At 59.8% G+C, this 56,945-nt stretch carries 59 protein-coding genes (2 of these 59 running past the window's edge); 34 read left to right on the forward strand and 25 right to left on the reverse strand.

Annotated features, from left to right (window positions below; genetic code table 11):
- Both rfbC and rfbB read left to right on the forward strand, forming a co-directional pair.
- Window positions 1-453: the 3' portion of a dTDP-4-dehydrorhamnose 3,5-epimerase gene (gene rfbC, locus IU397_RS05545; RefSeq protein WP_204411603.1), read on the forward strand. Its footprint begins 111 nt before the window's first position; the window shows 453 of its 564 coding nt (coding positions 112-564); the start codon falls outside the window, past its left edge; it ends in the stop codon at window positions 451-453.
- Between the two features lie 3 nt (window positions 454-456).
- On the forward strand, window positions 457-1,494 hold the full coding sequence (gene rfbB / locus IU397_RS05550; protein ID WP_204411604.1) for a dTDP-glucose 4,6-dehydratase: 1,038 nt from the start codon (window positions 457-459) through the stop codon (window positions 1,492-1,494).
- Here the strand turns inward: rfbB and IU397_RS05555 are convergent, their stop codons facing one another.
- Window positions 1,495-2,595, reverse strand: a complete 1,101-nt coding sequence (locus IU397_RS05555) for an acyltransferase family protein (protein WP_204411606.1) — start codon at window positions 2,593-2,595, stop codon at window positions 1,495-1,497.
- A 181-nt stretch (window positions 2,596-2,776) separates the two neighbouring features.
- Between IU397_RS05555 and rfbD the strand changes: the two genes are divergently transcribed.
- The 7 genes from rfbD (at window position 2,777) to IU397_RS05590 (ending at window position 7,364) form a co-directional block, all read left to right on the forward strand.
- Window positions 2,777-3,625, forward strand: a complete 849-nt coding sequence (gene rfbD, locus IU397_RS05560) for a dTDP-4-dehydrorhamnose reductase (RefSeq protein WP_204411607.1) — start codon at window positions 2,777-2,779, stop codon at window positions 3,623-3,625.
- On the forward strand, window positions 3,622-4,494 hold the full coding sequence (rfbA, locus tag IU397_RS05565) for a glucose-1-phosphate thymidylyltransferase RfbA (protein WP_204411609.1): 873 nt from the start codon (window positions 3,622-3,624) through the stop codon (window positions 4,492-4,494). The genes rfbD and rfbA overlap by 4 nt, the downstream gene beginning before the upstream one ends.
- A gap of 308 nt (window positions 4,495-4,802) precedes the next feature.
- Window positions 4,803-5,405, forward strand: coding sequence for a hypothetical protein (locus IU397_RS05570; RefSeq protein WP_204411611.1), 603 nt, complete (start codon window positions 4,803-4,805; stop codon window positions 5,403-5,405).
- Window positions 5,296-5,952, forward strand: coding sequence for a hypothetical protein (locus tag IU397_RS05575; protein ID WP_204411613.1), 657 nt, complete (start codon window positions 5,296-5,298; stop codon window positions 5,950-5,952). The genes IU397_RS05570 and IU397_RS05575 overlap by 110 nt, the downstream gene beginning before the upstream one ends.
- A 526-nt stretch (window positions 5,953-6,478) precedes the next feature.
- Window positions 6,479-6,922, forward strand: coding sequence for a LysM peptidoglycan-binding domain-containing protein (locus tag IU397_RS05580; RefSeq protein WP_204411615.1), 444 nt, complete (start codon window positions 6,479-6,481; stop codon window positions 6,920-6,922).
- Window positions 6,922-7,119, forward strand: a complete 198-nt coding sequence (locus IU397_RS05585; RefSeq protein WP_204411616.1) for a hypothetical protein — start codon at window positions 6,922-6,924, stop codon at window positions 7,117-7,119. Before IU397_RS05580 ends, IU397_RS05585 begins: the two co-directional genes overlap by 1 nt.
- Window positions 7,107-7,364 (forward strand): hypothetical protein, encoded by a 258-nt coding sequence (locus IU397_RS05590; RefSeq protein WP_204411619.1) that lies wholly within the window; start codon window positions 7,107-7,109, stop codon window positions 7,362-7,364. The genes IU397_RS05585 and IU397_RS05590 overlap by 13 nt, the downstream gene beginning before the upstream one ends.
- A gap of 221 nt (window positions 7,365-7,585) precedes the next feature.
- On the opposite strand, the gene msrA is transcribed toward IU397_RS05590, so the two are convergent.
- On the reverse strand, window positions 7,586-8,248 hold the full coding sequence (gene msrA / locus IU397_RS05595; protein WP_204411620.1) for a peptide-methionine (S)-S-oxide reductase MsrA: 663 nt from the start codon (window positions 8,246-8,248) through the stop codon (window positions 7,586-7,588).
- A gap of 108 nt (window positions 8,249-8,356) precedes the next feature.
- On the opposite strand from msrA, the gene IU397_RS05600 reads away from it, so the two are divergent.
- The gene (locus tag IU397_RS05600) at window positions 8,357-9,274 is read left to right on the forward strand and encodes a D-amino acid aminotransferase (RefSeq protein WP_204411621.1); all 918 of its coding nucleotides are present in this window, start codon (window positions 8,357-8,359) and stop codon (window positions 9,272-9,274) included.
- A 10-nt stretch (window positions 9,275-9,284) separates the two neighbouring features.
- Window positions 9,285-10,001, forward strand: coding sequence for an HAD family hydrolase (locus IU397_RS05605; protein ID WP_370541624.1), 717 nt, complete (start codon window positions 9,285-9,287; stop codon window positions 9,999-10,001).
- Here the strand turns inward: IU397_RS05605 and IU397_RS05610 are convergent.
- The gene (locus IU397_RS05610; protein WP_204411623.1) at window positions 9,993-11,210 is read right to left on the reverse strand and encodes an argininosuccinate synthase; all 1,218 of its coding nucleotides are present in this window, start codon (window positions 11,208-11,210) and stop codon (window positions 9,993-9,995) included. The genes IU397_RS05605 and IU397_RS05610 overlap by 9 nt on opposite strands.
- 107 nt (window positions 11,211-11,317) lie before the next feature.
- Between IU397_RS05610 and ilvA the strand changes: the two genes are divergently transcribed.
- Window positions 11,318-12,562, forward strand: coding sequence for a threonine ammonia-lyase IlvA (gene ilvA, locus IU397_RS05615; protein ID WP_204411625.1), 1,245 nt, complete (start codon window positions 11,318-11,320; stop codon window positions 12,560-12,562).
- Between the two features lie 9 nt (window positions 12,563-12,571).
- On the opposite strand, the gene IU397_RS05620 is transcribed toward ilvA, so the two are convergent.
- Window positions 12,572-12,904 carry an Hpt domain-containing protein gene (locus IU397_RS05620; protein ID WP_204411627.1) on the reverse strand — a complete coding sequence of 111 codons (333 nt, stop codon included), beginning with the start codon at window positions 12,902-12,904 and terminating at the stop codon, window positions 12,572-12,574.
- A gap of 183 nt (window positions 12,905-13,087) precedes the next feature.
- On the opposite strand from IU397_RS05620, the gene IU397_RS05625 reads away from it, so the two are divergent.
- The gene (locus IU397_RS05625; protein WP_204411629.1) at window positions 13,088-14,353 is read left to right on the forward strand and encodes a PP2C family protein-serine/threonine phosphatase; all 1,266 of its coding nucleotides are present in this window, start codon (window positions 13,088-13,090) and stop codon (window positions 14,351-14,353) included.
- A gap of 56 nt (window positions 14,354-14,409) precedes the next feature.
- Here the strand turns inward: IU397_RS05625 and IU397_RS05630 are convergent, their stop codons facing one another.
- The 4 genes from IU397_RS05630 to IU397_RS05645 form a co-directional block, all read right to left on the reverse strand.
- Complete coding sequence (locus tag IU397_RS05630; protein ID WP_204411632.1) at window positions 14,410-14,856, reverse strand: hypothetical protein; 447 nt, start codon at window positions 14,854-14,856, stop codon at window positions 14,410-14,412.
- Window positions 14,857-14,917: 61 nt separating this feature from the next.
- Entirely contained in the window at window positions 14,918-15,442 is a 525-nt protein-coding gene (locus IU397_RS05635) for a hypothetical protein (RefSeq protein WP_204411634.1), read from the reverse strand.
- Window positions 15,442-16,848 (reverse strand): 3-isopropylmalate dehydratase large subunit, encoded by a 1,407-nt coding sequence (gene leuC / locus IU397_RS05640; protein ID WP_204411636.1) that lies wholly within the window; start codon window positions 16,846-16,848, stop codon window positions 15,442-15,444. Before leuC ends, IU397_RS05635 begins: the two co-directional genes overlap by 1 nt.
- 179 nt (window positions 16,849-17,027) lie before the next feature.
- Window positions 17,028-17,546 carry a hypothetical protein gene (locus tag IU397_RS05645; RefSeq protein WP_204411638.1) on the reverse strand — a complete coding sequence of 173 codons (519 nt, stop codon included), beginning with the start codon at window positions 17,544-17,546 and terminating at the stop codon, window positions 17,028-17,030.
- Between the two features lie 228 nt (window positions 17,547-17,774).
- Here IU397_RS05645 and IU397_RS05650 point away from each other — a divergent pair, with 228 nt between their 5' ends.
- Both IU397_RS05650 and IU397_RS05655 read left to right on the forward strand, forming a co-directional pair.
- Entirely contained in the window at window positions 17,775-18,374 is a 600-nt protein-coding gene (locus tag IU397_RS05650; RefSeq protein WP_239479634.1) for a heme-binding protein, read from the forward strand.
- A 77-nt stretch (window positions 18,375-18,451) separates the two neighbouring features.
- Window positions 18,452-19,798 carry a mechanosensitive ion channel domain-containing protein gene (locus IU397_RS05655; protein ID WP_204411640.1) on the forward strand — a complete coding sequence of 449 codons (1,347 nt, stop codon included), beginning with the start codon at window positions 18,452-18,454 and terminating at the stop codon, window positions 19,796-19,798.
- Here IU397_RS05655 and IU397_RS05660 read toward each other — a convergent pair.
- Together IU397_RS05660 and IU397_RS05665 are read right to left on the reverse strand one after the other, a co-directional pair.
- Window positions 19,759-19,941: a helix-turn-helix domain-containing protein gene (locus IU397_RS05660; RefSeq protein WP_370541625.1), complete on the reverse strand. Its 183-nt coding sequence runs from the start codon at window positions 19,939-19,941 to the stop codon at window positions 19,759-19,761. The genes IU397_RS05655 and IU397_RS05660 overlap by 40 nt on opposite strands.
- A gap of 35 nt (window positions 19,942-19,976) precedes the next feature.
- Window positions 19,977-20,513 carry a DUF2975 domain-containing protein gene (locus IU397_RS05665; RefSeq protein ID WP_204411645.1) on the reverse strand — a complete coding sequence of 179 codons (537 nt, stop codon included), beginning with the start codon at window positions 20,511-20,513 and terminating at the stop codon, window positions 19,977-19,979.
- A gap of 91 nt (window positions 20,514-20,604) precedes the next feature.
- Between IU397_RS05665 and IU397_RS05670 the strand changes: the two genes are divergently transcribed.
- The 12 genes from IU397_RS05670 to IU397_RS05725 all read left to right on the forward strand — a co-directional run bounded on the left by IU397_RS05670 (window position 20,605) and on the right by IU397_RS05725 (window position 29,927).
- Window positions 20,605-21,150, forward strand: a complete 546-nt coding sequence (locus tag IU397_RS05670) for a hypothetical protein (protein ID WP_204411647.1) — start codon at window positions 20,605-20,607, stop codon at window positions 21,148-21,150.
- A gap of 144 nt (window positions 21,151-21,294) precedes the next feature.
- Window positions 21,295-21,669 (forward strand): ribosome silencing factor, encoded by a 375-nt coding sequence (rsfS, locus tag IU397_RS05675; RefSeq protein ID WP_204411650.1) that lies wholly within the window; start codon window positions 21,295-21,297, stop codon window positions 21,667-21,669.
- Complete coding sequence (gene rlmH, locus IU397_RS05680; protein WP_204411652.1) at window positions 21,669-22,139, forward strand: 23S rRNA (pseudouridine(1915)-N(3))-methyltransferase RlmH; 471 nt, start codon at window positions 21,669-21,671, stop codon at window positions 22,137-22,139. Before rsfS ends, rlmH begins: the two co-directional genes overlap by 1 nt.
- 102 nt (window positions 22,140-22,241) lie before the next feature.
- Window positions 22,242-23,756, forward strand: a complete 1,515-nt coding sequence (gene gpmI, locus IU397_RS05685) for a 2,3-bisphosphoglycerate-independent phosphoglycerate mutase (RefSeq protein ID WP_204411654.1) — start codon at window positions 22,242-22,244, stop codon at window positions 23,754-23,756.
- Between the two features lie 2 nt (window positions 23,757-23,758).
- Window positions 23,759-24,775 (forward strand): murein hydrolase activator EnvC, encoded by a 1,017-nt coding sequence (locus IU397_RS05690; RefSeq protein ID WP_204411656.1) that lies wholly within the window; start codon window positions 23,759-23,761, stop codon window positions 24,773-24,775.
- 7 nt (window positions 24,776-24,782) lie between these two features.
- Window positions 24,783-26,120 (forward strand): S41 family peptidase, encoded by a 1,338-nt coding sequence (locus IU397_RS05695; protein WP_204411658.1) that lies wholly within the window; start codon window positions 24,783-24,785, stop codon window positions 26,118-26,120.
- A gap of 56 nt (window positions 26,121-26,176) precedes the next feature.
- A complete protein-coding gene (locus IU397_RS05700) occupies window positions 26,177-26,653 on the forward strand; it encodes an RNA pyrophosphohydrolase (protein ID WP_204411661.1) in 477 nt (158 codons plus the stop codon).
- Window positions 26,650-27,135, forward strand: a complete 486-nt coding sequence (locus IU397_RS05705; RefSeq protein ID WP_204411663.1) for a hypothetical protein — start codon at window positions 26,650-26,652, stop codon at window positions 27,133-27,135. Before IU397_RS05700 ends, IU397_RS05705 begins: the two co-directional genes overlap by 4 nt.
- Window positions 27,136-27,450: 315 nt before the next feature.
- The gene (locus IU397_RS05710) at window positions 27,451-28,152 is read left to right on the forward strand and encodes a MotA/TolQ/ExbB proton channel family protein (protein WP_204411665.1); all 702 of its coding nucleotides are present in this window, start codon (window positions 27,451-27,453) and stop codon (window positions 28,150-28,152) included.
- Window positions 28,152-28,535: a biopolymer transporter ExbD gene (locus tag IU397_RS05715; protein WP_204411667.1), complete on the forward strand. Its 384-nt coding sequence runs from the start codon at window positions 28,152-28,154 to the stop codon at window positions 28,533-28,535. The genes IU397_RS05710 and IU397_RS05715 overlap by 1 nt, the downstream gene beginning before the upstream one ends.
- A 10-nt stretch (window positions 28,536-28,545) precedes the next feature.
- Window positions 28,546-28,929, forward strand: coding sequence for a biopolymer transporter ExbD (locus IU397_RS05720; protein WP_239479636.1), 384 nt, complete (start codon window positions 28,546-28,548; stop codon window positions 28,927-28,929).
- Window positions 28,926-29,927, forward strand: a complete 1,002-nt coding sequence (locus IU397_RS05725) for an energy transducer TonB (RefSeq protein ID WP_204411671.1) — start codon at window positions 28,926-28,928, stop codon at window positions 29,925-29,927. Before IU397_RS05720 ends, IU397_RS05725 begins: the two co-directional genes overlap by 4 nt.
- Before the next feature lie 15 nt (window positions 29,928-29,942).
- On the opposite strand, the gene IU397_RS05730 is transcribed toward IU397_RS05725, so the two are convergent.
- The 9 genes from IU397_RS05730 to IU397_RS05770 form a co-directional block, all read right to left on the reverse strand.
- Entirely contained in the window at window positions 29,943-31,013 is a 1,071-nt protein-coding gene (locus IU397_RS05730; RefSeq protein WP_204411673.1) for a DUF1513 domain-containing protein, read from the reverse strand.
- Entirely contained in the window at window positions 31,013-32,008 is a 996-nt protein-coding gene (locus tag IU397_RS05735) for an imelysin family protein (protein WP_204411675.1), read from the reverse strand. Before IU397_RS05735 ends, IU397_RS05730 begins: the two co-directional genes overlap by 1 nt.
- Window position 32,009: 1 nt before the next feature.
- Window positions 32,010-33,524 carry a di-heme oxidoredictase family protein gene (locus IU397_RS05740; protein WP_204411978.1) on the reverse strand — a complete coding sequence of 505 codons (1,515 nt, stop codon included), beginning with the start codon at window positions 33,522-33,524 and terminating at the stop codon, window positions 32,010-32,012.
- 98 nt (window positions 33,525-33,622) lie between these two features.
- Window positions 33,623-34,852 (reverse strand): imelysin family protein, encoded by a 1,230-nt coding sequence (locus tag IU397_RS05745; protein WP_370541626.1) that lies wholly within the window; start codon window positions 34,850-34,852, stop codon window positions 33,623-33,625.
- Window positions 34,853-35,119: 267 nt separating this feature from the next.
- Window positions 35,120-35,431 (reverse strand): antibiotic biosynthesis monooxygenase, encoded by a 312-nt coding sequence (locus IU397_RS05750; protein WP_204411679.1) that lies wholly within the window; start codon window positions 35,429-35,431, stop codon window positions 35,120-35,122.
- Window positions 35,432-35,473: 42 nt separating this feature from the next.
- Complete coding sequence (locus tag IU397_RS05755) at window positions 35,474-36,277, reverse strand: heme ABC transporter ATP-binding protein (RefSeq protein ID WP_204411682.1); 804 nt, start codon at window positions 36,275-36,277, stop codon at window positions 35,474-35,476.
- The gene (locus IU397_RS05760; RefSeq protein WP_204411683.1) at window positions 36,278-37,348 is read right to left on the reverse strand and encodes an iron ABC transporter permease; all 1,071 of its coding nucleotides are present in this window, start codon (window positions 37,346-37,348) and stop codon (window positions 36,278-36,280) included.
- Window positions 37,349-38,224, reverse strand: a complete 876-nt coding sequence (locus IU397_RS05765; RefSeq protein WP_370541615.1) for a hemin ABC transporter substrate-binding protein — start codon at window positions 38,222-38,224, stop codon at window positions 37,349-37,351.
- Complete coding sequence (locus IU397_RS05770; RefSeq protein WP_204411685.1) at window positions 38,221-39,267, reverse strand: hemin-degrading factor; 1,047 nt, start codon at window positions 39,265-39,267, stop codon at window positions 38,221-38,223. Before IU397_RS05770 ends, IU397_RS05765 begins: the two co-directional genes overlap by 4 nt.
- Before the next feature lie 202 nt (window positions 39,268-39,469).
- Between IU397_RS05770 and IU397_RS05775 the strand changes: the two genes are divergently transcribed.
- Window positions 39,470-41,539, forward strand: coding sequence for a TonB-dependent receptor domain-containing protein (locus IU397_RS05775; RefSeq protein WP_204411688.1), 2,070 nt, complete (start codon window positions 39,470-39,472; stop codon window positions 41,537-41,539).
- 98 nt (window positions 41,540-41,637) lie between these two features.
- Here IU397_RS05775 and IU397_RS05780 read toward each other — a convergent pair whose 3' ends face one another.
- From IU397_RS05780 to folK, 4 genes are read right to left on the reverse strand one after another with little or no spacing between them, the layout of a single operon-like run.
- On the reverse strand, window positions 41,638-42,285 hold the full coding sequence (locus IU397_RS05780) for a DUF2062 domain-containing protein (RefSeq protein WP_204411689.1): 648 nt from the start codon (window positions 42,283-42,285) through the stop codon (window positions 41,638-41,640).
- Window positions 42,286-42,305: 20 nt separating this feature from the next.
- Window positions 42,306-44,444, reverse strand: coding sequence for a bifunctional (p)ppGpp synthetase/guanosine-3',5'-bis(diphosphate) 3'-pyrophosphohydrolase (locus IU397_RS05785; protein ID WP_204411691.1), 2,139 nt, complete (start codon window positions 44,442-44,444; stop codon window positions 42,306-42,308).
- A 13-nt stretch (window positions 44,445-44,457) separates the two neighbouring features.
- Complete coding sequence (gene rpoZ, locus IU397_RS05790) at window positions 44,458-44,814, reverse strand: DNA-directed RNA polymerase subunit omega (protein WP_204411693.1); 357 nt, start codon at window positions 44,812-44,814, stop codon at window positions 44,458-44,460.
- A 39-nt stretch (window positions 44,815-44,853) separates the two neighbouring features.
- Window positions 44,854-45,477, reverse strand: coding sequence for a 2-amino-4-hydroxy-6-hydroxymethyldihydropteridine diphosphokinase (gene folK, locus IU397_RS05795; RefSeq protein ID WP_204411695.1), 624 nt, complete (start codon window positions 45,475-45,477; stop codon window positions 44,854-44,856).
- A 93-nt stretch (window positions 45,478-45,570) separates the two neighbouring features.
- Here folK and IU397_RS05800 point away from each other — a divergent pair, with 93 nt between their 5' ends.
- From IU397_RS05800 to IU397_RS05825, 6 genes are all read left to right on the forward strand, one after another.
- Window positions 45,571-46,146: an NYN domain-containing protein gene (locus IU397_RS05800; protein WP_204411697.1), complete on the forward strand. Its 576-nt coding sequence runs from the start codon at window positions 45,571-45,573 to the stop codon at window positions 46,144-46,146.
- A gap of 82 nt (window positions 46,147-46,228) precedes the next feature.
- Entirely contained in the window at window positions 46,229-47,179 is a 951-nt protein-coding gene (ispH, locus tag IU397_RS05805; protein WP_204411699.1) for a 4-hydroxy-3-methylbut-2-enyl diphosphate reductase, read from the forward strand.
- 5 nt (window positions 47,180-47,184) lie between these two features.
- Window positions 47,185-47,646, forward strand: coding sequence for a DUF3429 domain-containing protein (locus IU397_RS05810; RefSeq protein ID WP_204411701.1), 462 nt, complete (start codon window positions 47,185-47,187; stop codon window positions 47,644-47,646).
- Window positions 47,646-48,236, forward strand: a complete 591-nt coding sequence (locus IU397_RS05815) for a bifunctional 2-polyprenyl-6-hydroxyphenol methylase/3-demethylubiquinol 3-O-methyltransferase UbiG (protein ID WP_204411703.1) — start codon at window positions 47,646-47,648, stop codon at window positions 48,234-48,236. The genes IU397_RS05810 and IU397_RS05815 overlap by 1 nt, the downstream gene beginning before the upstream one ends.
- Window positions 48,229-48,678, forward strand: coding sequence for a ribonuclease HI (rnhA, locus tag IU397_RS05820; protein WP_204411705.1), 450 nt, complete (start codon window positions 48,229-48,231; stop codon window positions 48,676-48,678). The genes IU397_RS05815 and rnhA overlap by 8 nt, the downstream gene beginning before the upstream one ends.
- A 128-nt stretch (window positions 48,679-48,806) precedes the next feature.
- Window positions 48,807-49,985: an acetyl-CoA C-acyltransferase family protein gene (locus tag IU397_RS05825; RefSeq protein ID WP_204411706.1), complete on the forward strand. Its 1,179-nt coding sequence runs from the start codon at window positions 48,807-48,809 to the stop codon at window positions 49,983-49,985.
- Between the two features lie 16 nt (window positions 49,986-50,001).
- Here IU397_RS05825 and pbpC read toward each other — a convergent pair whose 3' ends face one another.
- Window positions 50,002-52,011: a penicillin-binding protein 1C gene (gene pbpC / locus IU397_RS05830; protein ID WP_239479637.1), complete on the reverse strand. Its 2,010-nt coding sequence runs from the start codon at window positions 52,009-52,011 to the stop codon at window positions 50,002-50,004.
- A gap of 17 nt (window positions 52,012-52,028) precedes the next feature.
- Window positions 52,029-56,945 carry the 3' portion of an alpha-2-macroglobulin family protein gene (locus tag IU397_RS05835; RefSeq protein ID WP_204411710.1) on the reverse strand. Its footprint extends 510 nt past the window's final position, so the window shows 4,917 of its 5,427 coding nt (coding positions 511-5,427); the start codon falls outside the window, past its right edge — the gene reads right to left on this strand; its stop codon occupies window positions 52,029-52,031.

The following is a 56,945-nucleotide window of genomic DNA, read 5'->3' on the forward strand; positions in this document are numbered from 1 at the left end:
GCAGATATCGCCATGACCTTTGTGCAGGACAATCACTCCCTGTCCGAACATGTCGGCACCGTGCGTGGGCTGCACTTTCAGGCCCCACCACGCGCGCAGGACAAGCTGGTGCGCTGTGGCCGTGGCGCGCTGTTCGATGTTGCTGTCGATATCCGTAAGGGCTCCCCAACCTACGGGCAGTGGGTGGGGGCTGAGTTGACGTTTGAAAATGCCAAGATGCTGTTGGTGCCTGCCGGCTTCGCCCATGGCTTTGCCACCAGGGCACCGGGGACCGAGATCATTTACAAATGCTCCGATACCTACGCGCCCGAGACCGAGGGGGCCTTACATTTCGCTGATCCCGCCATTGGCATTGATTGGGGTCTTGACCAGACCACTGCAATCCTGTCGGACAAAGACAAAACGGCACCGGGGCTCGTGGGCTTCGACTCGCCCTTCACATACGAGGGATAGGCGATGAAACTTCTGGTCACCGGCGGCGCCGGGTTCATTGGCTCTGCCGTCGTGCGGCAGGCCATCGCGGCGGGTCATCAGATCGTCAATGTCGACAAGCTGACTTATGCGGCCTGCCCCGACAACGTCGCGCAAGCGGCGCAATCCAACAGCTACCATTTTGAGCAGGCCGATATCTGCGACGCCCCAGCCATGGCGCGCATCCTGTCGGATCATCAGCCCGACGCGATCCTGCATCTGGCTGCTGAGTCCCATGTCGACCGCTCCATCGATGGTCCGGCCGAGTTCATCCACACTAATGTCACCGGTACCTACACGCTGCTGGAAGCTGCGCGCGCCTATTGGACGGATCGTGGCAAGCCCGAGAACTTTCGCTTTCACCATATTTCCACCGATGAGGTGTTTGGATCGCTGGGTGCAAACGGCCTTTTTACAGAAGACACGCCATATGATCCGCGCAGCCCCTATTCCGCCTCGAAAGCCTCGTCCGATCACCTTGTCCAAGCGTGGTATCACACCTATGGGCTGCCGATCCTGCTGACCAACTGTTCCAACAATTACGGCCCCTATCATTTCCCCGAAAAGTTGATCCCAGTCGTCATCCTGAACGCACTGGCGGGCAAGCCAATCCCGATCTATGGCAAGGGCGAGAACATTCGTGACTGGCTTTACGTCGAAGACCACGCCGACGCCTTGCTGACCGTCCTGACCAAGGGTGAGGTGGGCCGCGGCTACAATATCGGGGGGGAGAACGAGGCGACGAACCTGGACCTCGTCCATATGATCTGCGCCATTCTGGACCGTCTGAAACCAGGGTCGCAGCCTTACAAGGACCAAATCACCTTTGTCACGGATCGCCCCGGCCACGATATGCGTTACGCCATTGATCCGACACGCATCCGGACAGAGTTGGGTTGGCGTCCCTCAGTGACACTGGAACAAGGGCTGGAGAAAACCGTACAATGGTATCTGGATAACGAGGATTGGTGGCGGGCCCTTCAGGACCGCGACGGGGTCGGGCAGCGCTTGGGCACTGGCTGATCAGGCAGGTTTGGCCGGGAGCGGTTTACCATTCAGCAACAAGCGAAGCGCTGGCACGTTTCGAATGATCAAGCGGTGCATGCCGTACGAGATGGCAAGTGTCGCCAAACAGATCAGCGTATATTGCCACAGGAAAGGCTGGATCCCCGGCAGAACCCAGACGGCCAGCCCGTAGATCAGAAAATAATGCAGCAGGTAGATCGAATAGACCGCATCGTTCAGCGCGGTGACCACGGTTGTCCTTGCGGAGAGCATCTTGCGAAAGATAGCGAATAATGCGGCGGCAGCGGCGACGGTCAGCGTCTCTTCCGAGACGACCAGCGCCAATGTATCGATCCCACCGCTCAGCGGCAGATAGGGCCGCGCAAAAACGAGGATCAGCCCGACGCTCAGCATGGGCCAGCTGATCCGGTGCAGTGCCTCAAACAAGGCGGGAACCCTGAAGGCCGCCGCACCCAGCAAAAAATAGGGGGCATTGCGTAACGTGGCAATCACCAGCCAATCCGCCCAGGTGCCGCCGACCCATGCTTCAAAAGCCAGGCTATAGGTTGCCCGGCCCGCCAGTTCACCGGCGATGATCCCAACGGCAACGATTGCCAGCAACAGATCGCCTTGCCGGTGGGCGATCCAATCGATGGCCCTGTGAACGGGCCGCCAGGAGATCAGCCGCTCGACCAAAGGAAGAAATACCATGTAGACCATCAAGGTGAACAGGAACCAAAGATGCAGGTGCCAGATCGTGTCACGTTCGGCAGGCGCTGCGTTCCCCATGAGATAGGTCATAAATCCGATGGGCCCGACATGGTGCACATAGACGAGCCAATTAGTGATCGGGTTCAGCACAATCAGCACCACCACCAGGGGCACAGCGAGCGCTACGAGCCGGTGCTTGGCAAACCCGATCAAGCCCCGCTTGTCCAACATCATCACGGCAAAAAAGCCTGAGATGACGAAAAATGTTGGCATGCGAAAATGCTGCGACATCGCCGCGCTGACGATCCGCTCCAACGAGTCTGGCTGCAACGTCCCCGTGTGCAGCAAGATCCCAAACAGCATGCAAAAACTACGCAACGCATCAAGATAATACAGACGAGAGATCATGTGCCGTATCCCGAGCAGTCCGCCACGGGTGTTGTTGCAAGTCGGCACGGGCTGTGCAAGTTCCATCGCGTGATTAGGCGGAAATCCAAACCGCAATTGACGGGCAAATAAAGGAAGAGACCTTGCGGCACGTGGCCAATTTCTGTCGTTCTGGGCAGCCTTCGGTGGGTGGGCCAACCCTGTGAAGACTGTTGTTTTTGGAAAGTCCGGCCAGGTTGCGACCGAGCTGCAACGCCGCGGTGAGGTGACGGCCCTTGGCCGAACGGACGTGGATCTGGCCGACCCTGACGATATCCGCCGCGCCGCCGAAACGCTGGATGCCGATGTGTTTATCAATGCGGCGGCCTACACGGCCGTCGACAAGGCGGAGGAGGAGGAGGCACGCGCCCTCTCGATCAATGGTGTTGCCGTGCGCCTGTTGGCCGAAACGGCCAAACGCCGCGATATCCCGTTGATCCATGTCTCAACCGATTACGTCTTTGACGGATCAGGCGAGCGACCGCGTGCACCTGACGCCGAAACAGGCCCCTTGGGCGCCTATGGTCGGACGAAATTGGTCGGCGAAGACGCAATCCGGGCGGTTGATGGCGATTATGCCATCTTGCGCACAAGTTGGGTTTTTTCGGCCCATGGTGGCAACTTCGTCAAAACCATGCGGCGCTTGGGCGCCGAACGCGACAGCCTGAATATCGTCGCCGATCAGATCGGAGGGCCAACCTCGGCGGCGGCCATCGCGGACGCGTTGCTGGCCATGGCCGTCAAGTTCCATGCCGAAACCGCCCCGTCCGGCACTTACCATTTCGCGGGCACCCCCGATGTCAGTTGGGCTGATTTCGCGCGCGAGATCTTTGCCCAGTCGGATATCGACTGCACCGTCACCGACATCCCCACCAGTGCTTATCCCACCCCGGCCCAGCGGCCCGCCAATTCCCGGCTCGACTGCACGACGCTTAGCCGCGAATACGGGATCGAGCGTCCGGATTGGCGCGCAGATTTGGCAGACGTCCTGAAGGAACTGAACACTCAATGACCCAACGCAAAGGCATTATTCTGGCAGGCGGCTCAGGCACCCGACTTTACCCGATCACGATGGGCGTCTCAAAGCAGCTGCTGCCGGTCCATGACAAACCGATGATCTTTTACCCGCTCTCGGTTCTGATGCTAGGCGGGATCCGTGAAATTGCGATCATCACCACGCCGGAGGATCAGGATCAGTTCAAGCGCCTGCTGGGCGATGGCAGCCAGTGGGGCCTATCCTTTACCTTCATTCAGCAGGCTTCGCCCGATGGTCTGGCCCAAGCCTATCTGCTGGCCGAGGATTTCCTGGCCGGCTCCCCCTCCGCCATGGTTCTGGGCGATAATATCTTTTTTGGCCACGGCCTGCCCGAGATCCTGCAAGCTGCCGATCAGAGAACCAGCGGTGGCACCGTGTTTGGGTACAGGGTGGCAGACCCGGAACGCTACGGTGTGGTGGACTTTGACGAAGCTGGAAAGGCCCGTTCGATCATCGAAAAACCTGAGATGCCTCCGTCAAACTTTGCGGTGACGGGCCTGTATTTTCTGGATGGTGACGCCCCCAAACGCGCCCGGCAGGTGAAGCCATCGCCGCGCGGCGAGTTGGAGATTACAACCCTGCTAGAGATGTACCTGAATGATGATGCCCTTTCTGTTGAACAGATGGGCCGTGGCTATGCCTGGCTCGATACCGGCACCCATGCCAGCCTTCTGGATGCCGGAAATTTCGTGCGCACTCTTCAGGAGCGTCAGGGCTTGCAAACCGGAAGCCCCGAAGAGATTGCCTATGCCGCCGGGTGGATCAATGCGGATCAACTGCGCGCCCGGGCCATGACTTTCAAGAAAAATGATTATGGGCAGTATTTGCTGCGATTGTTGGACTGACACGTCAGGTTGTATTTTGAGATAGGCAAATACGCGCCATGGCAGTTGGTCGCTACAGCGACAGATTCTTGATAAATCTTCGTTTGAAAACAGAGTCTTATAAAGGACCGGTCAATTAGTATCGGTTTGATCAGATCTGATGCCAATTTTGTGGGCAACAGGTAGCGTATACATAAAATATCGCCGACGATGGGCAGTTATCCGCGACAGTCTATGCGCGATTTGATAATTCTTACTCACCCGATCCTTTGGGGAGGATCGATCCCGAGACAGCAGCTGATCAGACAACTCCATTTGTCCGATCAGGTATGACAGAGGCCGCTTTTCGCGGCCGTAAAAGGAGTGGGGTAACGAACGAGAACGGTGCTGACGAGCGCTTTCGTGCTGGCGGTGTGCGTTTTTCGGCCCTTTCCGAACCGATCAAGTTGATCTCGGAAGTTGGCTGTCTGGATATCGAAGGTGAGTTGATCGAGTTCGACGGCCACATCTACCGCGTCGAAACGCTCATGGGGCGGGTCAGTGTCCCCCTCACCGGGACGCTTTGTGCAGGTGCGCTGTGCCCGGATGGCGTTCCCATGGTCGCGGTCTCGGCAAAACCTGTTCTGTCACTGGCCGTCGCACCACCCTTGTCCATGGATTTGGTGACCGACCTGATCGTCAGCTTTGCCCAATCAGAACGGGTCAGTGCCGATCTTGCCCCCGGCACGAATGACACGATTGCGATCTCATTGGGTGGAACCGATCTTCCCGATCTTATAATCGGCAGCCTTGTCAGCCGATGGCGATCAACCAGCGCTGACCGTGACAACTGCCACAGATCAGCCCAGCGAAACCGCGGAATTGATCGCCGCAACCGCGTTCCAACCTATCGTGTCGGGCAATGTGGGTGTCACCGACATCTCGCTGACTGATTTGGCCCGCATCCTGTCCGGCGATGTCACGAATTGGAACCGGGTCGGCGGCACCGATCTTGCCATCACGGTCCTGTCTACCTTCAACGACACGCCAACAAAGCAGGCCATGCGGGATCTGATCCGCGCTCCAGCAGGCAAATCCCTGACCGAAAATAACTTGATCACGCTCGAAGATGACGTACGACTGGTCGAGGGTTTGCCCATTTTTCCAGGTGCGATCAGTGTTACACCCGCTCAGTTGGCGGATGGAAAATCGATGCTGACCATTCAATCCTGTATTGCACCCACCGGATCCGACATATTTCGCGTCAAGTCGCGTCGGCACGCGCTGACCGTGCCGGTGACACTTACCGCATCCGGGGCAGAGGGCGCTGCATTCCTGACAGACTGGTCACGTTTTCTACGCTCTGACACTGCCGCTGAGACTTTGCGTCAGGCCGGTCACGCTGGCCTTCAGGTCCAACGCATATCGGAAGATCGCCGCAGGCAGGAGGTGGCAAGCCAGGTCGCACGGGCATTGGAAATGCGCCATCAACGCGCCTGAACGTCAACCTCCCCTGCTGGATCTGGTGAAACTGATCCAAAGCACGGAACGGCTTACCACGACATTCCGCTATCCGTTCGCCGATGCCGCCACCGGGGGGGCAGGACCTTTGGCGCGATACACAGTTTGCCGCTTTGATGGGTCTGATCGCCAGCGACACGCTTGATAACAGCGAAATCGTGGGGGCTGGGGTTGTCGACCGGGCATTTCCGTCATTGCCCGCGGCCCAGGACGCGTTCTAAGCCGCCGCTGAAACCGTCCGCGACGACATTCTTGGACTGGCCGGAGACGGACTGACAGCACGCGGGATCACCCTGCGCGCAGTAGTCCATGGCGATATCGACCTGATCGCCTGCGACGACCATCCCCACAGCCGGTTCATCAATCAAAAGGTGGAGATTTTCGCCCCATTAGATAGAACGGATATCACATGCCCGGATTGACAGCAGCGGCCCTTGCCGTTGGCATATGCTTGGCCGGTGGCGCGCTCCACGCCTGAAGTATGCAATGCGGGCAGGACTACACGGTGCAGCGGGGGGATTTTCTCTCCTCAATCGCTGCGGCCGCCTATGGGGAAGCAACCGCCTTCACACAGATCTACCGGGCGAATTCCCGAGCCATCGGGCCGAACCCTGCGTTGATCCGCGCCGGCATGTCTCTGCGGATCCCCTGCCTGGACGGTGACCTTGTGCCCTCCACCGCAAGTACCGAGACGGTCGGACGGGGCGCAACGGTGGAAGCGCTGCCAAGCCCGGCCGAAAGCCGCCCTATTCGCGTTTTAGCCGCCACCGATTGGGGGCCGTTCACCAACGAGGAGCAAGACCAAGGCGGCATGCTGACCGACATCATCAATGTCGCCCTCGAACAGGCAGATGGCGATCCCGACTACCAGATCGATTTCGTCAATGATTGGAACGCACATCTGCAGCCGCTGATCAGCGATCATGCCTATGACTTCAGCATCGGTTGATGCGCCCCAACTGCGATCTGGTCGAGCGGTTGGAGGACGAATCGAAATTTCGCTGCAACAACCTGAACTTCACAGAACCGCTTTATGAACAGGTTCTGGGATATTTCAGCACGGTGGAGGCCGGCACCTTCACCGATCATGCCGCGATGGAAGGTAAATCATCTGTCGGCCCGCGGGCTATCCCGTGGCCACATTGACAGAGGCTGGCTTGACCGAACCCACAATTACATTGGTCCGCGCCGAAAGCCCGCTGGCCTGTGTTGAAAGCCTGATCAGCGGCGAGTCTGATATTGCCCTTCTGGATATCGACACGGCCACCGGTCACATCGCTGACCTAGACGCCGGGGACAAGATCGTGCTGAGCGAGGGCCTCAACAGTACCTTGCCCTGCGCGCCGTTATTGCAAAAACCCATCCACAGAGCACCGAACTGGTCGAGGTGATTAATAGTGGCCTGCGGAAAATGAAGGATTCGGGGCTTTGGTTTGAAATCGTCCGGCGCCACCTGACCGAACACCGGCAAAAGACCCAATCCTGACCAAGCCGCCCTTTGGGCGCACCGGAACCTTCAAAGCAAGGCCATGCCATATCCAACCGGCCTGGCCTAATCACTCTGCCGCCAGATCTTTGCTTAAAGCGAAACCGCCATGTTGGTCACCGCAGCCTAGTTGATGAACGGTGCACCATCGCCCCACAGGGCCTGTACGCGCTGATCTCGCCCGCAAGCCTCGCGATATAGCTTGTAAGCCTTAGCCTTGCTGCGTGGCCCGAACCGGGTGACGATCACCTTGGTGCTTTTGGAATAATCCTGATGGTAGGCCCCCGCCGGGTAAAACGGGCCTGCCTGCCGAATAGGGGTCACAACCTTGAGGCCAAGTTGCCTTTGCGCTTTGGTTTTTTCGGCTTCGGCTACCTTAGCCTGATCGGCATTGGTCGCAAAGATCGCAGTGGCATAATGCGCGCCCCGATCACAGAATTGCCCACCTGCATCCGTTGGATCCACCGAGCGGAAAAACAGGTTGATCACCTGGGCATAGGAAATCTGCGCGGGGTCAAACGTGATCTTCACGGCTTCCAAATGGCCGGTACCGCCTTTGCTCACTTGCTTGTAAGTCGGGTTGGCAACGTCGCCGCCGATAAATCCTGATACAGCTTCCGCCACGCCTTTAACCTGTTCAAAGTCGTGCTCGACACACCAAAAGCATCCACCAGCCACAATGGCGGTCTCCAAAGGGGCGGCCTCAACACGGGTGCACTCAGCCACAATCCCAAACAGGATCGCGATGCTCAAAAGCATGGGTTTGATCTGTTGAAAGGTCCAGGTCATCTGCGTTCTCCCTATCGTTGTCTCTACCCTTGCTGCGCCGTGTCGACCCATGCAATCCATGTGTCTGTGATCTCACGAACCAGTGACGCAAGGTGAGCGATGGGAACCATGACTGAAACAATCACCACCCATCAGGCTGATGAAGATACGCGTAATGCTCATATTCAGATCTATGTCGACGGCGTTTTACGCCCTCGCGATCAGGCCATGGTCAGTGTGTATGACAGTGGCTTCATGCTGGGCGATGGCATCTGGGAAGGGCTGCGCCTTTATCACGGGCGATGGGCATTTCTGGACGATCATCTTGACCGGCTGTTCGAGGCCGCCAAGGCGATCGACCTGGATATCGGTCGCGACCGCGCGGGGGTAACCGCCGCGCTGGAGGAGACGCGCCAAGCCAACGATATGGAAACCGATGCCCATGCCAGGTTGATGATCACACGCGGGGTTAAGATCCGGCCGTTTCAGCATCCGTCGCTTAGCCGCTCTGGCCCGACTTTCGTGATCATCATGGAGCATTCCACGCCGTCGCTCCCCCGCCCGCTTCGCCTGGCCACCGTGCCCCACATCCGTGGGCTGCCCATCAGCCAGGATCCAAAACTGAACAGCCATTCCAAGCTGAACTGCGTCCTTGCCTGCATCGCTGCCGAGAAGGCCGGCGCCGATGAAGCGCTGATGCTTGATGCCCATGGCTTTGTGAACACGACCAATGCCTGCAACTTTTTCATCGTCAGAAAGGGCCAGGTTTGGACGTCGACCGGGGATTACTGCATGAACGGCATCACCCGGCAAAAGGTCATCGATCTGTGCCGCGCCGACGGGATCCCGGTTTTTGAACGTAACTTTTCGTTGGTCGAGACCTACGGCGCGGATGAGGCATTTCTGACGGGCACATTTGGCGCCCAGACCCCCGTGGGGCAGATCGATGGGCGCGTGATCGGACGCGGTGGGCCAGGGCCAGTGACGCAACATATCCGGCAGTTATATGCGGATCATATGTATGCCGTATGTATGGATTCTGCATAGGATGTGCGCCCTGAAAATCGCGATGTGGTCCGGTCCGCGGAACCTGTCGACGGCCATGATGTATGCCTTTGCGCAGCGCCCGGATTGTGCCGTGGTAGACGAGCCGTTCTATGGCGCCTACCTGCACGAAACCGGGCTGGACCACCCGATGAAAGACCAGATTATCGCCGGGATGGAGACCGACGCCGAGGTTGTGGCGGCCCAATGCAGCCTGGTGGCTCCCACCGCGAAACCCATCTACTATCAAAAGCATATGACCCATCACATGCTGCCATCCTTCCCATTAGGTTGGCTAGCAGATGTGACGAATGTCTTCCTGATACGTCATCCCGCCCGAGTCGTGGCCAGCTACCTGGCCAAGCGGGAGAACCCGAAACTGGGAGAGCTTGGATATGTCCAGCAGATTCAGATTTACGACCGATGCCTTGCAATGGGGCAAGCGCCCATTGTGATCGACGCGACCTTATTCAGGCGCAACCCACTGGAAAATATGATGAAAATATGTGCAGCACTCAATCTGGAAAACGCCGAAACCATGCTCAGATGGCGTGCTGGTGGCCATCCGTCTGACGGCATCTGGGCCAAACACTGGTACGGTGCTGTTCATCAAAGCACCGGTTTCGCCGGTCCCGAAGCTGATTTGCCGGATCTTACCGGCCCGGCTGCGACCCTCGCCAAATCCGCATTACCATTCTACCTAAGCCTATACGAAAAAAGGCTATTTTAGGCGGTGGTCCCGGGCGGCCAGCAGTTTCAGACGCAATGCATTCAACTGAATGAACCCCGCCGCATCCTTCTGGTCATAGGCGCCCGCATCATCTTCAAATGTGACATGGGCCTCTGAATACAGGCTGTGATCCGACCAGCGCCCCACCGTCCGGGCGCTGCCCTTGTACAATTTCAGGCGGACAGATCCTGTCACATGATCTTGTGATTTGTCGATCAGGGCCTGCAACATCTCGCGTTCGGGGCTGAACCAAAACCCGTTATAGATCAGCTCGGCATAACGCGGCATCAATTCGTCTTTCAGGTGCGCAGCCCCCCGGTCAAGCGTGATGGACTCGATCCCGCGATGGGCCTCCAACAAAAGGGTGCCGCCCGGCGTCTCATAGATGCCGCGCGATTTCATGCCCACGAACCGCCCCTCGACAAGATCCAGCCGACCGCATCCGTGCTTGCCCCCGAGTTCATTCAGCTTTGTCAGAAGGTTAGCGGGGCTCAGAGCCTCACCATCAACGGAGACAGCATCGCCCGTCTCGAACCCAATCTCGACATATTGCGGCAGATCGGGCGCGTCTTCAGGATGAACCGTGCGCTGATAGACATAATCGGGCGCGTCCACTGCCGGGTCTTCCAAAACTTTCCCTTCGGACGAGGTATGCAGCAGGTTCGCATCCACGCTGAACGGGGCCTCGCCCCGCTTGTCTTTGGCGATTGGAATCTGATGTTTTTCAGCGAAATCAATCAGTTTGGTCCGGCTCGAAAGATCCCATTCCCGCCAGGGCGCAATCACCTTGATATCGGGATTCAGGGCATAGGCGCTTAACTCAAAGCGCACTTGATCATTGCCCTTACCGGTCGCGCCATGGGCCACGGCATCTGCGCCTTCGGCGGCCGCAATCTCCACCAAACGCTTTGAAATTAGGGGCCTGGCGATGGAGGTTCCCAAAAGGTATAGCCCTTCATACACCGCGTTTGCGCGGAACATCGGAAACACGAAATCGCGCACAAACTCTTCCCGCACGTCTTCGATGTAAATGGCGCTCGCGCCCATCATCTCGGCCTTCTTGCGGGCCGGTTCCAACTCCTCTCCCTGACCAAGATCCGCTGTGAAGGTCACGACCTCGCAGCCATACTCCGTCTGCAACCATTTCAAGATGATGGACGTATCAAGCCCACCGGAATAGGCCAAAACAACTTTCTTGGGTGCAGACATCTCAGGGCGCCTTTCGCAAAAATCGTTCGCCGGGTAGCCCGAATTTATCCGCGGGGCAAGGGACGCTGCCCTTGCGTGCTCACCTGTTTTTGGGGCAGGGAAGCCGGATGACCGCCTTTGCCGACACCGCCCACGCTGCCACGGCCCGGATGCGGGCGCTGTTTCCCCCAACGCCGCTGCAGCATAATGCGTTTCTGTCAAACCGATATGGCGCTGATATCTGGTTGAAACGAGAGGATCTGTCGCCGGTACGGTCCTATAAATTACGCGGTGCTTTCAACGCGATGCGCAAGATGCAGGCCTCCGCTCCCGACATGCAGCTGTTTGTTTGCGCCAGCGCGGGAAATCACGCGCAGGGCGTCGCTTATGTCTGTCGTCATTTCGGGGTCCGTGGTGTGATATTCATGCCGGTGACGACACCGCAGCAGAAAATCCAGAAGACAAAAACGTTTGGCGGCGACAATATCGAAGTGCGACTTGTCGGCGACTATTTCGACGACACGTTAGCGGCAGCTCAAGCGTTTTGTGCTGAGGCAGGCGGCTATTTCCTATCTCCGTTCGATGATCCAGATGTGATCGAGGGTCAAGCCAGCGTCGCCGTTGAGGTGCTGGCCGAATGCCCACGGCCAGACATGGTCATACTGCCGGTCGGCGGGGGAGGTTTGTCATCGGGGGTGACGCAATTCATGGCCTCCGAAGCTCCGGGGACCAAGATGCGCTATGTCGAGCCGACGGGTGGCGCGAGCTTGACCGCGGCACTGGCATCAGGCAAGCCAGTTTCTCTGGGAAAAGTCGATACTTTTGTCGATGGCGCAGCGGTGGCCAAAATCGGGCAACGGAATTTCGACATCCTCAAAACGGTTGATCCCGCCCATGTGCTATGCGCGCCCGAGAACCGGATTTGTACCAGCATCGTGGAGATGCTGAATGTCGAAGGGATCGTTCTGGAGCCCGCTGGCGCGCTGTCAATTGATGTGCTGCCCGAACTTGCAGATCAATTGCGTAGCAAGACGGTGGTTTGTGTCACCTCGGGCGGGAATTTCGATTTCGATCGTCTGCCTGAGGTGAAAGAGCGTGCGCAGCGGTATCTTGGCCTTAAGAAATATCTCATCCTGAGGTTGCCCCAACGACCTGGTGCTTTGCGCGATTTCCTGGGACTGTTGGGGCCCAATGATGACATCACCCGGTTTGAGTATCTTAAGAAATCAGCGCGCAACTTTGGGTCGGTTCTGATGGGCTTGGAGGCGCGGGATGCCGCGGATTTCCCTGAACTTTTTCGGCGTCTTGCCGAAGCCGGTTTTGTCTTTGACGACATCACCGATGACGAAACCTTGGTCGAATTCGTCATCTGATAGCCCGTGCTAGCTCGCAATCTTGATGTCCGCACTGGCGGTGAATTCGGCGCGTGCAAGCTGATAAGATTTGATGACTATGGGTAAATCGATCTGATCGAATTTCTGCTCCATCGCCCTTATTTCTCCTATTTGACAATGCTTGGCGAGTTCAGAGAACCCCAAATTCAACGCGCATCCCTTCAGAAAATGAAGGGCTTGCTCAAGGTCATTTTCGCTCACTCCATTTTTCAGATCGCGGATCGCTGCATCGGCCTCATCCAGAAAAAGCTCCACGATCTCCGCAAAGCCGTCATTGCCCACTTCATTGCGCAGTTCGTTAACACGGTCCCAGTCGATCATGTTGTACATCCATTCGTTTCGACGGGTTCGGTATAGTGGCCTTGGGTTAAGCTTTTCCTTAATGCCGCAAAATATGTGTTACAGGAGGCGCGTTTATCGCCTGTTAAAGTCGGTGTGCCAAAGTACGGGTTGGATCAGGCATCAACCACTCCGGAGGAACATGTGAACGCCGGAATAAGTCCAATGGATGCCACCGAAAGCGATGTTGATCGCGCAAGGTCGCGTTCCGTCCTGATCGTTGACGACAGCCGACTTCAGCGCAAGATCCTGTCCTCACTCTTGTCGCGCTGGGGGTTTGAAACTTGGGAAGCCGAGTCGGCTGAAGCGGGTCTGGCCATATGTATGTCTGCCTCGCCCGATTTCGTCATCAGTGACTGGATGATGCCGGGGATGACCGGACCGGATTTTTGCAAAGCTTTTCGTCAGTTAGAGCGTGAGTCCTACGGCTATTTCCTGCTTTTGACGTCCAAAAGCGAAAAGGCAGAGATTGCTCTGGGCCTGGATGCCGGTGCCGATGACTTTCTGACCAAACCTGTCAGTTCCGAAGAATTGCGCGCCCGGTTGACCGCAGGTGAGCGGATCCTGCGCATGCAGGAGGAGCTTGTGGCGAAGAACAGGCTCGTGACCGAAACGCTCGATAAGATGAATGCGCTATACGACTCGGTTGATCGTGACCTTCAGGAAGCGCGCAAACTTCAGCAATCCCTGGTGAAAGAGCGGTACCGGTCCTTTGGGGCGTCCGATTTGTCTCTTTTGCTGCGCCCCAGCGGGCATGTTGGGGGTGATCTGGTCGGATTTTTTCCGATAAGTGCCCGCCGCGTGGCATTGTTCGCCATTGACGTGTCCGGGCATGGTATCGCGTCTGCGTTGATGACCGCGCGACTGGCCGGCTATCTATCCAGTTCGTCTCCTGATCAGAATGTGGCCCTGATCGAAGGTGAGTTTGGGATTTACGACTCATATCCCCCTGACCAAGTTGCAAAAATCCTCAACCATTTGACTCTGACCGAAATGGAAACGGAGAACTACTTTACAATGGTTTTCGCGGACCTCGATCTGGTTTCGGGGGAGGTGCAGATGGTGCAAGCTGGTCACCCGCATCCGTTGATCCACCGCGCCAATGGCGAGATCGAACATGTTGGCGCAGGTGGGCCACCCATCGGCCTCATCCCCGAGATGGATTACGATACATTTACCGTTCGACTTTCAGCCGGTGATCGGTTGTGCATTGTCTCCGACGGCGTGACGGAATGCCCCAATGCGGATGGCGAACTGCTGGATGATGCGGGCACTGCTGATCTTTTGCGCCGCAATCGCGATGTCAAAGGCACGGCATTCATGGAAGCTTTGACGTGGGATCTGTCGAAATATGCAGGCGAACAGGACTTTCCAGACGACATCTCTGCCATCCTGTTCGAGTTTGGCGGCGCTAAAGTGAACGCAGACTGACTCAGCCATGCCGGGACGTTACCCTGATGATTGGGGCGCAAACCGAAGGTAGATGCCTAAGAACCGCACTGCGCGAGAGCTGATGACAGCGCCGCGCCGGATCCACGCAGGTTAAATGTCCATAACTCACCGTTAGACAGGCCAACCGCAAAAGCCATCTGCTCTTTCAGCAAGGTAACCTGTTCTGGCCCGATCTTTGCGCTGATGGCAAAAAATTCGGGGCCGAACCCAGCGGCTGCTTCCACCTCGCCCTCCAGATCCCGCACGCCCCCTCCACCGATGCTCAGAAACATCGGGTACTCATCGCCGATTTTCACAGCCCATGCGCCCAAGCTGACGAGCGAAAAGGATGGTGTGTTGCCCTCGCAGGTCAGATAGACACAGGTTTCATCCGCATCATCCGAACAAATGGAGGCATATTCCCGCCCGTCATGGTCAAACGTACTCCACTGGGCATTGGCGGGCAGCGGGATGAATAGCAGGCTGAGTAGGAAAAGACGCATTAACGGGTATCCTAAGAGATAAGACAGAGCCATGTCACCCGGGATGGTTCGAAACGCCACTCTATTTCGCGCAAAGTTCTGGCATTTGCCCCATCGCGAAACCGATATATCCAGTTTCAAAGGCGGTTCGACGACCGTCAGGGGGGCTGACGGTTATAGGGCGCTTGGTATCCCCATCCTCTAACTCCGCAAAACTCTCAACAATCCGCGGATCATCTAAGCCTTGTGCGACGACCACATTGTAGGCCGTGCCCTTGACCGAAACACGTTTCGCCGCCAGCTGAAAGCGCGCCCCATCCGGGAGGTCGATCCGCACCTTGGTACGCCGCGGTTCGGCCGGATCACGCTGAAGATCGCGCACAAAGCCGAGGTCTGAGAAGGTGAGCTTGGTCTGGCCCCGCCTTTCACAGGCAAAGTGCATGCAGGCCATGTGCAGGTAATCATTTGTGCATGACATGGCACCAGCACGGTTGTTGTCGCCGCCATAGTCCAAAGTTCGCCATGACTCATAGTCCCGCGCGGCCACTGAGCCGGCCGGCAATGCGACACCCAATCCGATGGCCAACACCACCGCCAGACGCCGCACTACATCACCTCACGCACATCTGTGAGCTTGCCGGTAACGGCGGCGGCGGCAGCCATGGCAGGGCTCATCAGATGGGTGCGTCCGCCGCGGCCTTGGCGCCCTTCGAAGTTGCGGTTGGACGTGGCCGCGCAACGCTCTCCCGGCTGTAATTGGTCGGGGTTCATGGCCAGGCACATGGAGCACCCGGCGAGGCGCCATTCAAATCCGGCATCCTTGAAGATGCCCGCCAGGCCCTCTTCCTCTGCCTGGGCGCGGACCAGGCCGGAACCCGGGACGACCATGGCACGCAGGCCATCCTTGATCTTTTTGCCCTTTAGGATGGCGGCGGCAGCGCGCAAATCCTCGATCCGGCCATTGGTGCAGGACCCGATAAAGACCGTGTCGATGGTCACATCCGACAGGGGCGTGCCTGGAGCGAGGCCCATATAGTCGAGCGAGCGTTTGGCGGCGTCTACCTTTCCGCCCGTAAAGTCCTCTGGCGCGGGCACTTTTGCGGTGATGGGCAACACATCTTCGGGAGATGTGCCCCAGGTGACAACGGGGGCGATATCCTCGCCTTTGATCGTGACAACCATGTCCCATGTGGCATCATCGTCGGAATAAAGGGTCTGCCACCAATTGAGCGCTGCCTCCCATTGCGCACCTTTCGGCGCATGGGGGCGGCCTTGAACGTAGTCATAGGTTTTCTGGTCTGGCGCGATAAGCCCTGCCCGTGCGCCGCCTTCGATGGCCATGTTGCAAACGGTCATGCGGCCTTCCATGGACAGATCGCGGATCGCCTCACCGCAATACTCAATGACATAGCCGGTGCCACCCGCCGTGCCAGTTTTGCCGATGACGGACAAGGTGATGTCCTTGGCCGTAACGCCGGGCGCCAGTTTGCCGGTGATCTCCACCTTCATATTCTTGGATTTTTTCTGGATCAGAGTTTGCGTGGCCAGAACATGTTCGACCTCGGATGTGCCAATGCCGTGGGCCAGCGCACCAAAGGCACCATGGGTGGCGGTGTGGCTGTCGCCGCAGACGATGGTCATGCCGGGCAAGGTCCATCCCTGTTCGGGGCCGATGATATGCACAATGCCCTGGCGGATATCAGTCACGGGATAATAGTGGATGCCGAAATCTTTGGCGTTCTTGTCCAGCGCCTCAACCTGGATCCGGCTATCCTCTGTCATGTTATCGGCATTTTCACGGCCCGGTGTGGTGGGGACGTTATGGTCCGGCACGGCGATGGTTTTTTCTGGTGCGCGTACTTTGCGGCCGGCCATGCGCAGCCCCTCAAAGGCTTGGGGACTGGTGACCTCATGCACCAGATGGCGATCGATATAGAGCAGGCAGGTGCCGTCATCCGCCTCGTGGGCGACATGGGCATCCCAGATTTTATCGTACAGCGTCTTGGGGGACATCGGTCCGCTCCCGTTTGTGAATGGATCTAGATCAGTGGCAGCACGGGACGCTCAGGAGCGTGCCAGCACAGACCGGGTCGCGCCGTGGAACCGTTCCGTCAGGCGCGCGCGATCATCCATATCAAGGAAGATAGTCATACCAGTTGGATACAACGCCCGGCCCATGACGGCAAGATCGGCTATCCGAGGCCGGACCGACGCAGCGCGCGCAGTTCCATCGGATCATGGGGGATCGGTACGGCGTCCAACGCATAGGGGGTGTGACGGTCGAGATGGTGATCCGATGTCCAGACCGAAAGGATCAGGCCCGTAAGCATCAATGCGGCCCCAGACCCGCCCAGGATCGACGCGGCGCCCGTGGTGATCACGCGGGAGGGGGTTTCGTCCAGCCCCAGAGAGACGATGCTGGCCGTCGCGGCCGAAAGGAAAAGGCTGGTTAGTGCCCAATGACCAAGGATCATTCCCGCTGCATGAACAAAGTGGCCGGGGCGTTTGACCCATGTCGGCACAAGATTTGGGGCCAGGATCACAACACAGACCAGCAGCGCGGCGCCATTCAATAGCAGCGGCCCCTTCAAGGCGGCTCCCTCACGGACTGCCCCAGGCAGACACGTCAGGAAGGCCAGACACAGCACCGCAGCGCATCCGGCCTGCAACCGCAGCAAGGTTGCATAGATGAACTGAATGTATGGTCGCATGGATATTGCCTGCCTGCCCCCGGTTGACGGGTATTTATACACCGCTGAAACAAGACGGATCTGAGGCGGCTCTTGGTCAATTGTGGGTCGCACATGGGGGAAGCTGGGTCACCGTGTGCACCAAAGCGTCGTTTCGCCCGGCCCAAATGCACGCAGGGATGATCCGATCCCTGACATGAGACGTAACAGCCACGAATGACCATGAAGTTAATATGATTGGAGAGAGTGATGCGCAGTTCTTACGTGACACTGCATGTCGCCTTGATCGGAGCGATTGCGCTGGCTTTGATGTCCACCATTGCGGGGGCGAACATGTACAAGGGTTACGAAATCCCCACCTATTCCGTTCAACAGGCGGATGGGCCTTTTGAGGTGCGGCTTTATGAGCCGCATCTGGTGGCTGAGGTGGCCAAAGGCGGTTCGCGCAACCAGGCTGCCAGCAGCGGGTTTCGGACATTGGCTAAATTCATCTTTGGTGGAAATTCGGCGGATGAAAGCATCGCCATGACCGCGCCTGTATCACAGATCCCCGGCAAGAATGGCTGGTTGGTTCGGTTTGCCATGCCAAGCCAGTATGACATGGAAGCGCTGCCCAAACCGATGGATGACACCGTGCGAATCGTTGAGGTGCCAGGGGACCGGCAAGCGACGATCCAGTTTTCTGGCCGGTGGAACAGCGCCAAGTTACGCGAAAAGGAACAGGCATTGCGGGCCTGGATGGCCGAGCGGGGACTAACGGCGGCCGGATCAGTCCGATACTATTTCTACGATGATCCGTTCACGATGCCGTGGAACCGCCGCAACGAGGTGGCCATTGCCGTAAATTGAGTCGAGGTTGCAAAGCCTTGTGACCTTGCGGGTCGCCATGCCAAGCTGAGCCACCTGAGCTCAGCAAGGCGTGATTTTTGGATACCGATCTCAATACACTCGTTGATCTGATTTTATCCCTGTGGGCTCGGTTCCAAAGCTTGGCCGCCCTGATCCTCAGCCCGCGGCAGTTTACACAGATCGTCTTGGCAGTTGTTTTGCTGGCCGTCGCCCATCTGTTGGCACTTTGGTTAGAGCCAAAGTTGCAGGCCTGGACCCGTAATCGCGAAGGTTGGGCCAAATGGCGGCTGCGATGGATGGTCGTGATCCGACAGCGCCTGCGACTAATCCTATTCGTAATTCTGTCGTGGATTGCCGTTGTAGTGGTGCGTCAAATCATTGTCTGGCCATCGGCGCGGTACATTCTGACCCTTGTTGCCTCGATCGCGACAGCATGGCTTATCGTGGCCTTGGCCACGCGATTGATCCGAAATCGCTTCATGCAGCGCCTGGTCTCGTGGGGCGCGTGGATCTGGGTCACGCTCTACTACGTTGGGTTATTGGACGAAACCTACCAACTGCTCGACACCCTTGCCCTCGAATTTGGTGAATTCAGGCTTTCGGTCTTGCTGTTGCTGCAGGCTCTTGTGGCCACGGGCGTCTTGCTGACCTTGGCGCGGCTGATCACCCAGACAACATCGACGCGCGTGAGACAGAATGAGGATCTGTCACCGTCCATGCAGGTGTTGGTGGTCAAGGTGTTGCAACTGGTGCTGTATGGGGCCGCCTTTTTCATCGGTCTCAAGGCGGTTGGTTTTGACCTGACCGGGCTTGCTGTCTTGTCAGGCGCCATCGGCGTTGGCCTTGGTTTCGGGTTGCAAAAGGTCGTGTCAAACTTGGTGTCCGGCATCATCATCCTGCTGGATAAGTCAATCAAACCGGGGGACGTGATCAGCCTGGGAGAGACCTTTGGCTGGATCAACTCGCTGGGGGCGCGCTATGTATCGATCACCACGCGGGACGGCAAAGAATACCTGATCCCGAATGAGGATCTGATCACCGGCCAAGTGGTGAACTGGTCCCATTCCAATGATTTCGTGCGGTTGGATATCCATTTCGGGACGGCTTACCACAACGATCCCCACAAGGTGCGGGCCATCGCCATTGAAGCCGCGTCCAGCGTGTCGCGCGTTTTGGACGATCGCCGCCCGGTCTGCCATATCGTGGGGTTCGGCGACAGCTCGGTCGATTACATCCTGCGGTTCTGGATCTCTGACCCGACCGGCGGGCTGACCAATATCCGTGGGGCGGTCTTTCTGGCGCTGTGGGATGCGTTTGAGGCAGCGGGCATCTCCATCCCCTTCCCGCAGCGTGAAATCCGCATGTTGGACGAGGCGGGGATGGATCAATCAACTGGCACGGCCTCCAAAATGTCACCCGGCTGACAGTCCAGATAGGTGCAGATCGCGGCCAGGGTCTCAAACCGGATGCCCTTCACCTTGCCAGATTTCAGCAGGCTGATGTTTTGTTCGGTGATCCCGATGGCAGCGGCCAGATCGCGCCCCCTGACCTTGCGCCGCGCCATCATGACATCAAGTCGCACCTCGATCCGGTGCGGGGCGGTCATATGAAGCTCCGGTTTTCATCCGCCATTTCGGCCGCCTGTCCCATTACCCAGCCAACCAGAATCACAACCGTTCCGGCCAGAACCAAGGCAAGATCCGAGTCCTCGATCCCAATGCTGAGCGTGCGTTCGCCCGATGCGTTGAGCGCGGTCAGGATAAGAATGTCGATGGTGTTCGAGACAAAGCTGAACGCGGCGACAGCAAGTAAACCTTGGCCGATCCTACGCAGAGCCTGGGCGCAGGCGGGGCTGAGTGTTTCGCCCAAAGCATAGCGCGCCAGGAGCCGGTGTAGATGCCAAAGCGGGATCGCCAAAATGGCCAGCCCCACTGAGAAGACGGCGATATAAGCCGCGATCTGCCAGGTCGCAAACGCATGGGGCAGGTTGTAGTCGCTGTACTCTTCACGGATGGGAACCGACAGATCCGGGTAAGTCAGCAAGGGGACGATTACAAATAGAGGGAGCGCGTACAGCATTAACAACACCGTGGTGCGCAGAATGCGCGCAAGCCGCGAGATCCGCCTAGTATTCGACATGAATGTTTATCCTTTACATCGCATTTATTTATTGTTTCACGTTAATTAAATTATGTCAAAGGAGAATCTCACGCTTTCGCGTTGTGTCCTGTTGATTGTTGCAATTGGTCTGGCCTTGATCCTAAAGGGATGCGGGGCGGTGGTGCCATCTACCGTGGCGAAGCTGGACCAGTTTTCGCCCCTGACGGTGGATCCTGCGGGCTTGGAAGTAGCGCTGGATATACCCGATGGACTGGACCTGAGCGCAGGGTCCGAGGTGTTGAGGTTATCGGCTGTTCAGAAGCTCACCGGTGAACATGCCTCAGCCCAATTCGTGTTGCAGCGGCGTGACCAAATCGCAGGGGCGCCACCGGCGGACGGGCGCATGGCCTTCTATCGGATTGCACCCGCCGATAGGGCACGCATGCGGGCATTGCAGGCGCGGATCCGGCAGATGGAAATGCAGGATGAGGCGGATCTTGATGGATCGCTGGGAATTGCCATCGAAGGCTGCATTCGGGGCGCTGGCCCGACTGACGGCGCCCGCGGGTCGATCTGGTTGCGGGTCGAGCCCGATGGGCAGTTCCTGCCATTGATCCGTCGGGGTCGTGTCTCGACCCTGTTTGAGGATGAACCATTGGAGCGTTGCGGCATATAACGTTACAAATCTTGAGATTTGACCGATCCAATGCTATTTTCCTATCATGCCCAGCGTCGGGGCTGAGCGACGTGCAACCCGGAGGACCATGTCCTGTCTCACTCTGTCCAGGTCGCGCCTGATCGTGCGACGGCCAGCGCATCGATGACGGTGCAGCACAATGCTTTGACCAGCGAGCAGCTGCTTGACCGCATTTTGATCCAATTGAACCAAGATAAAGCCGAAGAGATCGTGCAGATCGACCTGACCGGTAAATCCGAAATGGGCGACTACATGGTGATCTGTTCGGGCCGATCATCGCGTCAAGTCGCGTCGATCTCACAAAAACTGGTCGAGACGCTCAAGCAGGAGCATGACCGCAGTTGTAAGATCGAAGGCAAAGATGCAGGCGACTGGGTCTTGATCGATACCGGCGACGTGATTGTCCATGTCTTCCGCCCGGAAGTGCGCGAGTTTTACCAGCTTGAAAAGATGTGGTTGCCCCAGGGCGCTTCATCCGCGGAGCGTAGCGACGCCTGATGCAGGTTGGCGTTTTGGCGGTTGGCCGCTTGCGTGCGGGGCCGAAACGCGACCTAGTGGAGGATTACCTGACCCGGGCCGCACGGTCCGGGCGATCCCTCGGCTTCAGCGCGTTCGACGTGATTGAGGTAGACGGCCGCAAAGGCGGCGGCATGGCCGCAGAGGCCGTATTGCTACGCAAGACGCGACCCACAGGTAGCGTGATGGTCGCTTTGGATGAGCGTGGGCGCACCCTGACCTCCCCCAAATTTGCAGATACGCTGGCTGGCTGGCGCGATGCCGGGCACGGCCATGCGACCTTTGTCATTGGCGGTGCAGATGGTCTGGCGCGAGATTTCGTTGCAGAGGCGGATCAGGTTTTGTCGTTTGGCACCATGGTCTGGCCGCATATGTTGGTGCGGGTGATGCTGGCCGAGCAGTTATATCGCGCCATGTCCATCCTGGCGGGGGCACCGTACCATCGGATTTAGAGTTTAGGCCTTTGGCGAGGATATTTGTAGACACATGATGGGGCAGTGGTTTTGCTTTTGCCCCCGGATCGCTAGAAGGCACAAAGACGAAGGGGATGTTCGATGGCCGGACCTGTTGTTTTGTGCATTCTGGATGGCTGGGGTCTGAGTGACAGGCCGGAAGGCAACGCGCCGTTGCTGGCCGAAACCCCAGTTTTTGATCATCTGATGGCCGAATATCCCAATGCGACACTCATCACCCATGGGCCGGATGTCGGATTGCCAAAGGGGCAGATGGGCAATTCGGAGGTCGGGCATACCAATATTGGCGCTGGTCGGGTCGTGGCGATGGATCTTGGGCAGATCGACCTGGCGATCGAAGAGGGCACCTTTGCCCACGAGGCGGCATTGGTCGCATTCATTGACCGGATGAAGACATCTGGCGGAGTTGCCCATGTCATGGGTGTCATCTCTGACGGTGGGGTGCATGGGCATATCGACCACGTGCTGGCCGCCCTGCGGGTTTTGACGGATGCTGGTGTTCCGGTTGCCTTGCATGCGGTGACAGATGGGCGTGACGTCGCTCCACGTTCTGCCGATAGCTTCATTGATCGGCTGGCTGACGAAGTGCCGGACGGTGTACGGATTGCCACCGTGTGCGGGCGATACTTCGCGATGGACCGCGACAATCGCTGGGATCGGGTCGCACTCGCCCACGCTGCCATGGTGCGCGGCGAGGGTATTCAGGCCGACAGTGCCGCGGCAGCGGTTCAGGCGGCCTATGCCGATGACAAGAGCGATGAGTTCATCCCCCCCCATGTCATTGGTAATTATACCGGAATGCAGGGTGGCGATGGCTTTTTCTGCCTCAACTTCCGCGCTGACCGTGCGCGGGAGATCCTTGCGGCCATCTGCGCGCTGGACTTTGATGCCTTTGATCGCAGCCCGGCGCCGGAACTGGCCGCAAGACTGGGCATGGTCGACTATTCCGAGGCACACAACGCCTATATGACGACGGTCTTTCCTAAGCAGACCATCACCAATACGCTCGGTGCCTGGGTTGCCGCCCATGGCAAGCGCCAGTTTCGACTTGCCGAGACCGAGAAGTACCCCCATGTTACGTTCTTTCTGAATGGTGGGCGGGAGACACCAGAGAATGGTGAAGACCGGTTCATGCCGGCTTCTCCCAAGATTGCAACCTATGATCTGCAGCCTGAAATGTCCGCCACGGAGGTGACGGAGCGGTTCGTTTCTGCGATCGAGACAGGGTACGACCTGATCGTCGCGAATTATGCCAACCCGGATATGGTCGGGCATACCGGCGATGTTAAGGCTGCGATGGCGGCCTGCGCCGCCGTGGATCGGGGGTTGGGGCAGGTGATGAAAGCCTTGAGCGCCGCAGGTGGCGCAATGGTTGTGACCGCGGACCATGGCAATTGTGAGGTTATGATCGACCCTGAGACCGGCGGTGCGCATACGGCCCATACGCTGAACCCCGTGCCCGTGATCCTGATCGGTGGCCCGCAAGGCGCCACACTTCGCCATGGGCGGCTGGCCGATCTGGCGCCGACAATCCTGGCCCTGATGGGGCTGGTGCAGCCCGATGAAATGACGGGCCGGTCGCTGATCGGATCATGACCATGTGGCGTTTCGCTGTCCTGATCTATGCCGCCATGGCAAGCGCCGGGTTGGCAGACATAGGCAAGCATGACATTGACTCGCTAACGACGGCCATTCGCGGATATGAGAATGAGCAGGCGTCCTTGGCCGAAAGTCTGGCAAAGGCGCGCGTAGCGGAACAGACCCAAACACTGGTTTTTCAGGCACAGCGGGACGAGATCGCCCGCCTGACGACCATCCTGGCCATGATGTCCCGCCAGGGCGACGCGGCACCGTTAGCCCATCCCGGTGGGCCGATCGCGGCTTCGCGGGCCGAGATGTTGCTCGTTGGTCTAAGGCCGGAACTAGAGAGACGTGCGACATCGCTAAGGAGCAGCCTTGCAACCCTTATGCAAGCCCGGTCTGCCGTGAAAACTGCGGAAACCGCCATGCAGGATGCCGCATCAAAGGCCGAGACTGCACGCTCTGATCTGACCGCCGCCATGGCGGCCCGCACAGATATCCCCACGCGATTTCTATCCGACCCAGCCCAGATGGCCGGATTGCTGGCAGCGACCACGACGCTGGCCGAGTTCAGCGATGGTTTGGGTGCTGCACCAGGCCCGGCCGCGACAGAAATGGCTGAGCTTAAAGGTCGGTTGCCATGGCCGGTGGGAGAGCAGGTTGCCCGGACCGCCAAAGAGGGCGCATTGATCCTGAATGTTGCACCGCAGACCCTGGTGACCGCGCCGATGGCTGCGACAATCCGCTATGCGGGACCGTTGCTGGATTTGGGGCAGGTGATCGTGTTAGAGCCCGAAGCCGGAACACATCTGATCCTGGCGCGGATGGACAAGGTATATGGAACACCGGGAGAAATCGTTGAGGCTGGTGCGCCATTGGGCCTGACAGGGGTATCCAAGCCGAAGGATGCCCATTCCGTGGAACGCGGAGAAGTGAGTGGCGCCCCGGCGCCGGAAACGCTCTATATAGGGTTAAGAGTTAAACAAACGCCCATGGATCCGGCAGACTGGTTCGCCGGGGCAAAGGACGGATAGGAGCAAGATGAAAAAGTTCGTGATGGCCGCATTGGGAGGCACCCTGGCCGGTGCTGTGATCACCACCCAGGTGGCTGGTCCGTTGATTGCCCAAGAGACGGAGCGCAAGACCAGCATTTACGAGCAGCTTGATCTGTTTGGCGACATCTTTGAACGGATCCGCGCGCAATATGTCGAAGAGGTCGATGAAAGCGAGCTGATCGAAGCGGCAATTAACGGAATGCTGACCTCGCTCGACCCCCATTCCAGCTACCTGTCGCCAAAAGATGCCAGCGATATGCGGGTACAGACCCGCGGCGAGTTTGGTGGGCTGGGGATAGAGGTCACGCAAGAAGAAGGCTTTGTGAAAGTCGTCTCGCCCATCGATGACACACCCGCGGATGAGGCGGGGATCGAAGCTGGCGATTTCATCACCCATGTCGACGGCGAAAGTGTTCTGGGGCTGACCCTGGATGATGCTGTGGAACTCATGCGCGGCCCCGTGGGCAGCGAAATTGTGATCACCGTGGTGCGCGAAGGCGCGGATGAACCCTTCGACGTCACCATCATTCGCGACACGATCACCCTGACCGCCGTTCGTACCAGAACCCAAGGCGAAACAGTCGTTTTGCGGGTGACGACGTTCAACGATCAGACCTTCCCCAACTTGCAATCCGGTCTTGAGAAGGCCGTGGAAGAAGCTGGCGGCATGGAGGCGGTCAACGGCTTTGTCCTTGATCTGCGCAACAATCCGGGCGGTCTGCTCACGCAAGCCATCAAGGTGTCCGATGCCTTCCTGGAGAAGGGAGAGATCGTTTCGACCCGGGGTCGCGATCCGCAAGATGGGGATCGCTACAATGCCGAGCCAGGTGATCTGGCTGTTGGCAAACCGATGGTCGTGCTGATCAATGGCGGGTCTGCCTCCGCGTCCGAGATTGTCGCCGGAGCCTTGCAGGATCATCGCCGTGCGATTGTGGTTGGCGAAAAGAGCTTTGGCAAAGGATCTGTCCAGACGGTGATGCCATTGCGTGGTGACGGCGCGATGCGCCTGACCACCGCGCGGTATTACACCCCATCGGGCCGCTCGATCCAGGCGCTGGGCGTGTCACCGGACATCGTGGTGGTTCAACCCCGCACCAACCTGGAAGCCGAGACCGAGGAAGAGGAGAGCAACCGCCCCAGCCGGTCGGAAGCCGACCTACGCGGCAGCTTGGACAACGACTCGGTCAGCGAAGATGAACGCCGGATCATTGAGGCTGACCGCAAGAAAGCCGAAGACGCGGCCAAATTGCGCGAAGAGGACTATCAGCTGGCCTACGCCATCGACATCCTGAAGGGCCTTTCAGCCATCGACAGCCCGGAATGATACACCGGGCGGGGTCGTGTCACGGCCCCGCTTAGGCCCCTTGTTAGGTTAAATCCATGACGCACCATGATCTGCCATACCGGCCCTGCGTGGGCGTGATGCTGTTGAACGCAGATGGCCATGTCTTTGTGGGCCAGCGTTTGGACAGTGACCTCGTTGCCTGGCAAATGCCGCAAGGGGGTATCGATCCAGGCGAAGATCCCAGGACAGCTGCCCTGCGGGAGTTGGAGGAAGAAACGGGTATTACCTCCAACCTGGTGACAGTCATGGATGAGACGTCAGATTGGCTGGCCTATGACCTGCCTGACAGCCTGCAAGGTAAATTGTGGGGCGGGCGCTTTCGGGGGCAAAAGCAGCTTTGGGTCCTGATGCGGTTCGACGGCAGCGACGCTCAAGTCAATATTCAGACCAGCGAACCCGAATTTTCCGATTGGCGCTGGCTGCCACCGGGTGAATTGTCGGCCAATATCGTGCCGTTCAAGCGTGAGATCTATGAACAGGTTCTTGACGCTTTTCGGGGACACTTTCCATGAAACAGGTGTTTGGTTTGATGACAGCGCTGTTGATCTGTGGTCAGGCTCAGGCACTGAGCTGCATGCGACCCGACCCCGTGGCCAGCTATATCAATGCCTCTGAGGCGTCAGACGTATATTACGTCATTCTCGGCCAGGTTACCCTGGACGGCCCTGCCCCCGTACGCCCTGACACGGGTACCTTCCATGAAGCCCCGGATTTGACGGCATCGGGTCGCGTCACGGGAAAGGCGCTGGGGCCCCAGGGCTTTCAGAAATCGGTAAATCTGCGGGTCGATGTTACAAGTATGTGCGCCGGTCCGTGGTGTGGCGACTTTCCGGGCCAGGAACGTGCATTGATCTTTGTAAAACAGTCCCAACCGCGCGCTGTCATCCAGATGGATCCCTGTGGCACCCAGTATTTCAGCAAGCCTGCGCCCGAGATGCTGGCTGACGTTGAAATGTGCCATCGCGGTGGCGCCTGTGAACCAGCGGAATTCTAATCGGCGCGCGAGCCTGTGACCCACCGGAAGTTTTGAGCCCAGCCGCGGTCGATCGCTGCTTTGAGCCATTGCACCTTGTCGATCCCGTTCATTATTTGTTAACTTGAAGAGCAAGCATAACGCGACGAATTGGTACCTTGCCGATTTGGTCGTTGAGCCAGCCCTCCCCCCGAAACCAAACGCTAAAGGGTAGGCCGCTCATGCGCGCAGCAGTTGCCATCGACACGTCATCAGCCATCTTCCCAGGTACTATGGGGCAGGCTTCATCCCAGGAGATCGCCCAATCCGATCCGCGATCCGGGGAAGAGGCATAATATGCTGGATACTGTCCCCGACGCCCTTGGCGAAGTCCAGCAGTTCCTGGCGCAAGGCGGTCCGGCGATGTGGGTCATTGCGGGCCTCTCCGTGGTCACAGTTGCCTTGATCCTGTGGAAGCTTTGGCGCCTGTTAATCCTCGGGGCCTGGGCCGGTGCGCGGGCGCGGGATGCTGTGCGGCTGTGGCGATGCGGCGACGGGGATACCGCATTGTCCGCGGTCGACAGGGCGAGGGATCTTAGGTCGCGCGTCGTACACAGCGCCTTGACCAGCCTTACCAGCACCGCGGTGCCCGAAGACCATATGCGGGAGGAGACGGAGCGGATTGCCCAGATCGAGCTAGCCCGCACCCGCAGCGGTCTGCGTGCCCTTGAACTTATCGCGACAATCGCCCCGCTGATTGGCCTGTTAGGAACCGTGCTTGGCATGATCGAGGCGTTTCAAGCCTTGCAGGACGCAGGATCCCGCGCTGATCCAGCTGCTTTGGCAGGTGGCATATGGGAGGCGCTTTTGACCACAGCGGCAGGAATGGCCGTGGCAATCCCGGCCTCTGCTGCGCTGACTTGGTTCGAAAGCATTGCCGATCGCGTGCAGGCCGATATTGAAGATCTGGCCACTCAGATCTTTACCGGAAGGCATCGCGGTCATCCTCCTCAACATGGGGCCACCCCGCCGGCAGCCTTCACCGCGGTGGCTGAGTAATGCTGCGACTTGGTCCACGCAGGCGTGCACGCCGCCCCAGTTTGACCCCGATGATCGATGTGGTCTTTCTGCTGCTGGTCTTTTTCATGCTGGCCTCCCGCTTTGGCATCGATACCGTGATGCCGCTGAACCTGGCTGGATCCCAGGGTGAGCAAAGAAATCAGGGGCCGCCGCGCCTGATTGATGTTTTATCGGACGGTCTACGGCTGAACGGAGTGGCCGTTGCGGAACATGCCCTGGCGGTCCAGCTTGCCCCATTGGTCGAAACGGAAAGCGATCTGATCGTGATACGGGCCGGGGAGGGTGTGGTTCTCCAACGTCTGGTGGAAACGATGGCAATGTTGAAAGCGGCGGGCCACGTGTCATTCGTTATGGTGGAGTAAGGCGATGCGATTGCCCACCAGACCCCGCCGGACCCGGCCGGAAAGCATCGTTCCGATGATCAATGTCGTATTCTTGTTGCTGATCTTTTTCCTGATGACGGCAGAGATCGCACCACCGGAACCCTTCCCCGTAGCCTTGCCCACGGCGGAGCAGGAGGAGCGCGCCGAAGGTGATCTGGTGCTCCATATCTCTGCCGGGGGCGAGGTGGCCTTTGGTGAGCATACCGGTGAGGCAGCGATCGCGGCCGTGAAAGAGGTTGCGATGGTCCAAGAGGGCACACCGCTTGAACTTCGCGCCGATAACCAGGCCAAAGGGGCTGTGATCGCGGCTCTGTTGACCCAGCTGGGGCAATTGGGCGTGACACGCGTTGCCCTCGTAACGGCGGCACCATGAAGTTTGCGCGCATCCTCGAATGGGGCGTCTTTGGCGGATTTGCTCTTTTGATCCATCTCGCGCTGTTTCTGCAGGTGCCCTCGGGGGCCCAGGGCGACGCAGGTGCCGGAGGTGATAGTGATGTGAGCCTGCAGGCGATGACACCGCATCTGGCCGCCATGATTGCCAGTGTCGATCTGGCCGATGAGGTCGAAAAACCGAATGCCGTGACAGCGGACAACGTGGCCCAGGTGGCTTCGGTTCAAGCGACACGTCCATCGGTCGCCCCGGCCAAGGTTGCGTCCCCCCCGGAAGATCAGGCTGTATCCGCTACAACCTCAGTACCGGTGACCCAATCGCTGAACGTGCCGCAATCCGTGGGCGTGGCGCCAGTGGCACCCACGATGCAAGCTGCCCCGGCGGCACAACAGGTGGCGCCTGTCGCACCAACTGACCAGGCCCCGCCAGAGGTCGTGGCGGCCTTGCCCTCTGATCCGGACAGCAGCGCGCTGTCACCTGAAGTGTCGCGCGTACCACCCCCGCGACCTGACCGGCCCAAAGCGGCGCCAGAGCCCACGAACCAGGCCGCGGCACGAGATCCGGCACAACGCCCAAGGGCGGCAGAACCGGATAGAAATCAAGCAACCCGATCCCAAAATCAAAGGCAGGCGGCAGGCCAGGGGAGCGGGGCCAGGGCCGGGGCCGATAGGTCTGGCACGGCCAGCCTTTCCCGGGCAGAGCGGCGGAACCTCATGGCGCAATGGGGCAGCCAGATCCGCACGCGCATTGATCGTCGCAAATCGCGCGCCGTTCGCGCGCGTGGATCGGTGACCGTGAACATTGTGGTGGCGGTGAACGGTCAGCTTGCCGGAGTGTCGGTGGCGCGCAGTTCGGGAGATCGCACCCTTGACCGTGCGGCAATGCAGGCCGTTCAACGGGCCGGGCGTTTCCCAAAGGCGCCATCTGGCATCAGGGGGCGCAGCCATAGCTTTAACCTTGCGATCCGGTTCGACGGGTAGCAGCGCGAGATCACGTCACCCGGCGATAGCGATCAGATGATTGTCCCACTGCAGATCATGTTCGCGTGTCACCCATGTCGTGGCGATCGGAAACAGAACGCGGCCAAGGCCGGTTGTGAAAGCCAGATCATCGGCTGCGGGAGCCACACCACAGATGTCCTGTTCAGTGATGGTGTCTTGGAATTGGCCAGAACGGTCAAAAATCAGCGCCAGACCGCCGCGGGGTCCGGTGACGGCAATCCGGCTATTGCGCGATACTGCGATGCTGCCTGCATAGCCCTGCATGCGCCGCTCATAACCATGTCCGGAGGCGCGAAAAGCGAGGGCCGCGCCACCGTCATGGGTGGCAAGTAATGGTGGCACATCAGACAGATCCCCCTGCCATTGACAGGCGATGGCGACCCGGCCGTCCCCATGCACCGCAAGATGCCGGATTGAGTTCTTGTGCCACTCCACCGGTGGTTCGATTTGATCTGCGACCACCCCGTCCAGCGACAGATAGGTCAGATTGGGGCGCATCGTCGGCAGGTTCAACTTCGTACGGCCGGTATCGGGGTGAGTTTCTATCCCACCGTTGGCCACGACCATCCGCCGGCCATCAGGCATCAGTTTCAGGTCATGGGGGCCGATGCCGCCGCTGGAAAAGGCGGTGAGGCGGGCATAATCGCCGGTGCGCCAAACGCCAACCATGCCGCGGGCGTTTTCAAAGTCATTCTCCGCGGTGAACAGAAGCCCGCCATCGGCAGAGAAGGTGCCGTGACCACTGAAATGATGCCCCCCCGGCGCGGTCAGGCGCGCAATGACCGTGCCGGACGTACAGTTGATCACTAGTGCAAACGTACCGGGTCTGCGGGCAAAGGCGACGGCAACAGCGTGGTATGGATGGGCCGCGGAGGCATGGCCACGGTTGGGCAGAGGGATCTGGAAAAGTGGCGCGCCGTCATTGCTCAAACCGAACAAGGCGTATTTGCCCGATGGCAAGCGCGCAGCCGCCAGATAAGCCGGGTTGCCCAAATCCGCCCAACCGCGCGTCGGGCAGAGCCCGGTTGCCAGCAGACCGGCAAGAAAGGACCGCCGATCCGCCATCAATCGCCATCCAGTGAGTTAAAGCCCGTCGCGATACCAAGGCGCGGGCCCAGATCCTCCGCGACTTGTTGACGGATATCGGTGATCGATTGCTGCAAGACCTCGACCCGAAACCGCCCCTCGGGCGTGGCAACCGTGGCCAGAACCGGATCATCCAGCGCGGTGGCGCGGTTGATAGCGCGCCCAAAGGCCGCGTCCAGATCGGTATCGCCACCTGACAGAGCCGCTGCCAGATCGCGGGTCGCTGTCAGGGACAGCGTCACATGGTGCAGGGCCCGACCGGAGCGGCGCGCCTCAGCTCGATTCGGGCGCGGTTTGTCAAATGTGCCCATGGGGCGACCCAGTCGCGTCTCAGCGGTAAACTCCAGCCCGCTCGACAGGGCGGTAAACATCTGGCGCACCGCCTCATCCGGGCTGCGATACGTGTCATTCGATCCGGCGCCTCGCATCAGGTCGGCATAACCGCCCTCCCAATCGTCCAAGATCGCGGCAGCAGAAGCGGCTATTCCCTGGGTCAATGTTGTAATGAGCGTGCAGCGATATCCGACAGCCTCGTTTTGTTGAAACTGCGGATCATAAAGCAGGAGTTCGAGCGCATAAAATCCACGCGCCGCGACTGATACGGTTTGAAAGGCTTCGGGCGATCTGACGACCGGATCTTGATCCCGCAAAAGTGCTGCGAGCGTTTTGGGGGTGGCCCCGCGCGTATCCGGCCAGAAGGCAAGCGCAAAGGCGCGATCATCTTGTTCTGACGGGCCAAACCGCAGGTGACTGACCATGATCCAGGCATCGAAAGCAGCGTGATAGGCCGTGTTCAGGTGCGCATTGCCGGGAGTGCAATCGGCCTGGGCGGCGTCCGCCAACCCCGCAGTCCTAGCTGCGAGCGCCTGATAGCCCGGAAGGATATGGTCATCGACGATCCCTGCGATATCCGGCGTTTCTGCCCAGGCTGGCATTGCGATCATGATCAGGATGGCGGCTTTCCAACTGCGCATATCAAAGGCTTTCCAGAAAACGGATGAGGGCTGCGCGGTCGTCTGGCGGCATTGCGATCACTGCGTCACGATGGCTTTGCGCCTCACCTCCGTGCCACAATACAGCCTCCAGAAGCGATCGTGCCCGACCGTCATGCAGAAAATACGTGTGGCCAGAGACCTGTTCGGTCAGGCCAATTCCCCACAGCGGTGGTGTGCGCCATTCCGTACCGGTTGCCCGCGCCTCGGGCCGATTATCGGCAAGGCCCGGTCCCATGTCATGCAACAGCAGATCGGTGTAGGGCCAGATCAATTGAAAGCTTTGTTCAGGTTGATCGTGCAGCCGGTGTGTTACAAATGATGGCGTATGGCACGAGGTGCATCCGGTTGTGTGGAAAACCTCCTTGCCGCGCAAAACAGTTGGATCCGCCAGATCACGGCGCGCGGGCACACCCAGATTGCGGCTGTAGAACGTCACCAGATCAAGGCCTGCGGCATCAACTTCGAACCCGCGATCATCCTGATCCCCGTGCGGCGCCTCTCGACACGCACCTTGGTTTGGCATGCATTCCCCCCATGCTGCGGGGAAAAGAGGCGTCGAAATCCCGATATCACCCGCAAATGCCCCCGCAGATTGCTCCCGAACGGTGGGGGAACCAGCTTTCAGGCCAAACCGGCCCAGCATAGGTTTATCATATTCCGCCGACCACACGATGTTGTGGCGGCCAGAGATGCCATCGCGGTCAGCATCATCGGGGTCCGCCGCAGCAATGATATCAGCCGCCGGTATGGCCTCCAGCAGGCCAAGGCCGATCATCTGCGGTGCAACGCGCGGGCTGAGCATCGCATCGGGGTGAAGTGGGCCATAACCCAGATCGGTGGCCGCGTAGGTCGGCTGCCGCAACCGCGCTGTTTCTCCGCCGGATAACAGGATCTCGGTCTCTTCATAGGTGATCCTCAGACGGTACTCCGACGGGTGACCAGCCACACTGAAATCCTGAAGCTGCCTGCCATAGTTCGGATCGGGCAGGGTCGCGAGGTAGCCTTTGATCAGAGTATTGGCATCGGCGGCTGTCCCAGGGATCGAGATGCGCAAAAACATTGAGATGGAGTTGTCATCAAGCCCTTCAGGCGGATGCCCGCGACCGTCCTTGATATGGCAGCGCTGGCAAGAACGGGCGTTGTAAAGCGGGCCCAGCCCGTCGGATGCGAGGGTCGAGGACGGCGAGGACACCCACAGCTTGCGAAACAGCCCATTGCCGACCTTAAAGGTCAGTTCATCATCAAAGCCTATGTTTCCAGAAGGCTGGGAAAAGGCATTGGTATCTGACGTCACACGCACTGTCGCCGCCCCTGCGGACAACCCTTCATAGGCTTGTGGCGCGTTGAATGTGGTCGCCAGGGCGGTAATAGCTGCGATGCGTGCCGCCTCCTGCTCGGTGCGCGGTATGATATTCAGATGTGGCTCGTCCAGCGGATCGGCAGACGCCGTCGTCGCGACCACCGCTGCCAGGATTGTGAGGCTGCAGCGTTCCATCCGTGTCCTGGGCGTCATTTTGACCCTGGTCCTATCTCAACTGATGCTGGCGTGGCGGACCCGTCCGGCCCATGGGCTTGGACGGGGCCGGTTGGGGCTTACTGGAAGACGGCGCCCGGGTTATCGAGGCTGTCGGACCCTTCGAACGAGATGCTCTCAACGCCAAGGGCTGCGACCACACGCTCAATGCTCCGGGTCTGGTCGATCAGGCCGTCCACACCACCCATAATCAGCGCTTCACCAGCCTCGTTGCCACGTTCCAGCATTTGATCATAGCTGAACCCTGCCTCGGCGGCGGTCTTGATCCGGCCAAGAGCCATCATTGTAGTGGATAGTTTGTCCTGCATCTCGGCATCCAACGCGGGATCCGCCGCCACCGTCAGATCAGATAGGGATGGCCCCGAGATCAGCGATCCATCGATCCGGACATAAGCACCAAGATAGACGTTCTGAATGCCCATCCCGTCATAGAAGTGACTGTTATGGGTGTTGTCGGAAAAGCAGTCATGCTCTTCTTCGGGATCGTTCAGCATCAGGCCCAACCGCATGCGTTCGCCAGCCTGTTCGCCGTAAGACAGGGACCCCATGCCGGTGAGGATCGCGGATATCCCGGCATCCTCATCTTTCGCCAGTTCGGTGCGGGCAGCCCCATCTTCGGCCCACTGTGCCGCCATCCATTCCAGATCGGTGACCAACAGATCTGTCGCCGCCTTCAAATATTCCGCGCGGCGGTCGCAATTGCCGCCTGTGCAGGCATCCGCTGCGGCATAATCCGTCCATGGGCGGTTTCCGGCACCCGGTCCGTGGCCGTTCAAATCCTGACCCCACAGCAGAAACTCGATGGCGTGGTAACCGGTGGCAACGTTTGCTTCGATCCCGTCGGCCTCCTGCAGGGTGTCCTCCAACAGTGCCGGGGTGATCTGGCTTGCATCAACCTTGGCCCCCGACAGGGTGAAAGCGGAGTTGGCAACCACATTCAGCACCGCCAGATCGTTTTCATCGGAAGGGCCGCCATAGGACGCGTCCACATAGTCGATCAGGCCCTCGTCCAGTGGCCATGCATTCACCTTACCCTCCCAATCATCAACGATCGGGTTGCCAAAGCGATAAACCTCTGTCTGTTGATAGGGCACACGGGCGGCGAGCCATGCCTCTTTTGCCGCTTGCAAGGCCTCTGCCGATGGTTCCGCTATCAGTGCATCCACAGCAGATTGCAGCCGCTGCGCTGTGATCAGGCTATCGGTGTATTTGGCGGCAGCGATGTTGGCGTAAGTATCGAGCACGGCCGCTTTATCGGTCTCCGCTTGCGCAGATGCCACCGACCCCATCCCAAGCGCAATGGCGCTGATGGCAAGAGTGAATTGTTTCATAATGATCATTGTCCCTTTTTCCGACGAGGCACGCATGCCTCGTGGTGACCCCCAAGCGTTGGCTGAGCCGGACAGATCGGTTGGCTACGCGTCCATAAGGTTGAGTAGTTTACTCGGGAAATGCAACGATATAATTGACTGAAAAAGTCGGCTACTTGACGCATGCCCGATCGGGGACGCGTCTTTCACTCTCATATCGGGCAGGCACAACCCGCAAGCGGCGCATCAGGCGATATGCTGGATTGTCGAAAAGCCTTCGAATGTGGGGGCGCCCTCATGCAACTTCATGGTTGATCCCGCATCCTTGTGGGCCGCGCGAAATGCATCGCTGCGGGTCCAGGCGCGAAATGCCTCTTCCGAGGCCCATACCGTGTGGGAGGCATAGAGAATCTTGCCCTCATCCTCCGGCCCTTTCAGCATGTGAAACTCGACAAAACCGTCCATGTCCTTCAGGTGGCTGTCCCGGCCCAGCCACAATGCCTCAAAAGCTTTGGCATTCTGGGTGGTCACGGTGAAGCGGTTCATCGCGATATACATAGGGGATCTCCGGCTGTTCGGTATGGGGCGAGGCTGCAAACGTCATGACACGAGCTTGCGGTGGACGGCAATCGTTGCGGCATGCGGCAGGATATAGGTTTTGCCTGGGGCAGGCGGTGTGTTGACCCGAATATCACATCCATAGGCCCGCGACAGCCACGTATCGGTCAGAACGTCGGACACGGTACCATCTGCCAGCACCCTGCCGTTTGATAGGATCGCCACCCGATCCGCGTAAAGCGCAGTCAGGTTGAGGTCATGCATGATCGCCACGACGCCACCGCCGGATTGTGCATACCGCTGAGCGATGTCCATCACGCCCAACTGGTGCCCGATATCCAGACTGGCGACCGGTTCATCCAGCAGCAGCCATCGTGGGGTGCCGTCCATTACCGGATCCCAGACCTGTGCCAGAACGCGAGCCAGCTGCACGCGCTGTTGTTCGCCGCCCGAAAGCTCTTGATAGACCCGATTGACATAGCTGCCCAGGCCGACCCGGTGCAGGGCGTGAAGCGCCACGTCATCCCGGCCACCCGATACACCGCTGTGCAGGCCAATGCGCACGACCTCGATCACTGTGAAGGGGAAGGCCAGAACGGTCGCCTGTGGAAGGACGGCGCGGATCGTCGCCAGCTCCCATGGTGGGTGATCGGGCAACGCGCGGTCATTAATTGTGATCTGGCCAGTGTATGCCACATCACCGGTCAAGGCACGCAGCAAGGTCGTCTTGCCCGAGCCATTTGGCCCGACAATGGCCGTCAGTTCCCCGGCCTTGGCAGAAAACGTGACATCTGACAGGATTGAACGATGGCCCAGATGCACCGAGATATTGTGTGCCATCAGCATTTACAGATCCACCAACCCGCGCCGACGCAACAGGATCCACAAAAAAACAGGCGCACCCAAAACCGCTGTCACGATCCCGATGGGCAACTCCGCCGGCGCGATGATCACCCGGCTGATCACATCGGCTAACAGCAGAAGGCTTGCCCCCAACAACGCGGCATTGATCAAAAGCATGCGGTGGTCGGGCCCCGTGGCCAGGCGCAACAGGTGCGGCACGACGATCCCGATGAACCCGATCCCGCCAGAGACGGCAACGGCGGATCCCACGGCAGCGGCAACCGTGAGAATGGCAAGGTTCTTCATCCGCTGTACGGGGATGCCGATGTGACGGGCCGTTGCCTCCCCCAGGGCCAAACCGTTGAGCCCACCCGCCAGGGTCAGGGCGACCGCGATGGCGACAACGATGATCGGGGCAGCAACCGTGACCTTGTCCCAAGTCGCACCCGCAAGGGATCCCAGGCCCCAGAATGTCAGGTCCCGCAATTGGCGGTCATCGGCGATGTAAACGAGGATGCCCGACAGGGCCCCGGCCAAGGCAGCCAAGGCGATCCCGGCCAACAGCATGGTGGCGACCGACGTGCGGCCATTCCGGGTGGCCACGCGGTATAACACGATCGTGGTGGCCCAACCGCCCAGAAAGGCAGCAACAGGCACAAGCTGGTTGCCCACGGCTTGTGCGATCCACATTGGCAGTGCCGCGCCCAGAACGATGGCTGTGATCGCCCCCAATCCGGCCCCGGCGCTCACCCCGATCAAACCTGGATCGGCGAGCGGGTTGCGAAAGAGCCCTTGCAAGACAGCCCCCGAAACCGCTAAAGCCGCGCCGACGCAGATACCCATCACCAGCCGGGGCGCGCGGATTTCCCACAGAACCACCGATGCGGTTTGCGTCGCTCTGCGTCCCGCTGCGATATCCCCCAAGGCGCGCCAGAGGGACGTGCCGGAGGCGCCGATGGCCAAGCTGCTGACGCTGACCACGATCAACAGGACCGCTAGGCCAACAGCCACGACCCGGGCCCGCTGGCTGCGGTCAATGATCTGGACAGCCCGGGTGTCGGCCAGGACGCTCATCTAGTCGTGCTCGTAAAGCGCTGTGTTCAGATCTGTCACTGCGTCGGCTGTACGCGGACCAAAGCCAAGCAGATACAGGCCGTTCATGCGCACGACAGAGCCTGTCGCGGCGGCCGGGGTTGTGGCGATGGCAGGCATGGCGAACAGATCCGCGTCGCCGGTGCTGTGATCGCCGCGGCGGTCCATCATGAGAATGACATCCGGTGCGGCCAGGCTGATCGCTTCATCTGTCATCGGCTTGTAGCCCTCGAATGCCGAGACGGCGTTGATCCCACCGGCCATACGGATGATGCCGTCCGCTGCCGTATCGGTGCCCGAGGCGAGAATGCGCCCACCCTGGGTGCTGAGGATGAACAGCACGCGCTTGCGTTCAGCCATCGCACTGCGTTCGACCGCTGTATTTAACGCGCTGGCGACCTCGTCGGCCAGCTTCTGGGCCTCGGGCTCCACATCCAAGGCTTGGCCGACCGCGAGGATTTTATCGACCACGCCGGATGCGCTGTAATCATCCTTGATGGTGATGAACGGGATCGAGGCGGCCTCCAGCAATTCGATCGTCTCAGGCGGTCCCGCCCCCTCTTCGGACAGGATCAGTTTGGGTGCGACGGATAAGACGCCTTCGGGCGAAAGGGCGCGCATATAGCCCACATCGGGCAACTGGCTGGCATCCGGGGGATAGGTGGAGGTGGTGTCGCGGGCGATCAGTCGGTGTTGCTGATCCAAGGCATAAACGATCTCTGTCACAGAGCCACCGATGGACAGGACATCCGCTTCGTCTTCGGTGGTGTCTGTCGCAGCCCAAAGTGCGGCACTCCACAACGCGGTCAGCAGGGCGAGCAGGATCAGGCTATAGGAGTTGTCACGGCACCGGGTCACGCGGCTGGCTCCTGTTGCAAGCTGTCCAGTCCGGCGACGATATCAGACCATGCCGCACGGCTGTCGCGGCCCTCTTTGCTGATCCCGAAAACCTGGAAAATCAGCATACCCTGCGCATCGAAAGCCTCAACCGACAGAGCCGGTCCGCGCTGGGTGGGTTTTTCGACGGCCCAAACCTCTGCCACATGATCCTGTCGCAAGTGCAGGCTGAACTGGGCATCCATCACGTTTTGCCACGGCCCCATCGGTTTCAAGGTTTTGATCGGGCCGGTATGGATCTGGATGCAGCCCTTGTTTCCGACAAAGATCATCACCTCGGTCTCGCGCTCCGCCAGCGCCTCCAGCATCTTGGTGATCGATGCCGGGCGCACCGGCGTCACAAAGGGCGCACCGGCGATGCGATAGGCCCCCAGCCGGTTCATTTTCAGCTTTGAGGTCAGACGTAGAAATTGATGGGTATCGGTCAGGCGTCCCCATTCCTTGCGCAAGATATCCACTTTGGCCGGATCGGATTTCGCGGCTTCAACAGGTTTACGCGGCACGACATCGATCTGTTGGCTTTGGTCATTGATCGCGAGGGTCGATTTCAGCCGATCCCAGCTGCCCAAATCAGAGTGGTCACGCAGAAAGATTTTGTGAACTGCATCGCCCGCCGCGTCGAAGATCTGGATGCTCCGGCGCAGACCGGTCTGCGCCTCCTTTTCGACCATGAAGGCATGAACCCAATGGCTGGGAAAGATCCTTAGGTCGATCTGGTCGGTCAGGACCATCGCGGCATGTGCGCCGGGATGATAATTGTCATACGTCCCGATCTTTTCGTGAACGCAAGCGGCGTTGCGGGTCAGCGCCATGACCTCCCCCAGATCATGGGCGGCTTCCATCAGGTCATCGGGGTGAGATACGACGCGCTTCGTGCCCTGGCCCACAAAGGCTGCGACCAGTTGCGCTTCCGTCAGACCGTGTTGTTCGGCCAGGTCACGGTCCCGCATCTTGGGGTTTTTCATGCAAAGCTCGCGGATTTCGCCGGGTGTCAAATCAGCCATTGTCGAACCCTGTATTTTGAGAAGTCATCTGGCTTGCGCCGTCCTGCGGCGTGGCTGATCCGATGGTATTTGTATTGTTGACACTTTTACTTGGGTTAATTTATGGACGCAAGAGGCGCTTTGTCGCCATGGGGAAAACCAGACATCGGAACGCCAGCTTTTTCGCAAGCACCGGTCACTTGATCTGTTTGCGAGGGATGACATGGATATTTCGGACAGGCGCGCTGCGCACAGTCTATTGGCGACCATTTTGATCATGCTTGTTGGCCCGGCGGCCCGGGCGCAAGATCAGGACGGCTTTGACCTGGGGACCATCACCATTGGTGAAAGTAAGCGCGAGGTGCAGACCGACACCGCCGCCGCCGTCACGGAAGTCGATCAAGAGGAGATCAACGACCGGCAGGCCGGCACTGTGGCAGAACTGATCGACTCTGTGCCCGGTGTAAATCTGGTGAACGGGTCAACACCCCAGGGATCGGGTATCAATATCCGCGGTTTCGGGGCCAACAGTACCTTTGGCACGGATCAGAAGGTGGGAATTGTTGTCGACGGTGCCTTGGTCGGATCCGAAGAGATCTACCGCATCGGGACCCAGCTTTTCACGGACCCGGAATTGTTCAGATCTGTCCGCGTGTTCCGTGGCACGATCGGCACCTTTGAATACGGCTCAGGCATTATCGGCGGTCTGGTCGAACTGGAAACCAAGGACGCCTCCGATTTCACGGACCGAGAGATTGGTTTCCGATTTCGCCAATCCCTGCAATTTGGCAGCAATGGTGACGGCATCACAAGCTCCAGCATTTTTGCCTGGCAGCCCACGGATGATTTTGAGGTGCTGGGTCAGTTCGTGTGGCGAGAGCAGGACCTTCAAACCGACGGCGCCGGGAATACCATTGGCAACAGCGATTTCCAGCTTCCCTCTGGCATGGTCAAGGGGACCTACACGTTCGGCACCAATGGGGATCAACGCCTCACCTTCAAATATAGCGAGACAACGGCAAGCGACCGCGATGTTCAATATGACACCTTCCTGACGACCGATGCGGTCTTTGGAAATGTTGATCGTGACACGGATTCACGTACTGCGGTGCTGCGCTACCAATTCAATCCGGCCGACAATGACATGGTCGATCTGGATGTGACCCTGTCCTACGCAGATCAGAGCATCGACCAAGAATACGTGTCCGGCAGTTCGATTTGCGATCGGCCGACCAATCCCTGTGGTCTGACCGGTGGTTTTCCGGTGGGCGGGTTTCCAGTGGTGAACGCCGATCAGCAATATGAGACAACCAAGCTCACGGTCCGCAACACCAGCCTTTTCGCCACGGGGGCGGTAAATCACGAATTGCGGATGGGCGTTGAGTTCATTCGGCGTGAACGGTTGAACGCGGACTCTGCTCCTGGCGGGATCGACAATCGCTGGGCGCTGTTTGCCGTCAATGACATGCGCATTGGCGAGGATTGGACGATCACCCCTGCCCTACGCTACGAAAGCTCGCAGATCGAAGGGTCGACATCGCCCAATGACGGCACGTTTGACAATGACGCGGTCATGGGTGGTCTGTCTGTTCGATATGCGTTTGGCAATGGCTTTGCCCTCTTTGGAAGTGCGGCCTACACCGAAAGCCTGCCGATCATCGATGACCTGGGCAATGCCACCCTGATGACCCAAAGTGAAAAGGCGAGGACACTGGAATTTGGCGGCTCCTACGAGGGTCAGGATGTGTTCCGCAGCGGCGATACGTTTGCAATCAAGGCTAACATCTACAACACGCGCATCTGGGATGTGACCTCTTACACGGTACCGGGCAATCAACAGATCACGGGCGTACCCGCCTCGGTCTATCCCGAGGATATCGAAACCCGCGGGATCGAGCTTGAGGCCTCCTATGCCATGCAGAGCGGATTTTACGTTGACCTGAACGCAAACGTGACGCGTGGTACGGAACAGCGGTTGAATGGCAGCACTGCGGATTGGCGCAATATTCCGGCGGATGGGCTGCAATTGACCCTCGGCCGCCGCTTTGGCGAGGCACTGGACCTAAGCTGGGAGATGGTCGCCGATCAACGCATGACGCGGACCACTGACCCAAGCGCTGGTTTTGCCGTCCATAACCTGCGCGCCACCTATCAGCCGCAAGCAGGTGTGTTGGAGGGGTCGGAACTGCGGATTGGCGTCGAAAACCTTTTTGACCGCGAGTATACCCGCCACCTGTCAACCCGCCCAGCGCCGGGCCGCAACATCAAGGTGACCCTGGCCCGCACCTTTTAACCGTCCGGATCCTCTGCCCTTGTCTTTGGTAGGGCAATGGATCGGGACCATGGCTTTTGGTCCGAGGGGACCAACGTTTCCCCCGAAAGGTCAGATAGCTACTCCGCCGCACCGGGCTTCTTGGCTGCGGCGGGCCCCAATCGGGTTAGCTTGTCCTGCAACATCCCGCGGCGCCTGTTCTGATAAGCCGCAATGATCGGCAGCGACAGATAATAGGCGACCACGCCCGCGATCACACCGGGAGCCAGACCACCGATCGTGTAGGGCACGAAGACTTCGGTGTAGAAATCCTGCAGGCCCGTCCAATGGGCTTGTTTGGCGGTGAAGACGGCCTTGAAATTGTGCCACAGATCGGCGCCCGCCTCCAGAAAGCGTTCTCCTACTGTCTTGCCGGTTTCGCGGGCTGGCTTGGTCCCCAAAAGGAAATGCCCCGTTCCAAGCGATATCGCTCCGATCGGAATGATCGTGATCGGGTTGCTGAAAAAGGTCGCCAGAATGGCTGCCAGCACATTGCCGCGCAGGATCTTTGCGATGATCGCCGCAACCAGAAAGTGAAGCCCGTATAGTGGGGTAAAAGTGGTGAAGACGCCGATGAAAATGCCGCGCGCAATGCGTTCCGGGCTGTCGGGAAGACGCCGGACGCGGTGGCGGATATACTGCGCCGCACGTCCCCAGCCGCCACGCGGCCAAAGCGTCTCGATGCACAGCCGCCCCCAGCTCCTTTTATCCCGACGCTTGAAAACCAAGCAGCTTCACCTCCAACTAGTTATGACGGCTTCCGTGCCATATCACGGAAGCGATGCAGAGCCGCAACGTTACTTTCAGCTTCGAGTGCAGTCATGACCATATGCAAATGTTCGACATCTCTTAGATGTAGGTCTATTCGCAAACGGTAAAAATCCGGCTTTCGATCAATAAAGTTAAGGTCAGAGATATTGGCCTTCTGCTCGCCGATCAAGGTACAGATCCGGCCCAGCACCCCCGCATCGTTCGAAATCGTCAATTCAAGGGTCACATCATAGGCGGGGGCATGGGGTCCGGCATGCCAATGCAGGTCGACCCAGCGATCCGGCTGGTCTTCAACCTCCACTAGAACCGGGCAATCGATGGCATGTACGACCACACCCTTGCCGCGATAGGTGATCCCGACGATTCGCTCACCAGGGATCGGTTTGCAACAATTGGCCCTGGTTGAGGTCTGATCAGAGGCCAGGCCAAGAACGGCACGGTCGCGCGTGATCTCCTCCACTGCAGGGGATGTCACAAGATTGGGATAAAGCGCCGAGACGACATCGCGCGCCGCCAGTTCCGCACTGCCCAGTTGTGCCAAAAGCTCATCCCGATCCGACAGGCCCAACCGACGGGCAGCTGTGGCCAACGCCTTGGGCGTGGCATCCTTGCCCATGTGCTCGAATGCGACGCGGGCCAATTCGCGACCCAGCTTGATGAAGCGCTCGCGATCTTCGGCGCGCAGGGATCTGCGGATCGCCTGTTTGGCCCGTCCAGTCGTGGCGATGTCCAGCCATGTCGATTGCGGGCGCTGACCTTCAGCGGTGATGATCTCAACCGATTGGCCGTTTTTCAGTCGGGTCCAAAGCGGCACCCGCAACCCGTCGACCTTGGCCCCCACACACCGGTCCCCGATGCTGGTGTGTATACCGTAGGCATAGTCGATCGGCGTGGCTCCGCGCGGCAGTTTGATCACATCCCCCTTGGGCGTGAAACAAAAGACCTGATCCGAGTACATCTCAAGCTTCACATGCTCCAGAAACTCGTCATGGTCGGCTTCGTCGAACCGCTCGGTCAGGCTTTTCAGCCAGTTGGCGGGGTCCACGGCGAACGGGTTCTCTGACCGAACGCCATCGCGGTAGGACCAATGCGCCGCAACGCCACTTTCGGCCACATCATTCATCTCGCGTGTGCGGATCTGCATTTCCACCAGCTTACCATCCCGACCGGACACCGTCGTGTGGATCGAGCGATAGCCATTGCTTTTCGGCTGGCTGATATAGTCCTTGAACCGGCCAGGCACGGCTGTCCAACGTGCATGAATGGCCCCCAGCACGCGGTAACAATCTTCGCGGTTTTCGGTAATGATACGAAAGCCATAGATATCGGCCAGCCGGGAAAATCCCTGGCCCTTCTGCTCCATCTTGCGCCAGATCGAATATGGTCGCTTTGCCCGCCCACTGACCTGGGCACTGATATGCGCCTTCTTCAACTCCAGCTTCAGATCGGTGGTGATCTTTTCGATCACATCACCGGATTCTTTGCGTAGGGTCACAAAGCGGCGCATGATCGAATTGCGCCGATCCGAGTTGAGCACCTGAAAAGACAGATCCTCCAACTCGTCCCGCATCCATTGCATCCCCATGCGTCCGGCCAGTGGCGCATAGATATCCATCGTCTCGCGCGACTTTTGAACCTGCTTTTCAGGCCGCTGATATTTAATCGTCCGCATGTTGTGCAGCCGGTCGGCCAGCTTGACCAGGATCACGCGCATGTCCCGCGACATGGCGATGAACAATTTGCGAAAGTTCTCGGCCTGCTTTGTTTCTGTCGAACTCAGTTGCAGGTTGGTCAGCTTGGTGACGCCATCCACAAGCTCCGCGATCTCGCGTCCGAACTGACGGGAGATATCGGCAAAGTTGGCCTTGGTGTCCTCAATCGTGTCGTGAAGCAGCGCTGTGATGATCGTTGCGTCATCCAACCGCTGCTCGGTCAAAAGGGCAGCAACGGTGACCGGATGGGTGAAATACGGCTCACCGGAATGGCGAAATTGACCGTCATGCATACTCGCGCCGAACTCATAGGCGGCGCGAATGCGGTCAGCATCGGTTTTGGGATTGTAGGCTGCCACCAGACCGATCAGGTCATCAGCGCTAAGGGCGACCTCCTGAAGCATCCTTCGCGGGCGATCAGCCCTGGCCTTGCGCTTCCATCAGGGCGCGCAGCAGCTTTTCTTCGGACATGTCGTCTGGCTCGGGGCGGTCAGGTTCTGCACCACCCATCAACAAGGCCATGGCGTCGTCTTCAGGCTCATCAACCTCGATCTGGGTCTGGTTCGCTTCGATCATGCGCTCACGCAGATCATCCGCAAGTTGTGTCTCATCCGCGATCTCGCGCAGGCTCACCACCGGGTTCTTGTCATTGTCGCGATCCACAGTCAGCGATGCACCGGACGAGATTTCCCGTGCCCGATGGGCAGCCAGCATCACCAATTCAAATCGATTGGGAACCTTGTCGACGCAGTCTTCAACGGTCACGCGTGCCATTCGAAACTCCAGTAAATCCGGGTGTGTAAGGCTGCCCTGTTACTCCTCTGTCCCTGTCTTGACAAGGGCTTGTGCCGAAATGGGCTTGACAGCCGCGACGTCATCCAACGGCAGGGCGCCCAACATCTGTCGTGCCGTTTGGCCGGTGACGGGATGGGCCCAATTCGGTGCGACATCGCAAAGCGGCACAAGGACAAACGCGCGATCCTGAATGCGCGGATGCGGCAGAATAAGCTGATCAGGTGCGGTATGCGCCTGCAAATCAACGGAAAGGTCACGCCATTTCGAATAAACATTAGCATCGGGGTATATCTGACCATTATAGTCGATCAGATCCAAATCAAGCGTCCGCGCAGCCCAGCGATTGGTTCGTTGGCGGTCAAATTCTGCTTCGATCCGGTTCAACTCGCTCAAAAGCGCCGATGCCGATAAGCCTGTCGTGATGACAACAACCGCATTAATATAATCGGGTCCTGCACCAATCGGCATGCATGGGGTCGAATACAAGCGACTTTCTGCTAAAACTATAAGCGAATCATTATTCAGAGATGTGATTGCGGTATTTATGGTTGACTTTGGCGATCCGTGTCTTGACGTGACGTTAGACCCTAAGGCGATTATTGCGCATGTGTCGATTCTGTGACATTGCGAGGGTTGCGACATCCTGATTTTCCCCTAATTCTTAGAAGGCCCTAGGTGGATCGCCTACCCACTCACTCAACGATCCGTTGCGGGCATATATAGAAAGGAAATTTTATGTTCTACCGCGACGAACGGCTGGCGCTGTTCATTGATGGATCGAACCTCTACGCGGCAGCTAAATCTCTCGGTTTTGACATCGACTACAAGCTGCTACGGCAGGAATTCATGCGCCGGGGAAAGCTGCTGCGCGCCTTCTACTATACAGCGCTGCTTGAAAATGACGACTACTCCCCGATCCGCCCACTCGTGGATTGGCTGCACTATAACGGGTTCTCCATGGTGACCAAACCCGCTAAGGAATATGTCGACAGCCAGGGCCGCCGCAAGGTGAAGGGTAACATGGATATCGAACTTTGCGTCGATGCCATGGAACTGGCCCCACATGTCGATCATATCGTGCTGTTTTCGGGCGATGGAGATTTTCGCCCGCTGGTTGAAAGCCTGCAGCGCCTTGGGGTGCGCGTGTCGGTTGTGTCGACCATTCGCAGCCAACCACCGATGATTGCCGATGAGCTGCGCCGCCAGGCGGACAATTTCATCGAACTGGATGAACTGAAAGAGGTCATAGGCCGCCCCCCGCGTGAGCCGCGACCCGAAGGGATGATGACCGAAGAAATGGCGCGGGAGTAATCCCCGCGACCCATTGCGCCACGCGCAGGGCTTTACGGCCCTCCCACATCATCTTACGTCTTGAGCGACAGGAGAGTTGCCCATGACCAAGCCCCCACTGACCATCCTCATGGCAGCCCCGCGCGGTTTTTGTGCGGGCGTTGATCGTGCCATTAAGATCGTCGAGATGGCGTTGGAGAAATGGGGCGCCCCTGTCTATGTCCGGCACGAAATCGTGCATAATAAATTCGTGGTGGATGGGCTTCGCGACAAAGGCGCCGTCTTCGTCAAGGAACTGTCCGAATGCCCAACAGACAGGCCCGTCGTCTTTTCCGCCCATGGCGTCCCGAAATCAGTGCCTGCCGAAGCTGCGCAGCGACAGATGCTTTATGTCGATGCGACCTGCCCGTTGGTCTCCAAGGTGCATATTGAGGCGGCCCGCCACGCTGAACGCGGGCTGCAACTGATCATGATCGGACATGCGGGCCATCCCGAAACCGTCGGAACGATGGGACAATTGCCCGCCGGAGATGTCTTGCTGGTCGAAACGCCTGCTGATGTCGCCACGGTCGAGGTGCGCGATCCTGAACGGTTGGCATTTGTAACGCAAACCACGCTCAGTATAGATGACACGGCCGAGGTGGTCGCTGCCCTCCAGGCGCGCTTTCCTGCCATCGAAGGACCGCACAAAGAAGACATCTGTTATGCCACGACCAACCGGCAGGAGGCGGTCAAGGCGATGGCGCCCCGTGCCGATGCGATCTTGGTCGTAGGTGCTCCCAACTCCTCCAATTCCAAACGGCTGGTCGAGGTTGGTGCCCGGGCGGGCTGCGGCTATGCCCAACTGGTCCAACGTGCCACCGATATTGACTGGCGCGCATTGGAGGGGATCGGAACCCTGGGCATCACCGCAGGAGCCTCTGCCCCCGAAGTTCTGGTGAATGAGGTCGTCGATGCCCTTCGTGATCGCTTCGCCGTGACCATCGAATTGGTGGAGACCGCGGTGGAGAACGTGGAATTCAAGGTGCCCCGCGTCTTGCGCGAACCCGCCTGACCCCGATGTTTGCTCACCCCGTCCCCCGCGCGGCGCTTTTGTTGGGTGCTGCTGGTGTGCTTCCCTTTCTGTGGGGGCTTGGCACGATGTGGGTGCCCGCGCTGTTCGAGATTACGATGAACACAATCGGCCCGCGCTTTGTTGGCCCGTTTGTGCTGCTGTCCTATGGCACGGTCATCCTGTGTTTCATGTCGGGGGCGCTTTGGGGCTTGGTCGCCAAATCAGAGGTCGAACTGGGCCCAATGGGCTACGGCATAGCGGTCGTGCCAGCGTTGTGGGCCTTTTTCTTTGTCGGCAACGGACCAGTCAGCACCAGCATCAATCTGATCGCCGGTTATGTCGCCGTCTTGGCCATTGACTACCTTTTGTGGTCCAACAAGGTCGCACCGCCGTGGTGGATGGCGCTGCGCATCCCGCTTACCGTGATTGTGGTTTTGTGCCTCGGCATCGTGGCGGGGACCGGCTGATGAGCGATGAACAGACACTGGGCGTCTATGATATGCAGGCCGCCGATTACGCCAAACGCTTTGCCACGGATCGGCCTGACCCGCGGCTCGATGCGTTTCTGGCGGAAATGCCTGCCGGTGCCCATGTCCTTGAATTGGGATGCGGTCCAGGCCGCACCGCGGCCCGGATGATAGCGGCGGGTTTGACGGTTGATGCCGTCGATGCCTCCGCGGGTATGGCGGCCCAGGCCAAGGCCCAGTTTGGCGTAACCGTGCGCGTCGCCAGTTTTGATCAGATCGAAGGCACCAAGATATATGATGGCATTTGGGCCAATTTCAGCCTGCTTCACGCCCCCCGCGCCAAGTTTCCAGGGCATCTGGCAGCCCTTCACACAGCCGCCAAACCGGGCGCGCGCCTGCATATCGGCATGAAACAGGGCACCGGTGAAGGGCGCGACAGCCTGGGTCGCCACTATGCCTATTACAGGGAGAATGAGCTGACGGATCTGCTCTCACAGGCCGGGTTCAGCGTCACCAAATCCGACCTTGGGGATGCGATGGGAATGGCCGGCGCCCGGGAGCCTTGGATCATTCAGACCGCCTATGCCTGATCTTTTTGCCTATACTGACGGGGCCTGCAGCGGCAATCCCGGCCCCGGCGGTTGGGGCGCATTGCTGATTGCCCGCGATGGCGAAACGGTTCTGAAGGAGCGCACCCTTTCGGGCGGTGAGGCCGAAACGACCAACAATCGGATGGAGCTTTTGGCGGCCATCCACGCATTGGAAAGCCTGACCCGCAACAGCGAGATCACGGTTGTGACCGATAGTGCCTATGTCAAGAACGGCGTCACCCAGTGGATCCATGGCTGGAAGCGCAATGGCTGGAGAACCGCCAGCAAAAAGCCCGTCAAGAATGTCGAGCTGTGGCAGCGATTGGATGAGGCGCAGGCCCGCCATCACGTCACCTGGGAATGGGTCAAGGGCCATGCGGGCCATCCGGAAAATGAACGCGCCGATGAACTAGCCCGCGCTGGGATGCAGCCATTCAAGTAACATCAATACAAGGCGCGGGGTCGGACGCAGCGTAGCGTCCCCGATTGCCCGGCTGCCATTTGTTTGCCCGCGTGCAGGCGTCTACAGTTTGGGGATATGACATCGATCAATCTGTGAGGGGAATTGATATGGACGAGATCGTCATCCTGAGTGGCGCGCGCACCGCCATCGGCACCTTTGGCGGCGCGCTGTCCGCAGTCTCACCGATTGAAACCGGTGCCCATGTCGCGCGTGCCGCCCTTGAACGCGCGGGTGTCGAGGGCGGCCAGATCGGCCATGTCGCCTATGGCCATGTGATCAACACCGAACCGCGCGACATGTATCTCAGCCGTGCCGCCGCGATGGAGGCGGGCGTACCCGACACCACTCCGGCGATGAACGTCAACCGGCTCTGCGGTTCGGGGGCCCAGGCGCTGGTCAGTGTCATTCAGGCCCTAGCCCTGGGGGATGCGGAATATGGCCTGGCCGGTGGGGCAGAAAGCATGAGCTGTGCGCCCCACGCCGTGCAAGCCGCGCGGTTCGGCCAAAAGATGGGCGATACCAAGATGGTCGATATGATGATCGGCGCGCTCCATTGCCCGTTCGGGACGGGCCATATGGGCGTCACGGCTGAGAATGTCGCCGCCGAGCATCAGATCAGCCGGGAGGCGCAGGATGCCTTTGCGCTGGAAAGCCAGACCCGCGCCGCCGCGGCAATCGCGGAGGGACGCTTTGCCGACCAGATCATCCCCATCGACGTGCGCCGCAAGCGCGATATGGTCCCCTTTGATACGGATGAACACCCCAAAGCCACCAGTGCCGAAGCCCTTGCCGGGCTGCGCCCTGCCTTCCGCAAAGAGGGCAGCGTGACAGCAGGCAATGCCAGCGGCATTAATGACGGTGCTGCTGCCTTGGTTCTGGCCCGTGCCGACGCGGCGGATACGGCTGGCCTGAAACCGCGCGCCCGGATCCTTGGCTATGCCCATGCCGGTGTCCGCCCCGAGGTGATGGGGATCGGGCCCATCCCCGCCGTTGAACGGTTGCTGGATCGCACAGGTCTGGCCACCGAGGATTTTGGCGTGATCGAGTCGAATGAGGCATTCGCGGCCCAGGCCCTTGCCGTTAATCAGGGCCTTGGTCTGGATGGCGCGCGGGTGAACCCCAATGGCGGGGCCATCGCCCTGGGCCACCCCGTTGGCGCGACCGGTGCGATCCTGACGGTAAAAGCGCTTTATGAATTGGAGCGTTCGGGCGCTGACAAGGCCTTGATCACGATGTGCATCGGCGGCGGCCAGGGCATCGCACTGGCCATCGAACGTCTGCATTGACCCAGTCCTGGCCTTTCTATCTCAGGCGGATCCGGGCGCGCGCCGCCCGGCCCTGGGCATCGACGACCGACAGGCTCAGATAACCCTCCAGCGGGGCATCAATCGATACCTCCCGACGATGCGCCCGGGTCACAAGAGGGGCGCCATTGGCCAGCCAGGTAAAGGGTGGGGTCCCGTCGCGCACTTTCAGGGTCAGGCTGTCCAACCGCTCCAATTCCGCCCCGTCCGGCGGAAAGGCGAGCTTTGGCCCATCCGACAGGGCCGCCTGATCCTGACGATGCGCAAAGCGCCGCAAGGGCTGGGGCAATTCGGTATTGTGCACCATCAGGACCGAAGGCGGGGGGCTGGGTAACGGGTCGTGGCGCGCTTTCAGGTGACCGAACGCCTCGAACAGGACGGGCGCGGCCAGATCACCCCCGAACGCGCCGGGCACCGGGCTGCCATCCGGGCGCCCCAGCCAGACGCCAATCACATGCTGTCCGTCATATCCAATCGCCCAGGCATCGCGGTGGCCATAGCTGGTGCCGGTCTTGTGGGCGATCACCCTGTGCGCGGCATGGGCGGGTGGCGGCAAACCGGCCAGAATGTTGGTGACCTGCCACGCCGCCTCGGGCGAGATTACCCGGCGCGTCCCGTCCCCCGCCGCCGCTTTGACATGCAAGACCGGCGCACGCCCCCTATTGGCGGTGCCAGCATACAGCTGTGTCAGATCCGTCAGGGTCAGCCCAACACCGCCCAAGGCTACGGCGAGGCCCGGCTTGCCACCGGGGAATACAGGATCGATCCCGGCCCGGGTCAGGGCAGCTGTCAGGGCAGACGGGCCCAGACGCTCTGTCAACATCACAGCCGGGATGTTCAGCGACAGTTGCAGCGCCTGTCGCACCCGGATCGTCCCCCGAAACTGACCATCGAAATTCTGCGGTGCGTAGCCGCCAAAGGCAGTTGGCCGATCCTCGATCAATGTCTCGGGATGGGCCAGCCCCTCGTCAAAGGCCAAAGCGTAGATGAGCGGTTTCAGCGTCGATCCGGGGGACCGGACAGCGCGGGTCATGTCGACCGCGCCCTGCCGCCGGGTCGATCCGATATCGGGGGAGCCGATAGAGGCCAGGATCTCTCCGGTTCCGTGATCGGCGACGATCATCGCGGCAGACAGGTTCGGCCCGGCGCGCTCTGCCGCGTCCCGCATCAACCGCTGCAGTCGGCGTTGCAGTGGCGCGCGCAAGGTTGTGCGATGCACCTGAGCCACCGGGTCTTGTCGGCGCAACCGGTCGGCAACATGGGGGGCCAGTTGCGGCACCGGGCGGCGGGCCGTGGGCACCGGGCTTAGCATGGCAGATTGCGCGGCCTCGTCCCGGATCACACCAGACCCAGCGACCCGGGCCAAAACACGATCTCGCGCGGCTTTGGCCGACCCTGCAAACCGGTCGGGCCTTCGGGTTTCGGGGGATTGGGGCAGGGCCACCAGCAAAGCAGCCTCCGCCGGGGTCAGCCGATGGGCGGGCTTGCCAAACCAGGCACGGGTCGCGGCGCGGACCCCCTCGATATTGCCGCCCATGGGGGCATGGTTCAGATACAGCGTCAGAATCTGATCCTTACGCAGGCGCCGCTCCAGCGCCAGGGCCACCCGCATCTGGCGCAGCTTGCCATCCCATTGGCCGGTTCCGCTTTCCTCCAGCAACCGCGCGGTCTGCATCGTCAGGGTGGATCCGCCCGAGATCACCCGCCCGTTCCACACAGCCTGCCACCCGGCGCGCACCATGGCGCGCGGATCAACACCGGTATGGCGGTAAAACCGCTGGTCTTCATAGGCGATCAACATGTCGATATAGGCCGGGTCGACCTGGTCCAGCGCCGTTTTCAGCCGCCAACGACCATCAGCCACCGTGTAGGCCCGCAGCAAGTGACCATCGCGATCCAGAACCTCGACCGAGGTTTCAGCCGTCAACGGGGGCAACACCGTCGCATCGATCCAACGATCCGCGGCATCGCGCAGCCCCCCGGCGACCCCCAGCAGGGCCGCAGCCATCAGAAGCGCCGTGCGCCTCATGGGGTGATGGTGACCCGGCCCGTATCTGTCTGTGCGCGATATTGCGGGCGGTACATGTCTTCGACCGATGCGGCGGGATGGTGGTAATCCCCGGCCGAGATCGCGCGGACCACATAGGCCAGCTTGAACGGCTTGTCCGACCGCCAGTCGATTGCCGTCAAGAACCGGTCCTGGCGAAACTCCGAATGGCGTGTGGGCGCTGTCTCCAACCAGTCAAACCCTTTCAGGTCACCGCTGCGCAAAAGGCTGGGATTGTCGATTTCAAACCCGGCCGGGAGTGGATCATTGACCATCAACCGTGCCTCCGATGCGGCGAAGGGTGTGATCGATAGCACCGTCACCAGCCGTGTCCCCGCGGGGACAGCAGAGGGATCGACCGGCTCCCCTTGGGTCGTGAAATAGGTTCGATCAATCGCATAGCCGTTGCCGCCTTTAGGTTCGGGGATCGTGGGCACGCCAAAGGTGGTGAGGGTCAATGTAGCCTCGGTCGCGCTGCCGTTGCGGATATCAAGCGGGGCTGTGTCCGTCTGATCCCGCAACACGGGCACAAGCGGCCCCTCAACCGGGGCACCATTGATCGTGAACCCACCAGTGGGTGCCGCATCGATCAGCGCATTGGCAGCAAGCAGCGTCCAGACCTGTTCCTGTGTCGACCGGACCCGCCCGGGGGAAGAGACGCGGGTGATCAGCGCATCGGTGTTCAGCGCGGTCGAGCCTGCCTCGGTTGCCAGGGTCAGCACGGCAGCGGCATCGCGCAAATTGGTGCCATAGTCACTACGCCACAATTGGCGGGTTTCATCCCCCATCCGCTGGGCCAGTTGCGCCCCGGCTTGCGCGAACATCGCATCAGCCCGGCGTTGATCGCCATAAAGGGCAAGGGCTGCGCCAAGCTGGGCACTGGCCAGCGGCGTGGGAAAATCGCGCCGTTTGACGTCTGCATAATAACGCAGGTCACCCATGGCGGCCTTACCCTCGCGGGCCAGGACCATCAGGGCATAGGCGATATCCTCACCCCCTCGGGCCTCCCCGCCAAAATCGGGGGCGTAGTTCACCCGGTTGCTCAGATTGTCGACCGCCGCGGTGAACGCCACATCGGGCACGGTATAACCTTGGGCGCGCGCGCGGCTCAAAAAGTCGGTGACATAAGCATCCAGCCAGAAATCACCACTGCGTGCGCGCCACAGACCGAACCCGCCAGAGGTGCTTTGCCGTGCCAGAACCCGGGTGACAGATCGGTCGATCCGGGTTTTCAGGTCATCGCGGTCGCCCAGGCCCATCGCCGTCGCTACCTGATCCATATACAGGAGCGGCATCGCGCGACTGGTCGTCTGTTCGGTACAGCCATAGGGGTAGCTGTCCAGCGATTGCAGCAGGCCCGGCGCATCGAACGTGCCCATGGGACCCAGCGCAAGGGTTGCCGTGCCCGTGCCCGGATGCATGTCGGCAAAGATGTCCTTGCTCAGCGTGAACGTGTCGCCTGCCGCCAGTTTAAAGCGGGACGTGCGCGCGACTTCCGGGTCATTCAGTTGCACAGGCACGGTCACCGTCTTGGTCAGGACCTTCCCGTCCGGTGTCGTGAGCATGATGTCGGATGTGTAAAGACCCGCCCGGTTGGCGGTAATCGGAACCTCCAGCGTTGCCTTGCCCCGTTCCGCCAGCGTAACCGTTTCGGAAACAGGGCGAGCCATCAGACCAGACCCCGCCACAGTCAATGCCATATCACCGGCCGGGCCATCGGCATGGACGATTTCCAGGAGGATCCGGCTTTGATCCCCGGGGGCCAGAAACCGCGGCAGGGAGGCCGTGACGACAACGGGATCGCGTACCAGGACCTCTGTATCGGCATTCCCGGTGGCTGTATCGCTCCAGGCGACGGCCATCAGCTTGACCGTGCCATTGAAGGCCGGAAGCTCAAACGATGCCCGCGCCATGCCATCCGCGCCCACCGTCAGGGGACCGGTGAAATAGGCAAGCAATTCCTCCGTCGGGGGCGGGGCCTGAGTGCCCATACCTCGGGTTGCGTCCCCGCCGGACCGGACAGCCCCCATGGCGCCGTTCATCCCGTCGATCAGCCGCCCATAGATATCGCGCAGCCCCATGCCCAAGCGGCGCTGGCCCAGATAGTGGCCCACGGCATCCGGCGGCTCAAATCCGGTCAGGTTCAGGATGCCGACATCCACGGCGGCGAGCGTGACATAGGCCGTCTCCCCAGGTTGCACCCCATCCACCTTAAGCGCGACGTCCAGCGGTTGCCGGGGCTGCGCCTCGGGCAGAACATCAAAGGTGACATCCAACCGTTTGTCCGGCGCCTCGACCCCGGCATATTGGAGACCAAGGGCGCGGGCCGGGTTGCGCCCGGCAGCGACGTCCATAGGGCGGATCACGGTTGCCGTCACATAGACACCAGCGCCCCAATCATCGGTCACTGACAGGTCGATCAGGTTCTCCCCCTCGGCCACCTCGACGGTCGTCATGTCGATCAGCCGGTCAGACATGACAGTGACCAGCGCCTTGCCCGCATAGCGCGGCACCAGCCGCAATTGTGCCGTGTCGCCCGGGGCATAGCGGGTCTTGTCCAGCGACAATTCCAACGTGTCGGGGGTGGAGGCTGCATCCGCTGCCGCGTACCACCCGGCAGAGAAGCCCACCGACGATGCCGTGTAGGGCCCATCGATCCGTTCGACCACCAATTCATAGCTGCCCCAGTCAAGCCCGGCCGTGACCTCGACAGGTTGGCCCACCTGCGCCTCGCCGTTGGTAATGCGGGTGCGGGTCGTCGTTGGTTCCCAATTCCAGCGACCAGAGTTTGAATACCATTGATAGCGGGTCTCGATGCGATTGACCTGCCATTTGACGCGCATGTCCCGAGGGGCGCCATCTGCACCCACGCCAATCAAGGTAAAGGCGGCTTCCCCGCCTCCGGGCAAGGTGCCGTCAAAGGCCGGTCTGATCCCGATCAGGGGTTGGGCGGGGGCAAGCGTCCGGGTGATGCTGCGCTCCACCGGGCGGCCCGATCCCTCGGCGACGCGCACCGTCATACGGGCCTCAAACGGGCGGATCGCGCTGATCTGCGGCAATTGCACGGCCAGCGTCGCCGCGCCCTTGTCATTCGTCGTAGCCAGACCCAGCACCTCCAGACGTGGGGGAAAGCTCTCGTCATGGCGGCCAAAGCGATATCCGGGAAAACCATCTAATCCAGCGGCCTGTTGCAACAGCAGATCCCCTTCCACCTTCAGCCCCGCGCCCGGCGCTCCGAAAAGGTACTGCACATCCACACCCAGCGGCGGTGTGTCACCCACCCGCAGCGTCCCCTCCGGCAGGGACAGGTCGACGTCGATCCGTTCGGGCAGGAAATCCTCGACCAGTATCTGCCGCGTCGCCAAGGGTGCGGCATCGGGGTCGGTATATGTGCGCAAGGTCCAGGTGCCACGCGGCGCGGCACCGGCAATGGGCAGGGCAAAGACATGCCCGCCCGCCTTGTCATCGGTTGAGACATGGCGACTGTATTCCACCCCGTCGGGCCGTGTCAGCACAGCGGTCAACGGCACGCCCACCAGCGCATCGGCCCGGTTGTCCCGCACCAGGGCCGTGGCATATATCGTCTCGCCCGCGCGATAGGCCCCGCGGTCGGTCGCCAGAAAAAGGTCAATCGGGCCGGATGGTGCACGCCCCTCGACACCCCGATCAGACAGATCGAATTCAGGGTCGGTCATGGACAGGAAAACGATGTCTTCGGTGCCATCCGCAACGGTCAGCAATCCCGGTGCCGCGCTTCCTTCGCCCAGGGTCAAGGCAGAGCCAAAGACGGCATAGCCCCGATCATCGGTTGTGGCGGTTGCGATCTCCCGGTTTGCGCGGGACAACAGTGTCACCGTCAGCCCGGCGCGCGGCTCTGCCGATCCAAGACTTCGAACAAAGACATGCAATCCGTCCGTTCCCGCCATGGTGGCAACCCCAAGGTCCGAGATGACAAACCATTGCGTCGCCGCCGGTTTGTCATAGGGGTCGGCCCCCGGAACGCGGGCCTGCAGCGCGTAAAGGCCCGCAGGCAGATCCGTGATCACATCCCCCAGCGGCAGGCGCGTTGTCACATCGGCGTTCAGGTCATTGCCCGTCTCGCCTGTGCCCGACCAGACCTGCTCAGCCAGATTGCCGGAAAACTGCTGTTCCTGATAGGCTGCCAGTGGCCGTCCGAAAAAGCCGTCTTGCATGACCCGCAGCACGTTGCGTTCACTCACCCGGCGCATGGTCAGATCGACCTCATCTGTATTGACCGTCACAATGGGCAAAGCCGCATCAAGAGAGCGTGGCAGCACATAGGCCCGACCCGGAAACCGCACGCTTTGCGCCCGGTCCCGGACATAAAGATTCAGCGCGATATCCTTGGCCAAACCGTCCCCGGCGGCCGATGGCAAGCCTGCCCGAAAGGTCAGGTTGTAGCGCGTGCCGTGGTTCAGCCCGGCAACACAAATCTCGCGCTGGGTTGCGGTCACCGCAAATTGCTGACCCGGCAGGCGGATATAGGGCGTGTAGTCCAGCGCCTTGTCCAGATCTTCGGACAAGACGACACAGATACGCGGGTTGGCAGCATCGCTTTCCACCCGATGCTCGGTAATACGGAACCCGTATTTACCGATTGCGTCATCCAGTCGGGCATCCGTCGTGGCACTGGGCGCAATCGTCTGTGCCAGCTTCAGCGCCGGGATCATGTCGCGCCCCCGGCCCGCAACTTCAAGCGCGCCGGCGAGGGTTGTCAGAAGGCGGCCCTGTATCTCGGGCGTATCGGATCGCAGATATCCGTTGATTGCGGCATGAACGGCCCTGTTCCGAAACTCCCGGCGCTTTTGCTGGTTGCTGCGGGCGTGATTGCTGGCATCGGTCGCGTAATCCAGCCAATGGTTGGCCAGATCGGT

Origin of the sequence: Actibacterium sp. 188UL27-1 (assembly GCF_016901225.1) — a bacterium.
Taxonomy (GTDB): domain Bacteria; phylum Pseudomonadota; class Alphaproteobacteria; order Rhodobacterales; family Rhodobacteraceae; genus 188UL27-1.

Coding starts and splice junctions, on each gene's coding strand:
- IU397_RS05730 (WP_204411673.1), bottom strand. CDS start 31,013: ATGGCGGATCGGCGGTCCTTTCTTGCCGGTCTGCTGGCAACCGGGCTC.
- rpoZ (WP_204411693.1), bottom strand. CDS start 44,814: ATGGCACGCGTGACCGTTGAAGACTGCGTCGACAAGGTTCCCAATCGA.
- IU397_RS05645 (WP_204411638.1), bottom strand. CDS start 17,546: ATGCGACCATACATTCAGTTCATCTATGCAACCTTGCTGCGGTTGCAG.
- IU397_RS05745 (WP_370541626.1), bottom strand. CDS start 34,852: ATGGGGTCGGTGGCATCTGCGCAAGCGGAGACCGATAAAGCGGCCGTG.
- IU397_RS05815 (WP_204411703.1), top strand. CDS start 47,646: ATGAGCGATGAACAGACACTGGGCGTCTATGATATGCAGGCCGCCGAT.
- rnhA (WP_204411705.1), top strand. CDS start 48,229: ATGCCTGATCTTTTTGCCTATACTGACGGGGCCTGCAGCGGCAATCCC.
- IU397_RS05825 (WP_204411706.1), top strand. CDS start 48,807: ATGGACGAGATCGTCATCCTGAGTGGCGCGCGCACCGCCATCGGCACC.
- IU397_RS05695 (WP_204411658.1), top strand. CDS start 24,783: ATGAAAAAGTTCGTGATGGCCGCATTGGGAGGCACCCTGGCCGGTGCT.
- IU397_RS05770 (WP_204411685.1), bottom strand. CDS start 39,267: ATGGCTGATTTGACACCCGGCGAAATCCGCGAGCTTTGCATGAAAAAC.
- IU397_RS05700 (WP_204411661.1), top strand. CDS start 26,177: ATGACGCACCATGATCTGCCATACCGGCCCTGCGTGGGCGTGATGCTG.
- IU397_RS05760 (WP_204411683.1), bottom strand. CDS start 37,348: ATGAGCGTCCTGGCCGACACCCGGGCTGTCCAGATCATTGACCGCAGC.
- leuC (WP_204411636.1), bottom strand. CDS start 16,848: ATGTCCCCCAAGACGCTGTACGATAAAATCTGGGATGCCCATGTCGCC.
- IU397_RS05570 (WP_204411611.1), top strand. CDS start 4,803: ATGACAGAGGCCGCTTTTCGCGGCCGTAAAAGGAGTGGGGTAACGAAC.
- IU397_RS05665 (WP_204411645.1), bottom strand. CDS start 20,513: ATGTCGAATACTAGGCGGATCTCGCGGCTTGCGCGCATTCTGCGCACC.
- IU397_RS05735 (WP_204411675.1), bottom strand. CDS start 32,008: ATGCGCAGTTGGAAAGCCGCCATCCTGATCATGATCGCAATGCCAGCC.
- IU397_RS05725 (WP_204411671.1), top strand. CDS start 28,926: ATGAAGTTTGCGCGCATCCTCGAATGGGGCGTCTTTGGCGGATTTGCT.
- IU397_RS05705 (WP_204411663.1), top strand. CDS start 26,650: ATGAAACAGGTGTTTGGTTTGATGACAGCGCTGTTGATCTGTGGTCAG.
- IU397_RS05775 (WP_204411688.1), top strand. CDS start 39,470: ATGGATATTTCGGACAGGCGCGCTGCGCACAGTCTATTGGCGACCATT.
- IU397_RS05585 (WP_204411616.1), top strand. CDS start 6,922: ATGCGCCCCAACTGCGATCTGGTCGAGCGGTTGGAGGACGAATCGAAA.
- msrA (WP_204411620.1), bottom strand. CDS start 8,248: ATGACCTGGACCTTTCAACAGATCAAACCCATGCTTTTGAGCATCGCG.
- IU397_RS05625 (WP_204411629.1), top strand. CDS start 13,088: ATGGATGCCACCGAAAGCGATGTTGATCGCGCAAGGTCGCGTTCCGTC.
- gpmI (WP_204411654.1), top strand. CDS start 22,242: ATGGCCGGACCTGTTGTTTTGTGCATTCTGGATGGCTGGGGTCTGAGT.
- IU397_RS05810 (WP_204411701.1), top strand. CDS start 47,185: ATGTTTGCTCACCCCGTCCCCCGCGCGGCGCTTTTGTTGGGTGCTGCT.
- IU397_RS05710 (WP_204411665.1), top strand. CDS start 27,451: ATGCTGGATACTGTCCCCGACGCCCTTGGCGAAGTCCAGCAGTTCCTG.
- pbpC (WP_239479637.1), bottom strand. CDS start 52,011: ATGGCTGCGGCCCTGCTGGGGGTCGCCGGGGGGCTGCGCGATGCCGCG.
- IU397_RS05630 (WP_204411632.1), bottom strand. CDS start 14,856: ATGCGTCTTTTCCTACTCAGCCTGCTATTCATCCCGCTGCCCGCCAAT.
- ispH (WP_204411699.1), top strand. CDS start 46,229: ATGACCAAGCCCCCACTGACCATCCTCATGGCAGCCCCGCGCGGTTTT.
- IU397_RS05600 (WP_204411621.1), top strand. CDS start 8,357: ATGACTGAAACAATCACCACCCATCAGGCTGATGAAGATACGCGTAAT.
- rfbA (WP_204411609.1), top strand. CDS start 3,622: ATGACCCAACGCAAAGGCATTATTCTGGCAGGCGGCTCAGGCACCCGA.
- IU397_RS05660 (WP_370541625.1), bottom strand. CDS start 19,941: ATGATGGCGCGGCGCAAGGTCAGGGGGCGCGATCTGGCCGCTGCCATC.
- IU397_RS05755 (WP_204411682.1), bottom strand. CDS start 36,277: ATGCTGATGGCACACAATATCTCGGTGCATCTGGGCCATCGTTCAATC.
- IU397_RS05620 (WP_204411627.1), bottom strand. CDS start 12,904: ATGATCGACTGGGACCGTGTTAACGAACTGCGCAATGAAGTGGGCAAT.
- IU397_RS05690 (WP_204411656.1), top strand. CDS start 23,759: ATGTGGCGTTTCGCTGTCCTGATCTATGCCGCCATGGCAAGCGCCGGG.
- rlmH (WP_204411652.1), top strand. CDS start 21,669: ATGCAGGTTGGCGTTTTGGCGGTTGGCCGCTTGCGTGCGGGGCCGAAA.
- IU397_RS05650 (WP_239479634.1), top strand. CDS start 17,775: ATGCGCAGTTCTTACGTGACACTGCATGTCGCCTTGATCGGAGCGATT.
- IU397_RS05740 (WP_204411978.1), bottom strand. CDS start 33,524: ATGGAACGCTGCAGCCTCACAATCCTGGCAGCGGTGGTCGCGACGACG.
- IU397_RS05785 (WP_204411691.1), bottom strand. CDS start 44,444: ATGCTTCAGGAGGTCGCCCTTAGCGCTGATGACCTGATCGGTCTGGTG.
- rfbB (WP_204411604.1), top strand. CDS start 457: ATGAAACTTCTGGTCACCGGCGGCGCCGGGTTCATTGGCTCTGCCGTC.
- IU397_RS05610 (WP_204411623.1), bottom strand. CDS start 11,210: ATGTCTGCACCCAAGAAAGTTGTTTTGGCCTATTCCGGTGGGCTTGAT.
- folK (WP_204411695.1), bottom strand. CDS start 45,477: ATGTCGCAACCCTCGCAATGTCACAGAATCGACACATGCGCAATAATC.
- IU397_RS05555 (WP_204411606.1), bottom strand. CDS start 2,595: ATGATCTCTCGTCTGTATTATCTTGATGCGTTGCGTAGTTTTTGCATG.
- ilvA (WP_204411625.1), top strand. CDS start 11,318: ATGACCGCCTTTGCCGACACCGCCCACGCTGCCACGGCCCGGATGCGG.
- rsfS (WP_204411650.1), top strand. CDS start 21,295: ATGACGGTGCAGCACAATGCTTTGACCAGCGAGCAGCTGCTTGACCGC.
- IU397_RS05800 (WP_204411697.1), top strand. CDS start 45,571: ATGTTCTACCGCGACGAACGGCTGGCGCTGTTCATTGATGGATCGAAC.
- IU397_RS05750 (WP_204411679.1), bottom strand. CDS start 35,431: ATGTATATCGCGATGAACCGCTTCACCGTGACCACCCAGAATGCCAAA.
- IU397_RS05715 (WP_204411667.1), top strand. CDS start 28,152: ATGCTGCGACTTGGTCCACGCAGGCGTGCACGCCGCCCCAGTTTGACC.